At 63.1% G+C, this 53,189-nt stretch carries 61 protein-coding genes, 3 tRNA genes and 2 pseudogenes (1 of these 66 only partly in view); 41 read left to right on the top strand and 25 right to left on the bottom strand.

Annotation, left to right across the window (positions count from 1 at the left end; genetic code table 11):
• Positions 1-42: 42 nt before the first annotated feature.
• Positions 43-1,200: an ATP-grasp domain-containing protein gene (locus NKJ75_RS08010; protein WP_352499542.1), complete on the bottom strand. Its 1,158-nt coding sequence runs from the start codon at positions 1,198-1,200 to the stop codon at positions 43-45.
• 182 nt (positions 1,201-1,382) lie between these two features.
• On the opposite strand from NKJ75_RS08010, the gene NKJ75_RS08005 reads away from it, so the two are divergent.
• The 5 genes from NKJ75_RS08005 (at position 1,383) to NKJ75_RS07985 (ending at position 4,655) form a co-directional block, all read left to right on the top strand.
• On the top strand, positions 1,383-1,997 hold the full coding sequence (locus NKJ75_RS08005) for a hypothetical protein (protein ID WP_023684715.1): 615 nt from the start codon (positions 1,383-1,385) through the stop codon (positions 1,995-1,997).
• A 7-nt stretch (positions 1,998-2,004) separates the two neighbouring features.
• Entirely contained in the window at positions 2,005-2,853 is an 849-nt protein-coding gene (locus NKJ75_RS08000; RefSeq protein ID WP_023705344.1) for a 23S rRNA (adenine(2030)-N(6))-methyltransferase RlmJ, read from the top strand.
• A gap of 239 nt (positions 2,854-3,092) precedes the next feature.
• Positions 3,093-3,596 carry a MarR family winged helix-turn-helix transcriptional regulator gene (locus tag NKJ75_RS07995; protein WP_023705343.1) on the top strand — a complete coding sequence of 168 codons (504 nt, stop codon included), beginning with the start codon at positions 3,093-3,095 and terminating at the stop codon, positions 3,594-3,596.
• A complete protein-coding gene (locus tag NKJ75_RS07990) occupies positions 3,584-4,006 on the top strand; it encodes a VOC family protein (RefSeq protein ID WP_023684718.1) in 423 nt (140 codons plus the stop codon). The genes NKJ75_RS07995 and NKJ75_RS07990 overlap by 13 nt, the downstream gene beginning before the upstream one ends.
• 202 nt (positions 4,007-4,208) lie before the next feature.
• Positions 4,209-4,655, top strand: coding sequence for a hypothetical protein (locus tag NKJ75_RS07985; RefSeq protein WP_023673457.1), 447 nt, complete (start codon positions 4,209-4,211; stop codon positions 4,653-4,655).
• A 97-nt stretch (positions 4,656-4,752) separates the two neighbouring features.
• Here the strand turns inward: NKJ75_RS07985 and NKJ75_RS07980 are convergent, their stop codons facing one another.
• Positions 4,753-5,376, bottom strand: a complete 624-nt coding sequence (locus NKJ75_RS07980; RefSeq protein ID WP_027048822.1) for a TetR/AcrR family transcriptional regulator — start codon at positions 5,374-5,376, stop codon at positions 4,753-4,755.
• Between the two features lie 62 nt (positions 5,377-5,438).
• Between NKJ75_RS07980 and NKJ75_RS07975 the strand changes: the two genes are divergently transcribed.
• The 3 genes from NKJ75_RS07975 (at position 5,439) to NKJ75_RS07965 (ending at position 7,875) form a co-directional block, all read left to right on the top strand.
• Positions 5,439-5,966: a DinB family protein gene (locus tag NKJ75_RS07975; protein WP_023705340.1), complete on the top strand. Its 528-nt coding sequence runs from the start codon at positions 5,439-5,441 to the stop codon at positions 5,964-5,966.
• A 581-nt stretch (positions 5,967-6,547) separates the two neighbouring features.
• Entirely contained in the window at positions 6,548-6,937 is a 390-nt protein-coding gene (locus NKJ75_RS07970) for a hypothetical protein (RefSeq protein WP_023673454.1), read from the top strand.
• A gap of 341 nt (positions 6,938-7,278) precedes the next feature.
• Positions 7,279-7,875, top strand: coding sequence for a glutathione S-transferase family protein (locus tag NKJ75_RS07965; protein ID WP_023689091.1), 597 nt, complete (start codon positions 7,279-7,281; stop codon positions 7,873-7,875).
• A 63-nt stretch (positions 7,876-7,938) separates the two neighbouring features.
• Here NKJ75_RS07965 and NKJ75_RS07960 read toward each other — a convergent pair whose 3' ends face one another.
• The gene (locus NKJ75_RS07960) at positions 7,939-8,589 is read right to left on the bottom strand and encodes an outer membrane protein (RefSeq protein ID WP_023743811.1); all 651 of its coding nucleotides are present in this window, start codon (positions 8,587-8,589) and stop codon (positions 7,939-7,941) included.
• A 412-nt stretch (positions 8,590-9,001) separates the two neighbouring features.
• Here NKJ75_RS07960 and NKJ75_RS07955 point away from each other — a divergent pair, with 412 nt between their 5' ends.
• The 6 genes from NKJ75_RS07955 (at position 9,002) to NKJ75_RS07930 (ending at position 14,178) form a co-directional block, all read left to right on the top strand.
• Positions 9,002-9,766, top strand: a complete 765-nt coding sequence (locus tag NKJ75_RS07955; RefSeq protein WP_023743812.1) for an SDR family oxidoreductase — start codon at positions 9,002-9,004, stop codon at positions 9,764-9,766.
• Positions 9,763-11,838: an excinuclease ABC subunit UvrC gene (uvrC, locus tag NKJ75_RS07950; RefSeq protein WP_023743813.1), complete on the top strand. Its 2,076-nt coding sequence runs from the start codon at positions 9,763-9,765 to the stop codon at positions 11,836-11,838. Before NKJ75_RS07955 ends, uvrC begins: the two co-directional genes overlap by 4 nt.
• 169 nt (positions 11,839-12,007) lie before the next feature.
• Positions 12,008-12,604 carry a CDP-diacylglycerol--glycerol-3-phosphate 3-phosphatidyltransferase gene (gene pgsA / locus NKJ75_RS07945; protein WP_023673449.1) on the top strand — a complete coding sequence of 199 codons (597 nt, stop codon included), beginning with the start codon at positions 12,008-12,010 and terminating at the stop codon, positions 12,602-12,604.
• Between the two features lies 1 nt (position 12,605).
• Positions 12,606-12,863: a molybdopterin converting factor subunit 1 gene (gene moaD, locus NKJ75_RS07940; protein ID WP_023673448.1), complete on the top strand. Its 258-nt coding sequence runs from the start codon at positions 12,606-12,608 to the stop codon at positions 12,861-12,863.
• A 4-nt stretch (positions 12,864-12,867) separates the two neighbouring features.
• Entirely contained in the window at positions 12,868-13,341 is a 474-nt protein-coding gene (locus tag NKJ75_RS07935) for a molybdenum cofactor biosynthesis protein MoaE (RefSeq protein ID WP_352499541.1), read from the top strand.
• Between the two features lie 69 nt (positions 13,342-13,410).
• A complete protein-coding gene (locus NKJ75_RS07930; protein WP_023743814.1) occupies positions 13,411-14,178 on the top strand; it encodes a YbaY family lipoprotein in 768 nt (255 codons plus the stop codon).
• 3 nt (positions 14,179-14,181) lie between these two features.
• Here NKJ75_RS07930 and NKJ75_RS07925 read toward each other — a convergent pair whose 3' ends face one another.
• A complete protein-coding gene (locus tag NKJ75_RS07925; protein ID WP_023701902.1) occupies positions 14,182-14,658 on the bottom strand; it encodes a cupin domain-containing protein in 477 nt (158 codons plus the stop codon).
• Positions 14,659-14,722: 64 nt separating this feature from the next.
• On the opposite strand from NKJ75_RS07925, the gene NKJ75_RS07920 reads away from it, so the two are divergent.
• Entirely contained in the window at positions 14,723-15,178 is a 456-nt protein-coding gene (locus tag NKJ75_RS07920) for a MarR family winged helix-turn-helix transcriptional regulator (RefSeq protein ID WP_023727329.1), read from the top strand.
• A gap of 67 nt (positions 15,179-15,245) precedes the next feature.
• On the opposite strand, the gene ndk is transcribed toward NKJ75_RS07920, so the two are convergent.
• Positions 15,246-15,668: a nucleoside-diphosphate kinase gene (ndk, locus tag NKJ75_RS07915; protein WP_023684731.1), complete on the bottom strand. Its 423-nt coding sequence runs from the start codon at positions 15,666-15,668 to the stop codon at positions 15,246-15,248.
• Between the two features lie 299 nt (positions 15,669-15,967).
• Between ndk and NKJ75_RS07910 the strand changes: the two genes are divergently transcribed.
• Positions 15,968-16,129, top strand: coding sequence for a hypothetical protein (locus NKJ75_RS07910; protein ID WP_023834756.1), 162 nt, complete (start codon positions 15,968-15,970; stop codon positions 16,127-16,129).
• Between the two features lie 12 nt (positions 16,130-16,141).
• On the opposite strand, the gene bluB is transcribed toward NKJ75_RS07910, so the two are convergent.
• On the bottom strand, positions 16,142-16,777 hold the full coding sequence (gene bluB, locus NKJ75_RS07905) for a 5,6-dimethylbenzimidazole synthase (RefSeq protein WP_023743816.1): 636 nt from the start codon (positions 16,775-16,777) through the stop codon (positions 16,142-16,144).
• Between the two features lie 121 nt (positions 16,778-16,898).
• A pseudogene (locus NKJ75_RS32850) lies at positions 16,899-16,985 on the bottom strand (glutathione S-transferase family protein); the annotation flags it as partial.
• Between the two features lie 68 nt (positions 16,986-17,053).
• Here NKJ75_RS32850 and NKJ75_RS07900 point away from each other — a divergent pair.
• From NKJ75_RS07900 to NKJ75_RS07890, 3 genes are all read left to right on the top strand, one after another.
• Positions 17,054-17,566 (top strand): DinB family protein, encoded by a 513-nt coding sequence (locus tag NKJ75_RS07900; protein WP_023743817.1) that lies wholly within the window; start codon positions 17,054-17,056, stop codon positions 17,564-17,566.
• 484 nt (positions 17,567-18,050) lie between these two features.
• Entirely contained in the window at positions 18,051-18,701 is a 651-nt protein-coding gene (locus NKJ75_RS07895) for a hypothetical protein (RefSeq protein WP_023743818.1), read from the top strand.
• Positions 18,702-18,978: 277 nt separating this feature from the next.
• Positions 18,979-19,764 carry a GGDEF domain-containing protein gene (locus NKJ75_RS07890; protein ID WP_023738635.1) on the top strand — a complete coding sequence of 262 codons (786 nt, stop codon included), beginning with the start codon at positions 18,979-18,981 and terminating at the stop codon, positions 19,762-19,764.
• Between the two features lie 1,100 nt (positions 19,765-20,864).
• Here the strand turns inward: NKJ75_RS07890 and NKJ75_RS07885 are convergent.
• The 3 genes from NKJ75_RS07885 to NKJ75_RS07875 all read right to left on the bottom strand — a co-directional run bounded on the left by NKJ75_RS07885 (position 20,865) and on the right by NKJ75_RS07875 (position 23,629).
• Entirely contained in the window at positions 20,865-21,167 is a 303-nt protein-coding gene (locus NKJ75_RS07885; RefSeq protein WP_023670262.1) for a DUF982 domain-containing protein, read from the bottom strand.
• Between the two features lie 162 nt (positions 21,168-21,329).
• Positions 21,330-23,411, bottom strand: a complete 2,082-nt coding sequence (locus NKJ75_RS07880) for an ATP-dependent helicase (protein WP_023743820.1) — start codon at positions 23,409-23,411, stop codon at positions 21,330-21,332.
• Positions 23,412-23,461: 50 nt separating this feature from the next.
• A complete protein-coding gene (locus tag NKJ75_RS07875) occupies positions 23,462-23,629 on the bottom strand; it encodes a hypothetical protein (protein WP_023684745.1) in 168 nt (55 codons plus the stop codon).
• Positions 23,630-23,765: 136 nt separating this feature from the next.
• On the opposite strand from NKJ75_RS07875, the gene NKJ75_RS07870 reads away from it, so the two are divergent.
• Complete coding sequence (locus NKJ75_RS07870) at positions 23,766-23,918, top strand: hypothetical protein (RefSeq protein ID WP_023684746.1); 153 nt, start codon at positions 23,766-23,768, stop codon at positions 23,916-23,918.
• 240 nt (positions 23,919-24,158) lie between these two features.
• On the opposite strand, the gene NKJ75_RS07865 is transcribed toward NKJ75_RS07870, so the two are convergent.
• Entirely contained in the window at positions 24,159-25,127 is a 969-nt protein-coding gene (locus NKJ75_RS07865) for a LysR substrate-binding domain-containing protein (protein ID WP_023743821.1), read from the bottom strand.
• 111 nt (positions 25,128-25,238) lie between these two features.
• Here NKJ75_RS07865 and NKJ75_RS07860 point away from each other — a divergent pair, with 111 nt between their 5' ends.
• The 6 genes from NKJ75_RS07860 to NKJ75_RS07835 all read left to right on the top strand — a co-directional run bounded on the left by NKJ75_RS07860 (position 25,239) and on the right by NKJ75_RS07835 (position 32,176).
• Positions 25,239-26,072 carry a hypothetical protein gene (locus tag NKJ75_RS07860; RefSeq protein ID WP_023743822.1) on the top strand — a complete coding sequence of 278 codons (834 nt, stop codon included), beginning with the start codon at positions 25,239-25,241 and terminating at the stop codon, positions 26,070-26,072.
• A 13-nt stretch (positions 26,073-26,085) separates the two neighbouring features.
• Positions 26,086-27,054 carry a DMT family transporter gene (locus tag NKJ75_RS07855; protein ID WP_245274193.1) on the top strand — a complete coding sequence of 323 codons (969 nt, stop codon included), beginning with the start codon at positions 26,086-26,088 and terminating at the stop codon, positions 27,052-27,054.
• Positions 27,047-27,280: a hypothetical protein gene (locus NKJ75_RS07850; protein ID WP_023684750.1), complete on the top strand. Its 234-nt coding sequence runs from the start codon at positions 27,047-27,049 to the stop codon at positions 27,278-27,280. Before NKJ75_RS07855 ends, NKJ75_RS07850 begins: the two co-directional genes overlap by 8 nt.
• Positions 27,281-27,447: 167 nt before the next feature.
• Positions 27,448-27,894 carry a Ros/MucR family transcriptional regulator gene (locus tag NKJ75_RS07845; protein ID WP_023670270.1) on the top strand — a complete coding sequence of 149 codons (447 nt, stop codon included), beginning with the start codon at positions 27,448-27,450 and terminating at the stop codon, positions 27,892-27,894.
• A 137-nt stretch (positions 27,895-28,031) separates the two neighbouring features.
• Positions 28,032-29,909: an ABC-F family ATP-binding cassette domain-containing protein gene (locus tag NKJ75_RS07840; RefSeq protein WP_023689073.1), complete on the top strand. Its 1,878-nt coding sequence runs from the start codon at positions 28,032-28,034 to the stop codon at positions 29,907-29,909.
• A gap of 158 nt (positions 29,910-30,067) precedes the next feature.
• Entirely contained in the window at positions 30,068-32,176 is a 2,109-nt protein-coding gene (locus NKJ75_RS07835; RefSeq protein ID WP_352499540.1) for a molybdopterin-containing oxidoreductase family protein, read from the top strand.
• 58 nt (positions 32,177-32,234) lie between these two features.
• Here the strand turns inward: NKJ75_RS07835 and NKJ75_RS07830 are convergent, their stop codons facing one another.
• Positions 32,235-32,711: an Lrp/AsnC family transcriptional regulator gene (locus tag NKJ75_RS07830; protein ID WP_023834753.1), complete on the bottom strand. Its 477-nt coding sequence runs from the start codon at positions 32,709-32,711 to the stop codon at positions 32,235-32,237.
• Positions 32,712-32,814: 103 nt separating this feature from the next.
• Here NKJ75_RS07830 and NKJ75_RS07825 point away from each other — a divergent pair, with 103 nt between their 5' ends.
• The 6 genes from NKJ75_RS07825 (at position 32,815) to NKJ75_RS07800 (ending at position 38,638) form a co-directional block, all read left to right on the top strand.
• The gene (locus NKJ75_RS07825; RefSeq protein WP_352499539.1) at positions 32,815-34,017 is read left to right on the top strand and encodes a diaminopropionate ammonia-lyase; all 1,203 of its coding nucleotides are present in this window, start codon (positions 32,815-32,817) and stop codon (positions 34,015-34,017) included.
• 2 nt (positions 34,018-34,019) lie between these two features.
• Positions 34,020-35,267, top strand: a complete 1,248-nt coding sequence (locus tag NKJ75_RS07820; RefSeq protein ID WP_352499538.1) for a Zn-dependent hydrolase — start codon at positions 34,020-34,022, stop codon at positions 35,265-35,267.
• A complete protein-coding gene (locus tag NKJ75_RS07815; RefSeq protein WP_352499537.1) occupies positions 35,260-36,432 on the top strand; it encodes an amidohydrolase in 1,173 nt (390 codons plus the stop codon). Before NKJ75_RS07820 ends, NKJ75_RS07815 begins: the two co-directional genes overlap by 8 nt.
• A 94-nt stretch (positions 36,433-36,526) precedes the next feature.
• Positions 36,527-37,330 carry an agmatinase gene (gene speB / locus NKJ75_RS07810; RefSeq protein WP_352499536.1) on the top strand — a complete coding sequence of 268 codons (804 nt, stop codon included), beginning with the start codon at positions 36,527-36,529 and terminating at the stop codon, positions 37,328-37,330.
• A gap of 63 nt (positions 37,331-37,393) precedes the next feature.
• A complete protein-coding gene (gene dapB / locus NKJ75_RS07805) occupies positions 37,394-38,167 on the top strand; it encodes a 4-hydroxy-tetrahydrodipicolinate reductase (protein ID WP_352499535.1) in 774 nt (257 codons plus the stop codon).
• A 237-nt stretch (positions 38,168-38,404) separates the two neighbouring features.
• A complete protein-coding gene (locus NKJ75_RS07800) occupies positions 38,405-38,638 on the top strand; it encodes a DUF680 domain-containing protein (protein ID WP_023689062.1) in 234 nt (77 codons plus the stop codon).
• Positions 38,639-38,831: 193 nt separating this feature from the next.
• On the opposite strand, the gene NKJ75_RS07795 is transcribed toward NKJ75_RS07800, so the two are convergent.
• Genes NKJ75_RS07795 through purM form a run of 3 tightly spaced genes read right to left on the bottom strand, consistent with a single transcriptional unit; the run spans position 38,832 to position 41,147 of the window.
• Positions 38,832-39,338: a SixA phosphatase family protein gene (locus NKJ75_RS07795; protein WP_352499534.1), complete on the bottom strand. Its 507-nt coding sequence runs from the start codon at positions 39,336-39,338 to the stop codon at positions 38,832-38,834.
• Positions 39,339-39,363: 25 nt separating this feature from the next.
• Positions 39,364-40,071, bottom strand: coding sequence for a phosphoribosylglycinamide formyltransferase (gene purN, locus NKJ75_RS07790; RefSeq protein WP_023684759.1), 708 nt, complete (start codon positions 40,069-40,071; stop codon positions 39,364-39,366).
• Complete coding sequence (gene purM, locus NKJ75_RS07785) at positions 40,068-41,147, bottom strand: phosphoribosylformylglycinamidine cyclo-ligase (RefSeq protein WP_352499582.1); 1,080 nt, start codon at positions 41,145-41,147, stop codon at positions 40,068-40,070. Before purM ends, purN begins: the two co-directional genes overlap by 4 nt.
• A 187-nt stretch (positions 41,148-41,334) precedes the next feature.
• On the opposite strand from purM, the pseudogene NKJ75_RS07780 reads away from it, so the two are divergent.
• The 5 genes and pseudogenes from NKJ75_RS07780 (at position 41,335) to NKJ75_RS07760 (ending at position 44,721) form a co-directional block, all read left to right on the top strand.
• Positions 41,335-41,891: pseudogene (locus NKJ75_RS07780) on the top strand (CDP-alcohol phosphatidyltransferase family protein).
• Positions 41,863-43,056, top strand: a complete 1,194-nt coding sequence (locus NKJ75_RS07775; protein ID WP_023705318.1) for an AI-2E family transporter — start codon at positions 41,863-41,865, stop codon at positions 43,054-43,056. The pseudogene NKJ75_RS07780 and the gene NKJ75_RS07775 overlap by 29 nt, the downstream one beginning before the upstream one ends.
• A gap of 2 nt (positions 43,057-43,058) precedes the next feature.
• Entirely contained in the window at positions 43,059-43,763 is a 705-nt protein-coding gene (gene hdaA / locus NKJ75_RS07770; RefSeq protein ID WP_023819148.1) for a DnaA regulatory inactivator HdaA, read from the top strand.
• A gap of 320 nt (positions 43,764-44,083) precedes the next feature.
• Positions 44,084-44,341 (top strand): type II toxin-antitoxin system Phd/YefM family antitoxin, encoded by a 258-nt coding sequence (locus NKJ75_RS07765; protein ID WP_023711889.1) that lies wholly within the window; start codon positions 44,084-44,086, stop codon positions 44,339-44,341.
• Positions 44,338-44,721: a type II toxin-antitoxin system VapC family toxin gene (locus tag NKJ75_RS07760; protein ID WP_023819147.1), complete on the top strand. Its 384-nt coding sequence runs from the start codon at positions 44,338-44,340 to the stop codon at positions 44,719-44,721. Before NKJ75_RS07765 ends, NKJ75_RS07760 begins: the two co-directional genes overlap by 4 nt.
• 8 nt (positions 44,722-44,729) lie before the next feature.
• Here the strand turns inward: NKJ75_RS07760 and NKJ75_RS07755 are convergent, their stop codons facing one another.
• The 4 genes from NKJ75_RS07755 to NKJ75_RS07740 form a co-directional block, all read right to left on the bottom strand.
• Positions 44,730-44,990, bottom strand: a complete 261-nt coding sequence (locus tag NKJ75_RS07755) for a hypothetical protein (protein ID WP_023701878.1) — start codon at positions 44,988-44,990, stop codon at positions 44,730-44,732.
• 390 nt (positions 44,991-45,380) lie between these two features.
• On the bottom strand, positions 45,381-45,692 hold the full coding sequence (locus tag NKJ75_RS07750) for a hypothetical protein (protein ID WP_023689055.1): 312 nt from the start codon (positions 45,690-45,692) through the stop codon (positions 45,381-45,383).
• Between the two features lie 179 nt (positions 45,693-45,871).
• Positions 45,872-45,948 (bottom strand) — tRNA-Pro (locus tag NKJ75_RS07745).
• Between the two features lie 51 nt (positions 45,949-45,999).
• A complete protein-coding gene (locus NKJ75_RS07740) occupies positions 46,000-47,184 on the bottom strand; it encodes a flavin-containing monooxygenase (protein ID WP_352499533.1) in 1,185 nt (394 codons plus the stop codon).
• Between the two features lie 173 nt (positions 47,185-47,357).
• Between NKJ75_RS07740 and NKJ75_RS07735 the strand changes: the two genes are divergently transcribed.
• Both NKJ75_RS07735 and NKJ75_RS07730 read left to right on the top strand, forming a co-directional pair.
• Positions 47,358-47,663, top strand: coding sequence for an ETC complex I subunit (locus NKJ75_RS07735; protein WP_023670294.1), 306 nt, complete (start codon positions 47,358-47,360; stop codon positions 47,661-47,663).
• 60 nt (positions 47,664-47,723) lie between these two features.
• Positions 47,724-47,800: transfer RNA gene (locus NKJ75_RS07730), tRNA-Arg, on the top strand.
• Between the two features lie 20 nt (positions 47,801-47,820).
• On the opposite strand, the gene NKJ75_RS07725 is transcribed toward NKJ75_RS07730, so the two are convergent.
• A tRNA-Cys gene (locus NKJ75_RS07725) sits at positions 47,821-47,894 on the bottom strand.
• A 130-nt stretch (positions 47,895-48,024) separates the two neighbouring features.
• Between NKJ75_RS07725 and NKJ75_RS07720 the strand changes: the two genes are divergently transcribed.
• Positions 48,025-48,360 carry an antibiotic biosynthesis monooxygenase family protein gene (locus NKJ75_RS07720; RefSeq protein WP_023738659.1) on the top strand — a complete coding sequence of 112 codons (336 nt, stop codon included), beginning with the start codon at positions 48,025-48,027 and terminating at the stop codon, positions 48,358-48,360.
• Positions 48,360-49,250, top strand: a complete 891-nt coding sequence (locus NKJ75_RS07715) for an alpha/beta fold hydrolase (RefSeq protein ID WP_502903842.1) — start codon at positions 48,360-48,362, stop codon at positions 49,248-49,250. Before NKJ75_RS07720 ends, NKJ75_RS07715 begins: the two co-directional genes overlap by 1 nt.
• A 45-nt stretch (positions 49,251-49,295) precedes the next feature.
• On the opposite strand, the gene NKJ75_RS07710 is transcribed toward NKJ75_RS07715, so the two are convergent.
• The 5 genes from NKJ75_RS07710 to NKJ75_RS07690 all read right to left on the bottom strand — a co-directional run.
• On the bottom strand, positions 49,296-49,910 hold the full coding sequence (locus tag NKJ75_RS07710) for a LysE family translocator (RefSeq protein ID WP_352499531.1): 615 nt from the start codon (positions 49,908-49,910) through the stop codon (positions 49,296-49,298).
• Positions 49,911-50,017: 107 nt separating this feature from the next.
• Positions 50,018-50,824 (bottom strand): ABC transporter permease, encoded by an 807-nt coding sequence (locus NKJ75_RS07705; protein WP_352499530.1) that lies wholly within the window; start codon positions 50,822-50,824, stop codon positions 50,018-50,020.
• The gene (locus tag NKJ75_RS07700; protein ID WP_023670301.1) at positions 50,824-51,657 is read right to left on the bottom strand and encodes an ABC transporter permease; all 834 of its coding nucleotides are present in this window, start codon (positions 51,655-51,657) and stop codon (positions 50,824-50,826) included. Before NKJ75_RS07700 ends, NKJ75_RS07705 begins: the two co-directional genes overlap by 1 nt.
• A gap of 21 nt (positions 51,658-51,678) precedes the next feature.
• Positions 51,679-52,794, bottom strand: a complete 1,116-nt coding sequence (locus tag NKJ75_RS07695; RefSeq protein ID WP_352499529.1) for an ABC transporter substrate-binding protein — start codon at positions 52,792-52,794, stop codon at positions 51,679-51,681.
• An 80-nt stretch (positions 52,795-52,874) separates the two neighbouring features.
• A protein-coding gene (locus NKJ75_RS07690) for an ABC transporter ATP-binding protein (RefSeq protein ID WP_352499528.1) crosses the window boundary here: on the bottom strand, positions 52,875-53,189 show its 3' portion. 777 nt of this gene lie beyond the right edge of the window; only the last 315 of its 1,092 coding nucleotides appear in the window; its start codon lies off the right edge, out of view — the gene reads right to left on this strand; it ends in the stop codon at positions 52,875-52,877.

Genomic DNA, 53,189 nt, shown 5'->3' with positions numbered 1-53,189 from the left:
TTACGCACTCAGCTGAAAACGGGAAGTTCCGCTTCAACTCGACTAGTCCTGCTCCGGCCCATTCCACTCGATATCGCGCGTCGACGCGGCCTGAAGGCTGATGCGCTGGCGCAGTGCTGTGCCGGCGATCTCGGCCAGCGTGCGCCACTGCGCCCGCTTCGGCGCGGGGTCGCCCGGCCAGTCGAGCAGCTCATCGGCATCGTGCATCGCCTGGCGAAAGCTGCCGAGACCACCGGAGCGCAGTGCCGCCGGCATCCCGTAGATCCACATCGCAAGCCTCACCGTCTGCGGCGCCGTCACGTCGGGCTTCACCTCGGCGCCATCCTCCAGGACCGCGTCGGCGAAGCGCCGCGGATCGCGAAAGAAGTGCAGGCCGCTCACGGCGCGCGGATTGCACTCCAGTGGCAGCACCCTGCCGTTGTTCTCGCGCATCAGGTCGAAGGATATCTGGCCGGTCCAGCCGGCGCCGGCGACGAAGGTTTCGACGAAGCGCCGCGCCGCGATATCCTCGACCGGCTCGAAACAGATGCCGGCGCCCTTGCCGGCGCGATAGAGCGAACGGTAGAGCGCCAGCGCTTTGAGTTCACCCTCGATCGCCACCGCATAGGCGCTGATCTCTTCACCGGCGACGTAGCGCTGCGCCACCCAAGGAGCGGCGGGCGAGGGGCGGACGGCGTCGAGTTCGTCCGGCGATGGCCGCAGCAGTACGTCACGGGCAAAACGTGACCACACAGGTTTGAACACCAATTCGCGCGATTGGCCACGAACGCCGTCGAGATCGGCCTCGCTTTGCAGCAGTATCGTTTCCGGCACGTCGAGCCCAAGGCTCTGCGCCAGCCGGATGAAGGCATGCTTGTCGTGAACGCGGGCGAGCATCGCCATCTCGGGTGCGAAGAGGCGGGCCGGCATGGCGCGGTGCTGCCAGAGACGACCGAGATAAAAGACTTCCTCGCAGGTCGGGATAACGAGTTCGATGCCTTCCGCGCGGACAAGCGCTTCCACCGCCTTGGCATAGGCGTCGGCGGCAAAGCGCGGCGGCGGCAGGCGATGGTAGGCGGCGCAGGCCGTGCTCGCTGCGGCCATCGGCCGGGCCGGGCTGTCGGCCAGGATCACCCGGCGACCGGCGCCATGCAGCAGCCGCGCCAGGTGCAGCGCCACCGGCGCGCGGGCACCGGTGATCAGCACGGTGCTATTGGGCATGAGCCACCGGCATCGGTTGGAAAAGACGAGTCGATGCTTCTGCGGAAGGCTTCATTCGCCATAAGTGCCACATGGCTTGCGTGCCGCCAACGCACTCCACAAAGGTGGCTCCGCTGCGTCAGCCATCGCTTTTTGGCCTTCGGGGCGTTATTGGCAATCTGTCGAACACCCGGATCTCCTCAATGCGCTTTCTGTTTGTCCTGATACTGCTTGCCGGCGCCGCCATTGGCTTCGTCTATCCCTGGGCCATGAGCAATTTCTCCGGCCACGAGATCGGCACCTGGCGCGTCTACGACCAGGGACGGTTTAGGCCTGTGACGGTGACGCTGAAAGCTGGCGACGCGCCGGTCAGAGTGCTGGTCGACCTGACGGCAAAGGCCGAGCGCATTGTCTCGCAGCAGCGCACCGTGCTGACGCTGACTGCCGCCACAGCCGGGCGCACGGTGCTTGCCTCGACGCTGCAATTCAACCACGCCGACAATCCGCGCCAGGTCAGCCCGCAACTGCCCGACAAGATCTTTCGCGACGAGGCCGGCGTGATCGAAACCGTCAGTCCAGGCGCCTATCTCTTCACCGCCGGCCCGGGCGACGCCGACGATATCCCGATACGCGCAGTGGATCTGATACTGCGCTCCGGCGCCGGTGAGATCGATCAACGCGCACGGCCGGTTGGCTATGGGCTGATGGCCGTCGGCCTGATCGGCTTCCTGCTTACTCTGGCTTTCGGCGGTCGCCGGCCGGAGAACCCGAACTCGAAGCCGCCACCGCCGCGTTGGGGCAGAGGCTCCTCGACATGAGCGCAGCATGAACTACCGTCACGCCTATCACGCCGGCAATTTCGCCGACGTCGTCAAGCATGTCGTGCTCAGCCTTCTGCTCGACTATCTGAAGCAAAAGGACAAGGCGTTCCGTGTCGTCGACACTCATGCCGGCATTGGCCGCTACGATCTTTCGTCGGCGGAAGCGCAAAAGACCGGCGAATGGCAAGGCGGCATCGGCCGCCTCATCCACGCCCCGATCGAAAAATCGGCGGCTGCGCTGCTTGCCCCCTATCTTGAAGCGGTGCGTTCGCTCAATCCCGATGGCGGGGTGAAGAAATATCCGGGCTCGCCATTGATCGCCAGGTACCTCATGCGAAAGCAGGACCGGTTGTCGGCGATCGAATTGCACGACGCAGATGCTGCCAGGCTGAAGACGCTGTTTGCCGGCGATTTCCAGACAAGGGTGATCGAACTCGACGGCTGGCTGGCGCTTGGCGCGCATCTGCCGCCAAAGGAAAAGCGCGGCCTGGTGCTGATCGATCCGCCGTTCGAAGAAGCCGGCGAATTCGACCGCCTGGTCGACGGAATGCAGAAAGCGCACAGGCGCTGGCCGGGTGGCATCTACGCGCTGTGGTATCCGATCAAGGACCGCAAAGCGATCATCGCCTTCCGCAAGGCGCTCAAGCAATCCGGCGTTCCAAAACTGCTCGACATCGAGTTCGAGATCCGGCCGGCATCGCGTGAACCAAGCCTCGACGGCAGCGGCATGGTGGTGGTCAACCCGCCCTTCACGCTGGAGCGCGAACTGCGCATCGTGCTGCCGGTCCTGCACAGATTGCTGGCGGTCGAAAAGCCGGCGCACTGGTCGCTGGAATGGCTGGCCGGGGAGTAGCGACGCTTCGCAGCGGGCGACGCCCGCGGCAAAGACACAAAGTCGCTAGAAGTTTTGACGGTGGCGCCATCCGCGAATGCTCAGCTGTGTTCAACGAACCGAAACCATGGAGATGCACATCTAATCGGCTTGGCGTTGACGCTAATCCCAGAATCAGATAGATAGATGTCTAATTATTAGATTTCGAATCGAAGCCAAGATCGACAAAAAAGGAACGGGTCAACGCGATAGGCTTCGCGATGTCGCGCTGGCAGGATGCCGTTGAAACGTTCGATGGGACCGTTGCCGAAATCTATGTGCTGAGCGCTGCCGAGCGCCGCTGTCTCGGCGCGATCAGTCACGGCCCGCGGCCGGCAAACGTCGTAGCGAGGGAGACAAATCTCACGCCGGCGGCGGTTACGACGTTGATTGACCGGCTGGAAAAGCGCGGCTTCGTCAGCCGCCAGCCGGATCCCGATGACAGGCGCAAGGTCATGGTCGCGGCGGGCACCGAGGAACTCGTCCGGCGCTGCTACCATCCGATCCTCGAGGCGGGCGACGCATTGCTGGAGAAATATTCGGCGGCCGAGATGCAGTTTTTGCTCGGCTTATCAAGAGGTCGAAGCGATGCAGAAGGCGCAGACCGAGAGGGTGCGCGGCAAAGCAAAACCGGTGCGTTGAGAGAAGGCATCGGAGGATGGTCCGGCGCAACGCCGGTCCGGTTTCAACTGTGTACTGTCAAGGAGACGCTATGCCCCGTATGATCTTCGTCAACTTGCCCGTCGCCGACCTCGCTGCGTCGATGGCCTTCTACAAAGCTCTCGGTTTCGACAACAACCCGCACTTCACCGACGACACCGCAGCCTGCATGGTGCTGAGCGAAACGATCAACGTCATGCTGCTCACCCATGCCAAATGGCGTCAGTTCACCGATCGCCCCATCCCACCGGCCACCTCGAGCGAGGTCATGCTTGCCGTGTCCTGCGACAGCCGCGCGGCGGTCGATGCGATGAATGAGGCGGCGGCTAAAAATGGCGGCGCCGCCGACATCAACGCCCAGCAGGATTATGGCTTCATGTACAATCGCAGCCTGGCCGATCCTGACGGCCACGTCTGGGAAGCGATGTGGATGGACCCGGCCGCCATACCGCAGGGCGACGCCAAGCAAGGCTGAACCGGGTTTCGGCGGCCCGCCGGCCATGGGCAGGCCGCTTTTCCTAATGGGCAAGGCGAGCTTTTTCAAACGTCAGGACGTGGTTTCGCAGCTTCGCACCGGAAAAACCGGTTGCGGAGCGGGAAACCATCGGCAGCGCGACCGCTTGACCGCGCGCCGCCGAATCCGCAAAGTGGGCGCAGTCGACCTTTGAGAGGCTGCCATGACTCGCTTTGCCAAATCCGCTCTTGCTGCCCTGATTTCGCTTTGCACGCCGCTGGCCGCACCCCTCGGCCAGCCAGCGCAGGCCGCCGATCTTTCCGTCTATTCCGACGAGGACAGCGGCGTTTGCGGCGAGGCCTGGGTGCTAAGCAAGATCTCCAGCCGCTTCTCCTACCAGGTGCATCACGTGCCGCATCTGCCGGATGTTTCGATCACCGATTTCCAACGCATCCACCAGCATCGCTATCTCCCGGCCAGCGAAGAATGGCCGATCGGCCGCCGCTATTGCGGCGCCACCGTCAGCCTTTCCGATGGCCGCGCCCGCACCATCTGGTACTTGATCGAGGAAGGCCAGGGTTTTGCCTCGATCGGCGACAATGTCGAATTCTGCGTCTCGGGCTTCGACCGCTGGATGGTCTACAACGGCCGCTGCCGCGTCCTGCGCTAAGGTCGGATAAGAACCGCCGTTGAACCTGCTATCTCCCCGCAAGGGGGAGATCTGATGTCGCTCCGGTTTCGCCAATCTCCGAACTGCTGCCGCTGCCTCACATCGCCTTCCCACCAGATACGTAAGCGCAGATCAGCTCGACCAACTGCTTCTGCAGTTCCGGCAAGTCGAGCATGTCTCGCCGCGCGGCATTGTGGATGACGCCCTCGACCGCTGAGGACAGCACCCGGGCCACGGTCTCATTGTCCTTTCTGCGCCTGCGATATTGCGCCACCGCCGCCGTGTAGTGATCAAGATAGCGCGACTGGAACGAGGCATGGGCGGCGCGTGAGCCGCGATCGCCCGGCGCCTCGTCGAGCAGCACCTGATGCAGCGTCGGATGGATGCTGTGCGCATCGATCATGCCGCGCACCAGCTCCTGCGCGAATCGTTTGAGCGGCTTGTCGCCTTCTGTTGATTCGGCGATCACCGACAGCACCTGATCGAAATGTCGCCGGCGAATTGCTTCGACCAGCGACAGCTTGTCGGGAAAATATTGATAGAGCGAGCCGATGCTGACGCCGGCCGCATCGGCCACCTTGTTGGTGGTGAAGCCGGCCCAGCCGAGCGCGCTTAGAACATGAGCACCGGCTTCGATGATCGCCTCGACCGTCGCTCTCGAACGCGCCTGGCGCGGCTGCTTGCGCATGCGTGAGCGCGGCTTTGCAATGCGAGTAGACATGTCTGCTCCAGCAGCCAAGAATATAGATAATATACTCACATTTTTTGCAAAGGATACAGACCATGGACGCGCTGGATTTGCTCCGCAGCCTCTTCGTTTATCAAGCCTGGGCGAATGGTGAATTGCTGCAGAAGCTTGCGGGCCTCGACCAGCAGGAGCATGTCGATCAGCGCCACACGGCGACCCGTCTCATCAACCACAACCTTGTCGTATCGAAGATATTCGCCGCGCATCTTTCCGGCACGCGTCATGGCTATGCGTCCGACAACACCGAGGACACACCGGCACTCGATGAATTGAGCGCTGATGTCGCTGCGGTGGATCGTTGGTATCTCGACTATATCGAAGCCGTCTCGCCAAAGCTCATGTCAGAGCCTGTGCCTTTCACCTTCACCGACGGCGACAGGGCGATGATGTCACGCCAGGAAATGCTGACACATGTCGTCACGCATGGCGGCTATCACCGCGGCGAGATCGGGCGGATCCTGATGCAGATCGGCATTGCGCCGCCGTGGGATACGTTTGCCGTCCACCTCCACCACGCCGAGCCTTCGCGCCGGCTGCAGGTGCGCGAACGGGTTGGCGCTTAGGGGCCCGCACCCGTTGGCTTCCAAGGGACCGCGGCTTCCCGGGAGGAGGATTCCCCGATCTTTCGTTTCCCATTTCCGTTGGGCATCTCTTGCGCCGAAGCTGGCGATCTCCCTTCTCGTCTGGGAAACGTCCAACACAACAGGCTGTCCCTTCAAGTACTGTCTTTCCTGGCTTCCATCCAACCACTTTCGATATACGAGTAAAAAGCTCGCGTTTAGTTTAGTGCTGTTCCTGCAACCGTGGGGATGAAGCAAGATCAGCCTCTGCGGTGCGATGATTGTTGCCATCCAATAGGCCGCCGATGACCGCGTGAGATCGACGGCGTTGCAAGAGAATGTGAGCTTGACGAGAAGAACGTGTGAGTCGCGATATCAGAGATTTCTCTCGCAACAGTTCGCTGCGAAGCGGGAAGATTTCTTGCCGATTTCTGTGCCGATCATTGCGATCATGCTCTCAGCGTAACCGAAACTTAATCTGCGAAATTCTATGTAATGCTTCGCTGGCTAGATACGCACGAGTCAGATATGCATTAGCTCGCCGGGTCACTCACGGCCATCGGCACAAACGCAAGGGGCATCGCATGGCAAAGACCACGACGAAGGCGCCGGCGGCGAAAGCGCCGGCAAAGAAAGCGGCACCGAAAGCTGCCGCGAAACCTGCAGCAGTAAAGAAGGCAGCACCGAAGGCAGCGGCAAAGCCGGCCGCCAAGGCAGCGGCAAAGCCGGCAGCTAAGGCAGTAGCAAAACCCGCCGCCAAGGCAGCAGCGAAACCCGCCGCCAAGAAGCCGGCCGCCAAGGCTGTGGCGAAGCCTGCTGCGAAGGCAGCAGCCAAGCCCGCCGCCAAGAAGCCGGCAGCCAAGGCAGCGGCAAAACCCGCCGCCAAGGCTCCGATGAAGGCCGCCGCCGCCAAGTCGACGGCAGCTGTGAAGAAGGCTGCACCGGCCAAAAAGCCAGCCGCCAAGAAGAAGTAACAGCGGACCATCTCAAAGCTCCCGGGAACTTTGCCGACTGGCAGATTCCCGGGAGCTTTTTTGTGGTGATTTAGGTCTTGTTTTGATGCATGTCGTTCTCTCGAAATTGACGCCACTTCTGTGAGACATGCATTGGCGATTTCATTGTCGGCGGATTGGCCGCCTGGTTTTGCCCTTCTGGCAGTTGCTCCCTCAGGGAAGATCGGCCAACACTAAGGCGGTCGCATTCGATGGGGTTCAGGCGACACGCTCTAGACCTTTGCTTTACGCGCGTCGTTCTCAAGACCGGAATCGCATTTTTGAGCGACATGCACTGGCCGTCCGAAAACAGGGAACCGATCATGCCGAAGCTGCTCTACGCGTCCTCATCCCCCTACAGTTCCAAGGTGCGCATGGCAGCACTCCATGCCGGCATTGCCGTCGAGCTGGTGCCGGTCAAGACCGAGGACAAGCCTGCTGAACTGATGTCAGCCAATCCTCTCGGCAAGATTCCGGTGCTGGTGCTCGACGACGGCCGCTCGATCCACGACAGCCGCGCCATCACCCAGCATCTCAACCGCGCTTCCAAGAGCCTGTTGTTGCCGCGCAATGCCGACAAGCGCCTCGAGGCCGAAGTGCTGGAGGCGCTGGCCGACGGCATATGCGACTGCGCGCTGTCGATGGTCTATGAGCGGCGCACGCGTCCGGAGGAGATGGTCTATCAACCCTGGCTCGATCGCCAGTGGACCAAGATCACCGCCGCACTCGATTTCCTCAACGCCAATCCGCCGAAGCTGCCGAAGAAGATCACGCTTGGCCAGTTGGCGTTGCGTGCCTGCCTCGGCTACCTCTCTCTGCGCTTCGCCGGCAAATGGGAAAAGGGCCGGGGCCGCCTGACCCGCTGGGCAGCGCGTTTCGATGAGAAGTTTCCGGGGCTGAAGGTGGCTGTGCCGGCCTGACGGGCGAAACAAAAAAAGCCGGGCGCGAGGCCCGGCTTTCTTGTGTCGTGGCTTGAACGACAGTTAGAACTTCATACCGACGCCGAAGGTGACGCGGTTGTCGCTCTCTTTGACCTTGGTGCCGACACTGTCGAAGCTCTTGGAACCGAAGTCGGTGTATCGGTACTCGACACGGCCGAACACATTGTCGGTGAGCTTGATGTCGGTGCCGACGCCTGCGGTCCAGCCGAGCATGGTGTTGTCGTCGCTGCCCAAGGGGGTCGAGACCTTCTGGTTCTTCAGGGCGCCGCCGCCGGTGCCGTAGAGCAGGATTTCCGGGGTCACGGCGTAACCCAGACGGGCGCGCAGCGAGCCTTCGAAGCCGCCCTTGGAATTGACGCCGCCGCTGTCACCCTTGACGCCGTTGTAGCCGAGATCGGCTTCAGCACCGTACACGAAGTTTTCCTGCTGCCACTGGTAGCCGCCGAAAACGCCGCCGACAAAGCCCTTGGTCTTGATATCGGGGCCGCCGTCGTGGACTTTGGCATGACCGCTGAAGCCGTAGCCGGCGCTGAGACCGGCATACGGGCCGGCCCAGGAAGCGACGGGGAGCTCGGCGATCGGTGCCGGTGCCGGGGGCTCTTCCGAGACGACGTCGGCAGCAAAAGCGGTACCGCTCAGGGCGAAGAGCCCCAGCGCAACCGCGAGCGGCGCGAATTTGAGATTGGTTTGCATTGTTGTTTACTCCTTAAGCCACAAGACACGTAGGCTTGTTTGTCCTGAGCGCCATCAACCCGTCCGGGGGGTGAAACGGATCTGGCACTCAACGGTTCCGAATGTCGTGTCAAAATGCGGCGGCAGCGAACCTGAAAATGGGTCATTCCCCGGCACGAATGAGGCCGAAGCTTGACGTTGCATCTTCGCAACAGCGAAATGTCAGTACGCAGGCGATGCTGCACTGCACTCGGCTTGGTGCAACGGGTTCAGCGTCCTATATTGCGGTCCTGCCGACCCGAATCCGGGGCGGTCCAGGCGGTGAAAAAGCCGTTTCGCCACATTCCTGCCCCAGGTGGAAACGGTATTTAACCCCTGGGCGCGTCACAATGTGCCGGCTGGCGGAATTGAGGCGCAGATTGAGGATTGACAGATGATCGAAGCCGCCGGAACGGCGCTCGTGACGGGCGGGGCGAAGCGGATCGGCAAGGCGATGGTCGAGGATCTGGCCGCGCACGGTTTTGCCGTCGCCATCCACGCCAACCGCTCGACCGCCGAGGCCGACGCGCTGGCTGCGAGCATCAGGGACGGAGGCGGCCGCGCCGGCGTGGTAGCCGCCGATCTGACCGACATGGATGCGGTTGGCGATCTCGTCGGCCGCGCCGCGGCAGCGCTCGGCCCGGTCACGCTTCTTGTCAACAATGCGTCGCTGTTCGTCGACGATAGCGTCGAGGACTTCGACTGGGCGGCATGGGACCTTCACTTCGCCATCCATGTGAAGACGCCGGCGCTGTTGGCGCAAAACTTCGCCCGCGCCTTGCCGCAAGGGCAGGAGGGGCTGATCGTTAACATCATCGACCAGCGCGTCTGGCGGCCGACGCCGCGCTATTTCTCTTATGCGCTGTCGAAGTCGGCCTTGTGGACGCAGACCGAAATGCTGGCACAGGCGCTCGGTCCGCGCATCCGCGTCAACGCCATCGGTCCCGGTCCGACGCTGAAGAATACGCGCCAGGACGATGATGATTTCCAGAAGCAGGTCGATGGCCTGATTCTGGAGCGCGGCCCGCAATTGGCCGAATTCGGCGCCACCATCCGCTATCTCTGGGATGCGCGCTCGGTGACCGGCCAGATGATCGCGCTTGACGGCGGCCAGCATCTTGCATGGCAGACGCCGGATGTGACAGGCATGGTGGAATGAGTCCCGCAGACCAGAAACACAAGACGCGCGCCGGCGCCGCCGACGATATGCCGCCCGACATCGAGCTTGAGGATGAAGCGGTCGAGGAGATCGTCGAGCCCGAGGCCACCGGGCCCGATGTCGCCTTCACAGCGATAGACTGGGCGCCGCATGCCGGCGACGCCGACGGCATGGTCGGCGCCGAGGTCATCCAGACATTGGTCAAGCGGCTGCCCAATGCGCCCGGCGTCTACCGCATGATGAACGCTGCCGGCGACGTGCTTTATGTCGGCAAGGCGCGCAGCCTGAAGAAGCGGGTGACCAACTACGCCCAAGGCCGGTTCCACACCGCCCGCATCGGCCGCATGGTGCGCGAGACATCGACGATGGAGTTCGTCGTCACCCGCACCGAAATCGAAGCGCTGCTGCTCGAGGCCAATCTCATCAAGCGCTTGCGGCCGCGTTTCAATGTGCTGATGCGGGACGACAAGTCGTTCCCTTACATCCTGTTGACCGGCGATCACGTCTCGCCCGGCATCTACAAGCATCGCGGTGCGCGCTCGCGCAAGGGCGACTATTTCGGACCTTTTGCGTCGGCCGGCGCGGTCGGGCGCACCATCAATTCGCTGCAGCGCGCCTTCCTGCTCAGGAGCTGCACCAACTCCTTTTACGAAAACCGCACCCGGCCGTGCCTGCTCTACCAGATCAAGCGCTGTGCCGGTCCATGTACCGGGGAGATCTCGCATAGCGACTATGCCGAGCTGGTCAGCGAGGCGAAGGATTTTCTGTCGGGCCGCAGCCAGAAGGTGAAGACCGAAATCTCTGCCGCCATGCAGCAGGCCTCGCAGGAGCTCGATTTCGAGCGCGCCGCCATTTATCGCGACCGGTTGGCTGCACTGTCCCATGTGCAGAGCCATCAGGGCATCAACCCGGCCACGGTCGACGAGGCCGATGTCTTTGCCATCCATCAGGAGGGCGGCCAGGTCTGTATCCAGGTGTTTTTCTTCCGCACCGGCCAGAACTGGGGCAACCGCGCCTATTTCCCCAAGGCCGATCCGGCACTGGAGGGGGCGGAAGTGCTGGGCTCGTTCCTGGCGCAGTTCTATGACGACAAGCCGACGCCACGGAACATTCTGCTGTCGCGAGGCGTCCAGGATCAGGAACTGCTGGCCGAAGCGCTGTCCACCCGCGCCGGCCGTAGAGTGTCGATCTCGGTGCCGCAGCGCGGCGAGAAGAAGGATTTGACCGACAACGCGCTGCAGAATGCCCGCGAGGCGCTCGGCCGCCGGCTGGCCGAAACCTCCACGCAAGGCCGGCTGCTCGCCGGCTTTGCCGAGACCTTCGGCCTGCCGAAGCCGCCGGTGCGCATCGAGGTCTATGACAATTCGCATATTATGGGCACCAACGCCGTTGGCGCCATGGTCGTCGCCGGGCCGGAAGGGTTTGTGAAGAACCAGTACCGCAAATTCAACATCCGCTCGACCGAGATCACGCCCGGTGACGATTTCGGCATGATGCGCGAGGTGATGGAACGGCGCTTTTCGCGGCTGCTGAAGGAACATGGCGATGTCGTTCCCGACGACGCGGCAGCCGGTGGAGCAGGCGACGACATCGAGGAAGACATCTCCGGCAGCTTCCCGGCCTGGCCGGACGTCATCCTGATCGATGGCGGCCAGGGCCAGATGAGCGCGGTGCGCAAGATCCTCGCCGACCTCGGCATCGAGGATCGCGTGGCGGCCATCGGCATCGCCAAGGGCCAGGACCGCGATGCCGGCCGCGAGCGTTTTTTCGTCAGAGGCAGGGACTCGTTTTCGCTCCCTGTGCGGGATCCCGTGCTCTATTTCGTCCAGCGGCTGCGCGACGAGGTCCATCGCTTCGCTATCGGTTCGCACCGCGCGCGGCGCAAGAAGGAATTGGTCAAGAGCCCGCTCGACGAGATCGCCGGCATCGGTCCCGGTCGCAAGCGCGCGCTGCTGCTGGCCTTCGGCACTGCCAAGGCGGTCAGCCGCGCGGCAGTCGAGGATCTGGTCAAGGTCGACGGTATTTCAGAGCAGGTCGCCAAGCTCGTCTACAATCATTTCCATGAGAGCTGAGCGCCGGTGACGCCGCTGTCCCGATGAATGGCAGCAGCCGTTCTTTTCTCGCAGGCCACTCGAATCCCGGCAATCGCGCGCTATTTTCGTCTGGCCAATCGAATCTCGCCTGTTGACCCCCTACATCCGGTTCTGATTTGAGTACGCAGGCAGAAAGAGTCCCTGAGATATGGCCAAGCGCGCGTTCAACCTGCCCAACATGCTTACCTATGCCCGCATCGTCGCGGTGCCGCTGGTGGTGCTGTGCTTTTTTCTCGAGGGGCATCTGAAATCGAGCGACTTCGCCCGCTGGTCGGCGTTGATCATCTTCCTGCTGGCTTCGATCACCGACTATCTCGACGGCTATCTGGCGCGCGCCTGGCAGCAGACGTCCAACATCGGCAAGATGCTGGACCCGATCGCCGATAAACTGCTGGTCGCCACCTGCCTGCTGCTGCTCGCCGCCGATACCGACCGCCATGCCGGCATCGCAGGCTGGTCGCTGTGGGCGGCAATCATCATCCTGTGCCGCGAAATCCTGGTCTCGGGCCTGCGCGAATATCTGGCGGCATTGAAAGTCTCGGTGCCGGTGACGCAGTTGGCCAAATGGAAGACCGCCATCCAGATGGTCGCCATCGCCTTCCTGCTGGCCGGGCCTGCCGGCGACAAGATCTTCCCTCTGACCACGCAGACCGGACTGGTGCTGCTGTGGATCGCAGCCCTCGTCACGCTCTACACCGGCTACGACTATTTCCGCGCCGGCCTCAAGCACATCATGGACGAGTGAGATGATCACCCGGCTCATTTATTTCGCCTGGGTGCGCGAACGGATCGGCAAGCCGGAAGAGGATGTCGAACTGCCCGCCGGTATCGAGACGGTGGCCGACCTCCTGCGCTGGCTGAAATCGCGTGGCGAGGAATATGAGCACGCGCTGCAATATCCTGATGTGATCCGCGTCGCCATCAACCAGGAACATGTCGAGCATCGCGAGAAGATAGCCGGCGCGCGCGAGATCGCGCTGTTTCCGCCGATGACCGGGGGCTGACACCATGTCCGGCGCGCCGACGGTGCGCATCCAGCGCGACGATTTCGACGTTGCCGCCGAGATCGCGAAACTGACCGGGGGTCGCGCCGACATCGGCGCCGTGGTGTCCTTCTCAGGACTTTGCCGCGACGAGCAGGGCCGGCTGTCGGCGCTGGAACTCGAGCACTATCCAGGCATGGCCGAGGCCGAAATCAGCCGGATCGCCGGCGAGGCGCTTCAGCGCTGGCCGTTGCAAGGCCTGACCGTCATCCATCGCCACGGCAAGATCGCACCGGGCGAAAACATCGTGCTGGTGGTGGCGGCGTCCTCGCACCGGCAGGCGGCGTTTGAAGCGGCCAATTTCCTGATGGATTTCCTGAAATCGCGTGCACCCTTCTGGAAGAAGGAGCACCGCGTGGACGGCACCGATGGCGGCTGGGTCGAGGCCAAGGACGCCGACGACCAGGCTGCGGCGCGCTGGAAGGCGCGGCCCGAATAAATCTCGGCGCAGCCATGTATTGACCGCATTCCCTTGGCCAAATCGCATCGGCAAAAAGGGAGCAAGGGCATGCTGGACAGGATCGCCGAATTCTTCGTCTTCGGTTTTGTGCCGCTGGTTATCGGCGTTCTGGCCGTTCCCGAGCCTTCCGTCGCCGCCGAGAAAACCCTGAAGGGCGAGGTGATGTATCGCGAGCGCATCGCGCTGCCGCCCAACGCCGTGCTGTCGGTTCAACTTGCCGATGTATCGCTGGCCGATGCGCCGGCCGCCATTGTCGGCGAGCGCAAGGTAGCGCCGGCCGGCCAGGTGCCGATCAAGTTCGAGATCAGCTTCGATCCAACGGTGATCCGGCCCAACATGACCTATGCGCTGCAGGCGCGCATCATCGCCGACGACAAGCTGCTGTTCGTCACGGACTCGCGCTATCAGGTCGATCCGCTCAACGAGGCGCCGCAGGCCATTGTGCTGAAAATGGTGGCGCCGAGCGACAAGCCGACCTCGGCCTCGCTGTTCGGCCAGAGCTGGCTAGTCGAATATATCGACGGTATCGGCGTGATTTCGGAGCCGCAGGCGACGTTCCGGGTCAGCGAAGCCGGCAAGGCGGGCGGCAGCGGCCCGTGCAACGCCTATTTCGCCACCGCCAAGGTCGATGGCGAGACCATCGTCATCAGCGACATCGGCTCGACCTACAAGGCCTGCGCGCCGGAGATCATGGCCGAGGAAAAGGCGCTGTTCGAGGCGCTCGCCAAGGCGGCGTCATACCGTGTCGATGGCGGCAAGCTGATCATCGCCGACAAGGACGGCCACGATATCTTGCGCTTCAACGCAGCGAGCTAAGAATCAAGACTGCGGCGGCGGGGGCGCCGGCGTCAGGCCGAACCGGCGCATCAGGTCCATCAGCCTGGTGCGGTCTGGCGGGCCGCCAGTGCTGAAGATGGCGAAGGCCTCGCGAAAATATTCCGGGCCGATCGCCGCCGGTGTCACCACGCACAGCACCTTGGCGGTCGCGGCGGTGTCGTTGTCGAAGCGATGGACCGCGCCGCGCGGAATGCACAGCGCCTGCCTAGGCCCGATATCGTGCCGGTGTCCGTCGACGGTCAGCGTCAGCACGCCTTCGATCCCGTACATCGTCTCTTCATAGTGATCGTGGCTGTGCGCCGGGGCGGGCAGGCGCTGCGAGCCGGCGACCGTCAGTTCGAAGGCGGCGATGCTGCCGTTCGACTGGTCGCCGGTAAGCAGGAAGCGCACGGCAAGGCCGCCATGGCTGATTGTCTCGTCGGCCGGATTGACGCTGATCTGGCTAGCTCTGTCTAGCATTTCATCCTCCCACGTGGTAAATTGAATTTACCGAAATGAGTAAACTCGATTTACCAGAGTGTCAATGCCATTATCCGCGGAAGAACCGCCAAAGAAGCCACCGCTGATCGGTGCACTGCTGCGCGTTCCGGCCATGGCCATTCACCGCAAGCTGATCAGGGATCTCAGGGCGTCGGGTTTCGAGGACCTCAGCCCGCCGCATATGGCGGTGATCCAATATCCCGGCCCGGATGGCCTTCGGCCGAGCGCGCTCGCCGAGCGCGCCGCGATGAGCAAGCAGGCCATGAATCAACTGCTGAAGACGCTGGAAGCGATGGGTTATATCACTCGCTCGGCGGCGCCCGATGAGAGCGGCGGGACCGTCGTCCACTTCACCGACCGCGGGCGCGCCGCATACCAGAAGATGGCCGACATCCTGCTCGACGTCGAGCGGGAATGGGCGCAGGAGCTTGGGCAGAAGCGCTTCACCGAGCTGAAAACGCTGCTCGGCGACCTCTGGGACACGCCGCTGATCCGCTAAGGGAGCGGGCCAAAAACAAAAAGCCGGGGTTTTGCCCCGGCTTTCATAGTCAAACCTGTCTATCGGCTCAGCCGACGATCTCGGTGTCCGAGAACCAGTACTTGATCTCTTCAGCAGCGGTTTCCGGCGCGTCGGAGCCGTGCACGGAATTCTCGCCGATCGACAGCGCGTGGACTTTGCGGATGGTTCCTTCGGCGGCGTTGGCTGGATTGGTCGCGCCCATCACTTCGCGGTTCCTGGCAATGGCGTTTTCGCCTTCCAGCACCTGCACGATGGTCGGCGCCGACGACATGAATTCCACCAGTTCGCCAAAGAACGGACGATCCTTGTGCACGGCATAGAAGCCTTCGGCCTCGCGGCGGCTCATCCACACGCGACGTGAGGCGACGACGCGCAGGCCGGCCTCTTCCAGCATCCTGGTGATGGCGCCGGTAAGATTGCGCCGGGTCGCGTCCGGCTTGATCATGGAAAAGGTGCGTTCGAGCGCCATGGGGTCGTCCTTGTCTTGAGATGAAAGTCTTGAGATCGGAATGTGGAGTGGCGGGCTCTATACAAGCCGCCCGGCCCATTGCCAAGGGGACGCGCCCCGGCAGCGTTATTCGGCCGCGACCGCCCGCATGGCTGTTCGCAACGCCCTGGTCAAAGGCAAGGCTTTGCGGGAAAATGGCGATTGCGCAGGCACGCACGGTTTCGAAGGGAAATCAGCGGAACGGAAAGACATCGGACCATGTTTGACGGGACGCGCTGGCCTACCACCACCCCAGGCCGGGCGACATAAAAGGGAGCCTATTGATTATCGGCATTTTTGCTGCCGTGGGCCTTGTTCTGCTGCTCTTTCTGGGTCGCCGCACAGATACGAACTTCGGCTTCGGCCCCGAATGGCAATGCACGCCGATGCCGAAGGGCGACCCGATCTGCGTGAAGCTGGTCCGCAAAGACGGCGCGAAGTGACTGTCAGTATCACTACCGCCTGATAACAACGGGCGGCCGCCGGCGCTCCCAGCCCTCGCGCTCCAGCGTCGGCATCTCATGCTCCTCGCTGGGATAGCCGAGGCAGAAATAGCCGATCAGCGTCCACTCAGGCGGGGTGTCCAGGATTACGGCCATCTCGGCGGCGTCGAGGATCGACACCCAGCCCATGCCGATGCCTTCCGCCCGCGCCGCCAGCCACAGCGTGTGCACCGCCATGACGGCCGAATAGTCGATGGTTGCCGGCATCGTCATGCGGCCGAGCCCATGGCCCTGTTGCGTCGTGCGGTCGGCGAAAACCGCGAACTGGCAGGGCGCTTCATTGAGACCGGCGAGCTTCAGCCGGGCATAGAGAGCGGCGCGCTCGCCTGAAAAGCATTCAAGAGCTTCGGCATTGCACCGCTCGAAACAGTCTCTCACCGCGCCCCGCCGCTCGGCGCTCTCGACCACCACGAAGCGCCACGGCTGGCTGAGACCGACGGACGGCGCGATGCTGGCAAGCTCCAGCAGCCGCTCCAGCGTACCCTCGGGCAAAGCCGTCCGCTCGAAGCGCCGCACATCCCGGCGCCAGCGCAGCAGCGCGACCAGCCCGGAGCGAAAATCGTCGGTGAAATCGGGGGGTGGTGGCATGGCGATCAGGAGACTTGTGTGGGGAATAGGCAGTAGGCAGTAGGCAGTAGGCAGTAGGCAGTAGGCAGTAGGCAGTAGGCAGTACAGCGCTCGGACCCTATTGCCTACTGCCTACTCCCTAAGCTGCTGCCGCCGCCTCCTTCCAGCAATGCGGGCTGAACGGACGGGTCGCGTCGTGTCCGACGAGTTCATTGAACAGAATGGTCATTGGCGGCTGCGCCATCGCGGTCTAATTAGGCGCCTGCGGCTGAAGCGGAACTCGTCGGCGGGAAAAAGATGAAACAGCATTTCATGATGTTCGCGGCCTACAATCAATGGGCCAATGGCCGCATCTACGATGCCGTCGCCGCGCTTGACGAAGAAGAGTTCAACCGTGATGTCGGCGCATTTTTCGGCTCGATGATGGGCACGCTCAACCATCTCCTGGCCACCGACCGCATCTGGATGAAACGCTTCACCGGCGAGGGTGACGCGCCGACGAAGCTCGACGCCATCCTGCACCGGGCGCTGCCTGGCCTCAGGCTGGCGCGCGAGGCCGAGGACAGGCGGATCGCCGACTGGGTGGGCGGCTTGAGCGACAAGGCCTTGTCCGGCCGCTTTTCCTACATGACCGTTTCCGACATGCGCACAGTCTCGCAAAGACTGGCGCCGGCGCTGAGCCACGTCTTCAACCACCAGACCCATCACCGGGGCCAGGCGCACGCCATCCTGACCATTCTCGGCCGGCCTTCGGTGCAGCTCGATCTGGCGTTTTTCCAACGCACCGACGAAGGCCGCGCCTACGCCTGATTTCTTGACCGCGCTTTGCGTTTGAAGACGCCGGAGCGGCATTACTTCGGCGCCTTTGTGCCATCCGTCCGCGACCGGCTGTCGATACCAGTGAAACGCCTCTGGACGCGACGGACAGCGCCAAAGCCTCAACCTTCAGCCTGAATCCCAAGCCGGGTTTTTTGAAGCCCGTGGTTGCACGACGCTGCCCGGTGGCTTGTGCCGCCCTTTGGCGCGCCCCTTGCTCGGCCGGCCGCTACAACCTGCTCCATTTTTCAGTAGAGTTTCTATTTAATAAATTCAACAAAGTTTAAATATTGAAGCAAAAACATATTTTTTTTTAGAAACCGAGTACACTGATTGAGAACTACAACGGCCCATGTCGAAAAAAATAAAGAAACTATAAGGAAGACTCGTGCGTAGCTGTGAGTGCATAAGCATATGTCTGCTTTGGTTTGCTGGCATGTTGCAATGCACAAAGCAGAACGGCAACAAGGAGAGTGTCATGGTTAATATCACTCAGAAAATCGCTAGAGCACTGGCGGCGGGTGCAATTATCGTTATTTTTGCCGCTCCCGCGAATGCAGGAGGCGGAATTGGCGTCGGTGTCGGCGCATCTATCGGCGGTGCTGGCGGCATCAATGCAGGTGTTGGCGCTTCGATCGGCGGAAGCGGCGGGGTCAAGGCCGGTGCCGGCGCCTCGGTCGGCGGCAGCGGCGGTATCAAGGCGGGTGCTGGCGCAACGGTCGGCGGCAATAGCGGCGTTACTGCGGGCCTCGGCGCCTCAGTCGGCGGTAGCAGCGGCATCAAGGCCGGCGCTGGCGCGACGGTCGGCGGAGCCGGTGGCATCAAGGCCGGTGTTGGGGCCACGGTCGGCGGCAGCGGAGGTATCAAGGCCGGTGTCGGCGTCAACGTCGGCAGCGGCATCAACGTCGGCGTCGGCGTCGGCATTGGCGGAACGCCGGGCACGCCGGGTACGCCCGGCACTCCAGGAACTCCTGGAACACCAGGCACACCTGGGACACCCGGTGTCGTCGCCAGCATGTCGAACAGCCAGCTGACACGTATGAAGAAGCGCTGCGTCGATGTGCTCGCCAGTGAGGGCACCTACGACAGCGATCTGCGGCAGCTATGCCTTATGATCTCGCGTCGCTGAGACAGGTTTCGCCGGGAGTGTCGAACCAGCCGTGAGGCTTTACGGCACTCTCCTACCGCATGGCCCAGACTTCCCGAGGGACATGCGCTGACGAGAAGCCTCCGGCCAGTCGGAAAGCCCGCCGCGCAAGTGGCGGGCTTTTTGTGACCGCCGCCATCTTCACGGCAATCGGTCACACTTTCGATTAACCGTTAACCACATTAGAATTGAAGGCAAGGGTTTAGGGTTTCATTTGTGTTCCCGCTGCAAAATAGCGAACACAGTGGGAGAAATTGGCATGCGGGTCGATCTGTCGCCCACGAGCTGGGGCAGGGTCATAGCAGTCACGGTTGTCGGCACAGCGATCTGCATCGCGGCGGCCTTCCTTGTCGATTCCTACAATTTTCCGTCGCTGTCGCCCGAAGCATTGCGCTGGGCGCAGCTCACCGACCTGTTGCTGCCGCTCGTGCTGGGTGGGTCGTTCTTCTCTTTCCTTATGTACAAGATGCGCCAGCTGGCGATCGCCCAGAAGAATCTGAGCATCGTCGCGGCGACCGACAGCCTGACCGCGGTGTTCAACCGCGGCGCGTTTTCAATGCTGGTCGAGGCCTATCTCGAACAGGCGCGCAGCCAGGCCGTCGTCGATGCCGGCGCCCTGCTGATCGTCGACGCCGATCATTTCAAGACTATCAACGATCGATTGGGCCACGATTGCGGCGATCAAGCGCTCAAGCTGATCGCGCAGACGATCAAGGCTCAGCTGCGCGGCGCCGACATCGTTGGACGCATCGGCGGCGAGGAGTTCGCCATCTTCCTGCCTGGCGCCGACCCGTCGCAGTCCTGGCTGGTTGCTGAGGGGATCCGGCGGCGCATCCGCGAGGTCGAGTTTGCTCCGGGTGGACGGCCCTGTCCGCTCTCGGTGAGCATCGGTGGCGTCGCCTTCAGCGGACCGACCACCTATGCCGACATGTTCCTGACGGCCGACCGGCACCTCTACAAGGCCAAGTCCAACGGCCGCGACCAGGTCAGTTTTGAGACGACCGGGCCGCGCGCCCTGCTGGCCGGTGATCCGACGTTGCATTGAAATGCGGGCGCCAGGCGAGGCTCCGGTCGGGCACAGGCGCTTTTCAAACGGATCGCGGCAATGCGACCTGGAACACGCAGCGGCGCCGTCAGCTTCCATGGTGTCGACTGCAGCAGGCCTCGTTCCTTAACGCAAGTGTCTCGGTCTGCTGGTTGGCGCTGCGATCCGTTGGCCTGCCGCATCGATATGATGCCTTCAGATGTACCTAGTCCTCGCTTGGTGCGTCTGCCGCTGCTTGCGGGTTGGCCGTCCATTTCTGCTTCGAGGTGTGGATCAACGCGATGGCGAAACGGTGGCTGCAGCGTCGCTCGCTATCGCGCGTGGTACCCGCCTCGGCGGCTTGTACCGTTATCCAATGCTCATAGATCGGATGAGTCAGTGGATCCAGAAGTCGGCCTAAACTTGTTATTACTTAGAGAAGAAATAATCCGTAGAGTGGCGCCGGATTTTCCATTGTTCCATCCATTCATCAAGATGACGATATATTCAACTTCCTGATTGACCATAATGGATTCTGACGTCTCAAGGGGCAGTTAATATTTCAGAGATGGGGCAAGCATCTGCAATAAAACTCAAAGGAATTTTAACTCGGCATCTAGGCCGGGGCCTTTTACTCCTCGAGTTCGCCTCAGGGTATGGATGCGTGACGTGGCACCATGTAAAGGATGAAGACATCGATCTCGTCAGTTCCGATCATCCACAAGCGATTTCTTTCCTGGCGAACGAATTCAAGGTTAAAGCCATTCAGTCGCGATCGATACCGGAGGAGGCAGTTTTTGGCCGGCTCTATGATGCAGTCTTTGCGCTTTCATTCTTTTCCACATGCCGATAACAACTGGTCGCGATGGCTGGTTCGTCTGTTCAGCTTTGTGCGGCCTGTTTGCATTGAACAGTGAACAGGCCGACATCGCGGTTGAGGAATACGGCATGATGGCCATGGATCTTGGGTTCGTGATCAAACTATCTCAAGACGCTTCCAATGCCGAGTTACTCCAAGATGAAGTGGACGCTTGGTGGGATCACCAAGACGTGTTTGTCGTTCGACGTCTGCCGGCAAGTCCGAGTGATCTTTTTGCTGGGCAGGCCTGGTCCCGGCCGTCTCAGACGGCGTAGCCGCCATAACCGTGTGCGACCGGCTTGACCGAGACGGCCGGCTGGACCGCGGGCCAGAGGATGCCTGCCGTGACCGCAAAGGTGATCAGGGCATCGCGTGCGGCCTCGGTCGAGATTTCTCCGGCGCGCGCCGCCTCGCAAGCCCTCACGGCCGCGCCATAGCTCAGGCGCCGGCGTGACGGCGGAAATTCGGTCAGGAAATCATGCATCTCGAACAGCGAGGCGAGCATGCGTTTGTGGCCGGCGCCAACGCTAACGGCAACCGGGGTGAAGAACATCGCGTCGTGCATTCTGGCCTCTCTGGATGGGCGGAAGGCGGCGGTCGCCGCTCTCCGATCGCGGGTTGGACGCCAGAAAACGCGGCCGGCGGCCCGAGGTTCCCTGAGAGATGCCATGACAGGCCGATTTGCTTCTTGAGGTCGCTCCCCGGCGGCATCCGCGGTTGGCGGCTTCTATTTCCACATGCCGCGCATGCGGGCGCCGAGGTCGACGCGGACTTCAGGTCTGTGGCGCGGATCGTCCTTTGCGTGGACGCTCGCCCAAGAGGTCTGCTCGAAGGCGCCGAGGATCGAGGCCGGGATGAAACGGGTTCGCGAGGCATAGACGTGGCGGTCGCCGCGCGCTGCCTGGCCGTGAGTGAAGAAGCGCTGCGGCGTCACCAGATGCAGGCCGTCCTTGGCCCGCGTCATGGCGACGTAAAGCAGCCGGCGCTCCTCCTCGATGTCTTCCTTGGTGCCGACGCCGAGATCGGCCGGGATGCAGCCATCGACGGTGTTGAGCACGAAGACGTTCTTCCATTCCTGGCCCTTGGCCGAATGAATGGTCGACAGGATCAGATAGTCCTCGTCGCGGTGCGGCGGCCCGGCCTGGTCGCTGGTCGCATCCGGTGGATCCAGCGTCAGCTCGGTCAGGAAGCGCTCGCGCGAAGCATAGCCGGAACCGATCTGCTCGAGCTGCATGAGGTCGGCTCGCCGCGTCGTCGCATCCTCGTGCATGCGCTCGAGATGCGGCTCGTACCACAGCCTGACCTGTTCGAGATCGGCCGGCCATTTCCCCGACCGGGCGCGCAGGCCGGAATAAAGCGCAACGAAGGCTGGCCAGTCCTCAGCCGCGCGTTGCGGCGGCCGGTAGCGGGCCAGCCCCATTTCCTCGTCGAGCGATGTCGCCATGGTCTCGACGATGGTGCTCGCCGCCGAAGGGCCGATGCCGGGCAGCAGCTGCAGCACGCGGAAGCCGGCGATGCGGTCGCGCGGGTTCTCGGCAAAACGCAGCACCGAAAGCACGTCCTTGACATGGGCGGCGTCGAGGAATTTGAGCCCGCCGAACTTGACGAAGGGGATGTTGCGGCGCGTCAGTTCGATCTCCAGCGGGCCGCTGTGGTGCGAGGCGCGAAACAGCACCGCCTGCGATTTCAGCACCGTGCCGGCCTCGCGCTCGGCCAGGATGGCCTGGCAGACATAGTTCGCCTGCTCGGCCTCGTCGCGCACGCTGACCAGTTTCGGCCTTTGCGAGGATTTGCGCTCCGACCAGAGGTTCTTGGTGAAGCGCTCCGACGCCTCCGAGATGACCGCGTTGGCTGCCGCCAAAATAGTCACGGTCGAGCGGTAGTTGCGCTCCAGCATGATGACATTGGCGGCTCGCGCGAATTGTTGCGGGAAATCGAGGATGTTGCGCACTTCCGCGGCGCGAAACGAATAGATCGACTGCGCGTCGTCGCCCACCACTGTCAGTCCGGCGCCGTTCGGCTTCAGCGCCGAAAGGATCGAGGCCTGCAGCCGGTTGGTGTCCTGGTATTCGTCGACCAGCACATGGTCGAAGCGCGAGCCCAGATGCGCCGCGATCTCCGGCTCGGCGGCCATCTGCGCCCAGTAGAGCAGGAGGTCGTCGTAATCGAGCACGTTCTGCGCCTGCTTGGCCTCGACATATCCGGCGAACAGCTCTTTCAGCTGTTCTGCCCACCCCGAGCACCAGGGAAAGGCCGAACCCAGCACCTCGCCAAGCGGCGCCTGCGCGTTGACGGCGCGCGAATAGATCGCCAGGCAGGTGCCCTTGGTCGGAAACCGGCTTTCGGTCTTCGAGAATCCAAGCTCATGCCGGGCAAGATTCATCAGGTCGGCGGAATCCTCGCGGTCATGGATGGTAAAGGCGGGGTCGAGGCCGATCGTCAGCGCATAGTCACGCAGCAGCCTGGCGCCGATGCCGTGAAACGTACCGGCCCAGCTCAGCGCGTCGGCGATGACGGACGCGTCTCGGCCCAGCACCTCGCCGGCGATGCGTTCGACCCGCCTGGCCATTTCGGTGGCGGCGCGGCGCGAGAATGTCATAAGCAGAATGCGTCTGGGATCAGCGCCCTTGACGATCAGATGCGCAACCCGGTGGGCGAGCGTGTTGGTCTTGCCGGAGCCGGCGCCGGCGATCACCAGCAGCGGCCCGGCGATCTGGCCGTCGCCATGTTCGACAGCGAGCCGCTGCTCGGCGTTGAGCTTCGCCAGATAGGCGGGCCGCAAGGACGAATCATTGATGGCGATGGTCATCGCCTATCAAGCATCGTTTCCGCTTTGTTCGCAACGGGCGGAAGTCGCCCTTACCGCCGTGGCGCGACACCCGTTGCCGCCGACTGGCGCCGCAAGGCGGCGCGTTCGTCGCCAGGCACCGGCAACGGATCGAAATTGTCGGGCACGTCCTTGATGATCTCCTTGGCGATGCGATAGGTCGCGTAAGCGAAAAGGCCGGTTATGAGCAGACGGATCATGGCGCGATCTCCTTTAGGCAACCAACCTCAGAGCCGCCGTTTGGTTCCAGCCGACGCGGTGTCGTTTGCGAGCGTGCAACCAAAGCTGAATCCTCTCGTTGCCTTCACGAGGGGAGGGCAAACGAAGGAGGTTGCCATGAAGAAGCTCCCTGTTCTGTTGGCCGTCGGCTTGGCGCTCGCCGCCTGCGACAACAATATCCAGCCGACCAAAGCACCCTTGCTCGACCATGCCCCGCAGTCGGATTCGGCGCCAAAGCCGGCGGCCGGCGGCGATCAGCCCGCGCAATGATCGTTTTAGCGGGACGACAAGGCTGAAGGTAGCCTTCGGGAGAAGAAGGCCGGCGCCGCTTGGGAGGTGAGCTGATAGCGCCGGCCAGGCGGATATCAGGTCCGCCGCAACAACCGAAGATAGCTGAGTCTCTCGCCTGCGTCATGAGGTGGGCCGCATCGACCTGCTTCATGACGGCGCTTCTGCACAAAACAACTTCGATGTCAGATGGCGTGCGGAACGAAACTCGACGGGAGGACCTCAGGCAATGGCCTTGCGCAGCACCGGGCCGCCGGCAATCCCGGCGTCCAGCTGGCACTGCGTCAGCGCCGCCTCGGCCATGATCCACTGCTTGAACAGTTCCACCTTGCGCGTGTAGGGCGCGGTGACCGGGCAGACGAAATACCAGCCGGCGGTGTTGGGGTGATGCACGGCAAACGGCGCCACCAGTCTCTCTGCGCGGATCTCGCTCGCCATATAGGCGCGGTTGGCGACTGCAAAGCCCATGCCGGCATTGGCCGCCTCATAGGACATCATGCAGGAATCGAAATAGATGCTCTTGGTCTCGCCGAGCACGGAACTCGCGCCGGCAAAACCCAGCCACGACTGCCAGTTCTGCGTGCAGGTGTCGGAATGCAGCAGCGTGAAATGCCTGAGGTCGTCGGGCGTCACCTGTGACGGCGGCGTGTCGCCGAGAACCTCGTGGAACAGCTTCCTGCTGCACACCGGCGTCAAATCCTCCTTGAACAGCAGGTCCGCTTTGAGGTCGGGAAAGCTGCCGTCGCCATAGCGGATCTCGAGGTCGAACTCGGAGGTGGCGAACTCATTGGTGGCGTAGGAGGTCGAGACCCGCATTTCGATTTCGGGATATTGCCGCTGGAACAGCGGCAGGCGGGCAAACAGCCAGCGCGCTGCGAACGTCGGCAGTACCGAAATCTTCAGCACATGCGCCTGCGACTGTCCGGTCGCCTCCATGCTGGCCGCCACGATGCGCTCCAGCGCCTCGCGAACGCGCGACACATAGGTCTCGCCTTCGGGTGTCAGCGACACCGCATTGCCGCCGCGCTGGAAGATCTTGAAGCGCAGCTGGTCCTCGAGGCTTTTGACGCGCTGGCTGACGGCGGAAGCAGTAATAAACTGCTCTTCGCCCGCGCGCGTGAAGTTACGGTGCCGGGCGGCACTTTCGACAATCTTCAGCGAATTGAGGTTGACCTGACTGAGCAGACGCACGCGTTTCGACCTTAAGCTGGGCTTACACTAGCACCAGCATTCCTAATTTTACAGGGGTGGGGAAATTAATCGACAGTTTACCAAGTGATGCCCCCATCCTGGAGAAGTAGAATGAACGCCCATACCATACCTGAACTGCGCTACGCGATGAGCCGAGAAGCCATTATCGGCCATGAGACGGCCTGGAAAGTGTCGGGTTTCGGCGTTGCGCAGTATCTGCATGGCTACGACCCGGCGCTGCTGGCGGCGATCGAAGAGGCGGCGTTGAAGCTCAAGGCCAGCCACGCCGTGCACAAGCACCTCGACCTTACCTTCATCACCGGCGCCGACCGTTTTATCCCGGAGATCAAGGAACTGCTGCATGACAAGCTGCGCCTGGAACGTCTGTCCGACATGATGGGCACCAAGCTCGAGCCCTATCCGCTGTCGATCGTCGGCTCGACCGTCACTTTCATGAATCCCAAGGACGGCGCCGTCGATTGGCATTGCGACGGTGTCCCGGTCACCGAACTCATTCCGCTGTCGATCAGCAATCCGCTGGTCGGCGGCCATCTCGAAATCTACTGCGACGATTCCGAGACCGGCCGCGCCATCCTTGAATCCGGCCGCGAGATTCCGCGCAACCAGGTCATGCGCATCGACCACAAGATGAACTACGCCACGCTCGGCCAGTTTCTCGGTGTGCTGCACCGCACCGCGCCGATCCAGCTCGGCTCGCGCGTCACGCTGGTCCTCAACCAGCGCTCTGTGGCCAAGCCCTACGTCGACGACAATCGCATGTTCTATCTCGCAGCCGACAATGATCACGATCGCGAATGGGTCAACGAACTGGCCGAAGACGTCTGGACGAACCAGCTGCCGGCCTATCGCCGCTTCGAGGAAGAACGTCCGGTTGCGGCGGCGGCCGATGCACCGGTCCCGGGCGGGTCAAGGGATTCATGGTAGCCAGAGCATAGAAGTGGACGCCGGTTTGGTCGTCGGTAACATCATGGTCGGCGATAAGGACAAGGCACCGTCGCGCCGATTCCGGGATGGATCCGGCTCGCCATCGGCCCTGGTCTTCGCCGCCGGCGCGGTCGCCCTGTGGTCGACCAACGCGCTGGTCGGCAAATCCCTGCTGGCCAGCCATCCAGTGTCGCTCGTGCAGTTGCTGCAATTTTGTGGAGCGGCTCTGGTGTTCGCCGTCATCCATCTGGCGAGCCGGAAGAGGGGCCTGCAAGACGCAGCCTTTTCCAAGGGTGCTGACGGCACCCTGGCGCCGGTCGCGGTCGGCTTTATTGGCCTGGTCGGCACCATGGTGCTGCAATACATCGCCTTTGCCTCCATGCCGGTGATCGAGGCCAATCTCGTCGCCTACACCTGGCCGCTGATGGTCGCGGCGGCGGTCATCGTGCTGGGCAAGCGGCAACGCCCCGTGCTGCTGGGGTTGACTGCCGTGCTCGGCTTTGTCGGCGTGGCGCTGGTGATCTCGGGTGGTCGCGGCCAGCCTTTTCTCCAAGGCAGCATCGTCGGCTATCTCGCTGCCTTCGGCTCGGCGCTGTGCATGGCCTTCTATTCGATTGCGGTCGCCCGCCTGGCCACACCGTCGGAGCGTTTGCTTTTGCCTTCGGCGTTGGTCGGCGTCGGCCTGACCTTGCTGTGGTGTATTCACGACGGCGCTGCCTGGCCATCCAGCGAGCACCTCCTGCTTGGCCTCTATCTCGGTGCCGGCCCGATGGGGCTGGGATATTATTTCTGGTCGCGCGCCTTGAAGCTTGAAGGCGGCGGCAAGGTTGCGGTCATCGCCTATCTGACGCCGATCGCATCGACGCTGCTGCTGACACTTTCGGGCGAAAGGCTGACGCTGACCGCGATAGCCGGTGCGGTCCTCGTCATCGGCAGCTGTATTGCGGTGGGCATAGAACGCTCGGAGGCTGAACATGCTTGACGACGATGAACGCCTCGCCAGACAGGAAGCATTCTGGCTGCTCAAGGAGTTCGGCGCCGAGGCGCCGCTCTACGCCGCCATGAAGGCCGAAAAGGCGATAGAGCAAAAAGATTTCGGCCGGTGCGCCCGCTGGAAGCGCATTCTGGACATACTGGCCGACTCTAAACCTGCGGCGTCCGTGCAGTTGAAATCTGCTGGCGCGAAGTCGGCCGTTTCCAAGTATTAGATTTTCTAATTTGCAACGTTGCAACCTGTTGTGGAAACATCCTCCTGTTCCGATTCTTGATCATTTATTGAGACTTTAGCGACCCGTTGGGGGGTGCAGCTAGGTCGATACATCAAGAGAAGTCTTAAAAAAAGCCGGCAACTTCATGACCGGCGGGAGAAACAGAATTGCACACCATCGACAGCAAGACCGCTATTGAACTGACTGCTGACATCGTCTCGGCCTATGTCGGCAACAATCCTCTCCCTGCGTCTGGCCTGCCGGATCTGATCGCCAGCGTCAGCGCATCGGTGCGCAAGCTGGGCAGCATTGCCGCCGTGGAAAGCCCCGCGCTGAACCCCGCTGTCAATCCGAAGCGGTCGGTGTTTCCCGATCACATCGTCTGTCTTGAGGACGGCAAGAAATTCAAGTCGCTGAAGCGCCACCTGATGACCGACCATGGTCTGAGCCCGGAGGAATATCGTGGCAAATGGGGCTTGCCGTCGGACTATCCGATGGTGGCGCCGAACTACTCCGCGACCCGTTCGGCACTGGCCAAGTCCTCGGGCCTCGGCCGCAAGCCGGCCGTTCCGGCCGCCGCGGCCAAGGTGACGAAGCGCAAACCCAAAGCCTGAACCAGGCAGCCTCTTAAAGTCAGTCTGCAGTTAGCAGTGATGGACGGCGCGCTTTGGGCGCGCCGTCTTCATGCCTTATGCCCCCGCCGGCGCCCAGGCCCTTGCGAAGCGCCGCCCTCCCGTGCAAAAGCCCCGGCATGCTTATCATCAACGATCTTTCGCTCCGCATGGCCGGACGCTTGCTTCTCGATCATGCCTCGCTGACCTTGCCGGCCGGCACCAAGGCCGGCCTCGTCGGCCGCAACGGCACCGGCAAGACGACGCTGTTCAAGGCCATCACCGGCGACTTTCCCTCCGAGACCGGCTCGATCAGCCTGCCCAAGAACACCCGCATCGGCCAGGTGGCGCAGGAAGCGCCCGGCACCGAGGAGCCGCTGATCGAAATCGTGCTCAAGGCCGACCTCGAGCGCACCGCATTGCTCGAGGAGGAAAAGACCGCCACCGACGCGCACCGCATTGCCGACATCCATATGCGGCTGGCGGATATCGATGCGCATTCGGCGGAATCTCGCGCGGCCACCATCCTCGCTGGCCTTGGCTTCGACGACGCCGCGCAGCGCCGCCCGGCCTCGTCCTTCTCCGGCGGCTGGCGCATGCGTGTGGCGCTCGCCGCGGTGCTGTTTGCCGAGCCCGACCTTCTGCTGCTCGACGAGCCGACCAACTATCTCGATCTCGAAGGCACGCTTTGGTTGGAAAACTACGTGTCGAAATATCCGCACACGGTGCTTCTGATCTCGCACGATCGCGACCTGCTCAACCGCGCCGTCAATTCCATCGTTCATCTCGACCAGAAGAAGCTGACCTTCTGGCGCGGCGGCTACGACCAGTTCGAGCGCCAGTACACCGAGCAGAAGGAATTGCAGGAGAAGGGCCGCGTCAAGCAGGAAGCCGCGCGCAAACACATGGAGTCCTTCGTCGAACGCTTCCGCGCCAAGGCTTCGAAGGCGAGACAGGCGCAGTCGCGCATCAAGGCGCTGGAGAAGATGAAGCCGATTGCCGCGATCGTGAACGACACGGTGCGGCCGTTCTCTTTCCCCGAACCGGTGAAAACGGTGGCGTCGCCGATCATTGCCTTGAACAACGTCAATGTCGGCTACACCGAGGGCCAGCCGATCCTGAAGAAGATGACGTTGCGCATCGATGCCGACGATCGCATCGCGCTGCTCGGCGCCAACGGCAACGGCAAGTCGACCTTCGCCAAGCTTCTCTCGGGCCGGCTGAAGCAGGAAACCGGCACCATGACGGTCGCGCCGGGCCTGAAGGTGGCGATCTTCGCGCAGCATCAGCTCGACGATCTCAGGCCTGATGAAAACGCCTACGAGCATGTCCGCCGGCTGATGCCGGAGGCGCCGGAATCCAAGGTACGTGGCCGCGTCGCCCAGTTCGGTCTCACCACCGAGAAGATGAACACCGCCGCCAAGGACCTGTCCGGCGGCGAGAAGGCGCGCCTGCTGATGGGCCTGTCGGCCTTTGAGGGGCCAAACTTGTTCATCCTCGACGAACCGACCAACCATTTGGACATCGACAGCCGCGAGTCCCTGATCCATGCGCTGAACGAGTTTCCCGGCGCCGTCATCCTCATCTCGCATGACCGCCATCTGCTGGAAGCGACCGCCGACCGGCTGTGGCTGGTCAAGGACGGGGCGGTCAACCCGTATGACGGCGACCTTGAGGACTACAAGACGCTGGTCACCGGCGTGTCCGGCGACCGACGCGGCAAGCGCGAGGCCGAGAAGGCATCCAAGGCCGATCGCCGCCGCGATGCCGCGGCGCGCCGCGCCGCCTTCGAGCCGCTGGCAAAGGAAATCCGCGCCACCGAAGCGCTGATGGACCGCATCCGCAAGCGCATCGACCTGATCGAGGATGAACTCGCCAATCCGGCGGTATACGAGAAGGATCCATCGACGGCGACCCGGCTGGCCAAGGAGCGCTCGCAACTGGCACAGCAGCTTGCCGGTCACGAGGAAAAGTGGCTGACCATGTCGGCCGAGTACGAGGAAGGCACGGCGGAGTGATTTACCCTCCCCCTTGTGGGGAGGGTCGATCCGCAAAGCCGAGCGGGGCGGGGGTCTGCGCCGCACCCCACCCCGGCGCTGCGCGCCGACCCTCCCCATCAAGGGGAGGGTAAGATCTGGCCCTACACGCCGCCCGCGAAACCCGCTAAAAACGCCGCATGAACCAGCACGCCAAGCTCAGAATCGGCCACTCCGCCTGTCCGCATGATTGCCCTTCGACCTGCGCGCTCGAGGTCGAGCTGCTCGATGGCAACCGCATCGGCCGTGTCCATGGCGCCAAGTCCAATACGTATACGGCTGGCGTCGTCTGCGCCAAGGTCGCGCGCTATGCCGATCGTGTCCATCATCCGGACCGACTGCTGAAGCCGCTGATGCGCGCCGGCGCCAAGGGCGACGGCGTCTGGAAGGAATCCAGCTGGGAAGCGGCACTCGACGTCGTCGCCGAGAACTTCATCGCGGCCGAGGAAAAATACGGCTCCGAGACCGTCTGGCCTTATTTCTATGCCGGCACGATGGGGCTGGTGCAGCGCGACGGCATCGACCGGCTGCGCCATGCGAAAAAATACTCCGGCTTCTTCGGCTCGATCTGCACCAATCTGGCCTGGACCGGCTGGATGATGGGAGCGGGCGCCTTGCGCGGTCCCGATCCGCGCGAGATGGCGAAGTCCGACTGCGTGGTGATCTGGGGCACCAATGCCGTGGTCACGCAGGTCAATGTCATGACCCACGCCATCAAGGCGCGGAAGGAGCGTGGCGCCAGGATCGTCGTCATCGATGTCTACGAGAACGCGACGATGAAGCAGGCCGATATAGGCCTTGTGCTGAAGCCCGGCACCGATGGCGCGCTGGCCTGCGCGGTCATGCATGTGCTGTTCAGGGAAGGCATGGCCGACCGCGCCTATCTCGAAAGATACACCGACGATCCGAAGGGGCTGGAAGCGCATCTGGAGACGCGCACGCCGGAATGGGCTTCCGCCATCACCGGTCTTGCCGTCACCGAGATCGAGGCTTTCGCCCGCCTCGTCGGCACGACGAGGAAAACCTATTTCCGCCTCGGCTATGGCTTTGGGCGTCAGCGCAATGGTTCGGTCAACATGCACGCGGCGTCCTGCATCGCCGCCGTCACCGGCGCCTGGCAATATGAGGGTGGCGGTGCCTTCCATTCCAATTCCGGCATCTTCAAGCTCAACCAGGATGTGCTGGAAGGCACCGCGATGCGCGATCCCAATATTCGCCATCTCGACCAGTCGCGCATCGGTCCGGTGCTGACCGGCGCAGCGGACGCGCTTTACGGTGGCCCGCCGGTGACGGCGATGCTGATCCAGAACACCAACCCGGTGAATGTCGCACCCGAGCAGCGGCTGGTGAAACATGGTTTTCTGCGTGATGACCTGTTCACCTGCGTGCACGAACAGTTCATGACCGACACGGCAAAGCTTGCCGATGTCGTTTTGCCGGCAACGATGTTTCTCGAGCATGACGACGTCTACAAGGGCGGTGGCAACCAGAACATCACGCTCGGTCCCAAGCTGATCGAACCGCCGGAAGGGCCGCGCACCAACCATTTCGTCATCGAGCAATTGGCGCAGCGTCTCGGCGTCGCAGACCGGCCGGGCTTTGGCCTGACCGAGCAGCAGCATATCGACATCATCCTCGGCAAGCGCGGGCTGGGCTCCTTCGCCAGCCTCAAGGAAGACAAATGGGTCGACCTGCAGCCGGATTTCGAGGCGGCGCATTTCATCGATGGTTTCGGCCATGCCGACAAGAAATTTCACTTCCGCGCCAATTGGAGCGGGCAGGCGGCGCCCAACCGGCCGCCGAAAATCATGGGCCTGTTCGGGCCGGTGGCGGAACTCCCCGAATTCCCTGACCATGTCGACCTGATCGAGGTGGCGGACGCCGAGCATCCGTTTCGGCTCGCCACATCGCCGGCGCGCAACTTTCTCAATTCGACATTCGCCGAGACACCTGTGTCGAGAGCCAAGGAAGGCCGGCCGGAACTCCTGGTGCACCCGGACGACGCTGCCGCGCTTGGCTTGGGCGACGGCGACCGTATCGAGGTCGGCAACCGGCGCGGCGAGGTGGTGCTGCACGCAAAGCTGTTCGAAGGCCTCAAGCGCGGCGTGGTGATCGCCGAGGGCATCTGGCCAAACAGCGCGCATGAGCGTGGCGAAGGCATCAATGTGCTCACCGGCGCCGACGCACCAGCGCCCTATGGCGGTGCGGCCTTCCACGACAACAAGGTCTGGCTGCGGCCGGCGGGCTAAAGCAATTCCAGGAAAAGTGTGAGCGGTTTTCCGTCCGGAATTGCATAAAAGTGACTGGCTATCCCGGCAGAGGCACCGTCAGCCCCACCTTGACACGGTCCATGGCAACGAAGGTGCGGAATTTTCGGACATTCTTGCTGTCGAAGAACAGTCTGCGCGTCAGCGCTTCATAGGCGCCCATGTCGGCCACGGTGATAATCAGGATGAAGTCGGCCTCGCCGGTGACGTAGTAGCATTGCTGCACTTGCGGCTCTGCCGAGAATTGCCGCTTGGCCGCGTCGATCAGGTCCGAGCGTTCGCTCTCCAGTTCCACTTCGACGAAGATGGTGATGGGATGGCCGACCGCCGCCGGGTCGACCACGGCGACATTGCCCGCAATGACGCCGGACTGTTCCATGCGCTTGATGCGCCGCTGCACCGCCGGCGCCGACAGGTTGACGGCTTCGCCGATCAGCCGCTGCGGCGTCGTGTTGTCCCGCTGCAGGATGGCAAGGATGGCGAGGTCGAAACTGTCGAGCGAAGGCGATCGAGGCAAAGCGCTATCCTGGCGAAACAAACTTGCATTTCGAAGCGCCAATAACAGCGCTATTTGCGCCTCGGCTGCAATATGATTTCGTCACACCCAAAGGAGGCCACCCGTGTTCCTGCTCAACAGCAATGCCTTGCACCGCCGGCCGCTCGATCCGGTCGATGCCGAAACGCTGGGGAATGCCGGTGCCGATACGGTCGAGCGCTTTCTTGCCCATCGCGACAATCACCTCGCAACTCCGTTGCATGCATTGCCGACGCTGGCCGGCGAACTCGGCCTCGGCGCCGTCCACATCAAGGATGAAGGCTTTCGCCTCGGTCTCGGCAGTTTCAAGGCGCTCGGCGGCGCCTATGCCGTTTTTCGACTGGTGCTGGAGGAGGCGAGCCGATCGCTTGGTCGGCCCGTTGACGTGGCCGATCTCAACCGGTTCGACGTCCGGGCGGTCGCTGCCGGCATGACGGTTGCCTGCGCCACCGACGGCAATCATGGCCGCTCGGTCGCGCAAGGTGCACAGTTGGTTGGCGCGAAAGCGGCAATCTTCGTTCACGCCGGCGTCAGCGAGGCGCGCATTGCAGCAATAGCCCGCTATGGCGCCGAGATGATCCGCGTCGACGGCAATTATGACGACTCGGTCAGGCAGGCCGCCGAGGTTTCAGCTGAGCAAGGTTGGACCGTGGTGTCCGACACCTCCTGGCCGGGCTACGAGCGCATCCCCGGTCTGGTCATGCAGGGCTATACGGCGATCGTGCGCGAAGCCTTGCGCCAGTTGCCGCAGCCGCCGACCCATGTCTTCGTGCAGGCCGGTGTCGGCGGCATTGCCGCCGCCCTGGCCGGCCATCTCGCCATCGTGCTCGGTGACGCCAGGCCGACCTTCATCGTCGTCGAGCCAGCCCGCGCCGCGTGCGTTGTCGCAGCCGCCCGGGCGGGCCACTTGGTCAAGGTCGCACACGATCAGCCGACGGTGATGGCGATGCTCGAATGCTACGAGGCCTCGCAAGTTGCCTGGCGCGTTCTGGCGCGGGTTGCCGATGCCTTCATGACAGTGGATGAGGAGGAGGCGGTCGCGGTGATGCGGCGGCTGGCACGGCCGGCTGGCAATGATCCAGTGATCGTCGCCGGCGAAAGCGGCGGCGTCGGTCTGGCCGGGCTGATCCGGGCGGTGGCCGACCACAAGGCCGCGCTCGGGCTCGACGACAAATCCCGCGTGCTGCTGATCAACACCGAAGGCGCCACAGACCCGCATCGCTATACCGAGCTGGTCGGGCAGAGCCCCGCCGATGTGCTGGCCGGCAAGCTGAAGGCCGAGGCATAGCCATGATCGGGATCGATGCACAGCGTCTGCTTGGCCGCATCCGGGAACTCGGCGCCGTTGGCCGCGACAGTGAGGATAGGCTTATCCGGCTCGCCGCCTCCGACACAGACAGACAGGGCCGTGACCTCTTTGTCGGCTGGCTCAGGCAGGCCGGGCTGGAAGTCGCCATCGACCGGGTCGGTAATATCTTCGGCATCTGGCAAAGCCCCGACAATGCCGGGCAGGCGCCGCTGCTCATCGGTTCGCATATCGACACCGTTATCGATGCCGGCATCTATGATGGCTGCTACGGCGTGCTGGCCGGGCTGGAGGTGATCGAGACGCTGCAGGCTTCGGGCTTTTCGCCGTCGCGCCCGGTCGCGGTCGCCGCTTTCACCAATGAGGAAGGCGTGCGCTACACGCCTGACATGATGGGCTCGCTATGCCATGCCGGTGGCGTCAGCGCCGAGGCCGTGCTGGCCGCCATCGGCACGGATGGCAGCGTGCTCGGCCAGGAGCTCGCCCGCATCGGCTATGCCGGCGACCGCGAACCCGGCTTCCTCAAGCCGCATGCCTATCTCGAACTTCATATCGAGCAAGGGCCGGTGCTGGAGCGTGAAGGCGTGCCGATCGGCGCGGTCGAGAATTTGCAAGGCATTTCCTGGCAGCGCATCACCATCGACGGCGCCGCCAACCATGCCGGCACCACGCCGATGTCGATGCGCAGCGACGCCGGCCACGCCTCCGCCCGCATCATCACCTTCCTGCACGATCGGGCCAGGGCTTCAAATGGGCCAACCGTGGCCACGGTCGGCACGATGCGCTTCGAACCCAACGCCATCAACGTCATTCCCGCGCGCGCCGTCTTCACCATCGACCTGCGCGATCCCGACGAACAGCGCCTGCAGGCGCATGAGGCGGCCCTTGCTGCCTATCTCGAGGAGCTTGAGGTTTCGGAGAACGTATCGATCTCGGTCGAGCGGCTCGCCCGCTTCGAACCGGTGCTGTTCGACATCGGCATCGTCGAACCGATCGAGGCGGCCGCGAAGAACCGCGGTCTCGGCGTCAGGCGCATGACATCGGGCGCCGGCCATGACGCGCAGATGATGGCCCCCCTCGCGCCGGCGGCAATGATCTTCGTGCCGAGCGCCGGTGGCATCAGCCACAATTCGCGCGAACACACTGAAGATGCCGAGCTTGTCGCCGGCGCCAACATCCTGCTTGATGTCGCCAGTGAGCTTGCAAAAGAGGTCGGGGAGAAAAATGGCTGAACTCGATCGTGATGCGCTGAAGCGGGAGATGACGGGCTGGCGGCGCGATTTGCACGCGCACCCCGAGTTCGGTTTCGAGGAAAAGCGCACCGCTGCCTTTGTCGCCGCGAAGCTGCGCGAATTCGGGCTGGACGATGTTGCAGAGGGGGTCGGCGGCACCGGCGTCGTTGGCACATTGAAGCGCGGCAGCGGCAACCGGGCGATTGCGCTCAGGGCCGACATGGATGCGCTGCGCATCACCGAGCAGTCCGCGACCGCCCATCGCTCGCAGAACCCCGGCATCATGCATGCCTGCGGCCATGACGGCCACACCACCATGCTGCTCGGCGCGGCAAAGCTGCTGGCCGCCGAGGGCGGTTTCGACGGCACCGTGCGCTTCATCTTCCAGCCCGCCGAGGAATGGGGCAGGGGCGCGCTGGCGATGCTGGACGACGGGCTGCAGCAGCGCTTTCCCTTCGACGAGATTTTTGGCCTGCACAACATGCCTGGCCTGCCCGTCGGGCATTTCGAGACCCGTGCCGGCCCGTTCATGTCGGCGGAGGACAATTTCGAGATCGTGCTCAAGGGCATCGGCGGCCATGCGGCGCGGCCACATTCCGGGAACGAGACCTTGGTCGCCGCCTGCGCGCTGGTCACCAATCTGCAGACCATCGTCTCGCGCCGGCTGAGTCCCGCCGACATTTCGGTGGTTTCGGTGACCGAGCTGATCACCGACGGCACCCGCAACGCATTGCCCGGCCTCGCCCGCATCCTCGGTGACGCCCGCAGTTTTCGTCCCGAGGTCAGCGCCGAGATCGAGCGCCAGATGCGGGTCATCGCGGCAGGCACCGCCGCTGCCTACAATGTCACCGCCGACGTGACCTACAGCAGGGAATTCGTGCCGCTGCAGAACGATGCCGACCTGGTGGACGCGGCCTTTGTCGCCGCAAGGCGCGTGCTGGCCTATGGCGCCGCCAGCATCGCGGCGGAGCCGATGACCGCCTCGGAGGATTTCGCCCGCTTCCTCGATCACGTACCGGGCTGCTTCGTGTTTCTCGGCAATGGCGAGACCTCGCCGCCGCTGCACAATTCCAGCTACGACTTCAACGATGACGGGCTGTTGCACGGCACGGATTTCCATATCGCGATCGTCAGGCAAAGACTGGGCGGCGCGATCGTGAAGTGACGCCTGATCGCCTTCGCAGCTGGCCCAAGCGGCACTGCTATCGCCAGCCAGCTGCCGGGTTTAGGGAGATGGCGTTGCCGGAGATCGCACGCCGATGGCCAGGGTTTCGCTTCTGGGAATACCGCATGACGAGAACTCGTCCTATCTCAAGGGCGCGGCCGCAGCGCCGGCCCTGATCCGGCGGGAACTCAAAAGCGACGCGCACAGCTCGTGGAGCGAAACCGGCTTCGATGTGGCGGACAGTTTCGTCGACCACGGCGACATCGACTTTTCAGGCGCCGGCGATCCGTGGGAGCGAATCGAGGCCGAGGTCGGCCGCGCGCTGGATGCCGGCCACCCGTTGATCAGCCTCGGCGGCGATCATGCCATCGCCTGGCCGGTGCTGCGTGCCGTGCGCCGCCGCCATGCCAGGCTAACGATCGTCCAGATCGACGCCCATCCCGACATCTACGATGCCTATCAGGGTAACAGGCGATCGCACACCTCGTCCTTCGCGCGCATCCTGGAGGAAGGGCTGGCCGACCGGCTGATCCAGATCGGCTTGCGCACCCTCAATGATGAGCTTCGTGACCAGCTCAAGCGCTTCGGCGTCGAAATGATCGAGGCGCGGCATTTCAGCGAGGATCTGCAGCTCGATCTCAAGACGCCGGTCTATCTCTCGGTCGATCTCGACGGCCTCGACCCGGCTTGTGCGCCCGGCGTGTCGCACCGCGAACCCGGTGGTCTTACAACCCGGCAAGTGATCAACCTGATCCAGCGGATCGACCAGCCCATCGTCGGCGCCGATGTCGTCGAATACAATGCAAGCCAGGATGTCTCCAATCTCACCGCGCTGGTTGCCGCCAAGCTGGTCAAGGAGATCGCCGGCATGATGCTCAAGACGCATGGCGCCGGCTGAAGCAATCTGGCAGGGCGGCATGGTAGATCATTGTTGTGACTCGCATTTCCAGTGAAAGCCGCCATGCCGCATCTGTTGAAGATAGCCATAGCCGGTGCGCTCGGCCGCATGGGCAGGGAGATGGCGCTGGCCGTCGAGGCTGATCCGCGGCTGCAGCTCGTTGCCCGATTCCATCGGCCGGGCCGAAAGGGCGAAGGCCTGATCGAGCGCGACGAGGCCTTGTTGCTTGCGGATGTCGTCATCGATTTCACCACGCCTTCGGCCTCCGTCGATCTTGCACAAGCTTGCGCGGCCCGCGGCGGCCCGGCGCTGGTCATCGGCTCGACCGGCTTCGAGCCGGCCGATCTCGCCGCCATCGCTACTGCTTCGAACTCCGTCGCCATCGTTCGCTCCGGCAGCTACTCGCTCGGGCTCAGCATGCTGACCGGGCTGGTCGAGCAGGCGGCGCGAGCACTTGGTCCCGACACCGACATCGAAATCCTGGAAGCGCATCACCGCATGAAGGTCGACGCACCGTCGGGCACGGCGCTGATGCTGGGCGAGGCGGCCGCTCGCGGACATGGCGTCAGGCTGGACGATGTGGCGAAACGCATCCGCGACGGCGTTACAGGTCCACGCCCTGCCGGCGAGATCGGCTTTGCCGTGCTGCGCGGCGGCAGCATCGTCGGCGAGCACAGCGTGAGCTTGCTGGCCGAGGGCGAGACGCTCACGCTTTCCCATTCGGCCGCCGACCGCTCGATGTTCGCGCGCGGCGCCATTGCGGCAGCACGCTGGGTCGCCGTCCGGCCGCCCCGCGAATACGACATGCGCGACGTACTGGGCTTCACGACCTTTTGAGATGCAAGCGTAACGCAACGAGGGGCGTTGCGACGTCGGAGCCGTATAGAGAATAGAATATAGCAACAACTACGCCATTTCGCGCCTTCCTAGACCGAACCGAACGGTTCGGTTCGCACATTTTTGTGATTGGCAATGGCAGCAACGCACACCCATTTCGGGGTGGTCCGAGCGACGCGAATTCCTCCCAAGGCACGCCACTTGACGGACAGAACTGAAAAATCTGGATTACCTGAAATGACCAAGATCGCACTTACCGCTGCTGCCATCCTCCTTGCCACCGGCACCGCTTTCGCAGGCAGCGACCACTACGGCTCCGACAGCGTCAACCAGCCTGCTGTAACAGCGCCCGCCGGCAACATCGATCACAATTATACCGCCTCGATCCGCAAGCCGGCCAGCCTCGGCGATTTCACGATCAAGGGCGACTCGAACCAGCCGGAATCCGGCCAGGGCATCTGGGGTCGTTGATTTTCTGAGAAATCTACGACCACAAAGAGCGGTGGGCCCGGCCCACCGCTCTTGTTTTTATGCAATCGACTCGGGGCCGCAAAGATCTTGAATCAATCCGCCAGCAATTGGTCCTATCTCCTTGTTTGACCGTGGTCTTTTCAAAACACGGTTTGCGGCTGTCACCTGCGGCTAGCCCGTTAGGCAGCTTGGTCTAGCTTAGATCCTTCGGCTTGATGCAATGCGTCAACCGGGCCGCGCCGAAGCCGAGATCCGCCCAGTCGCCGTCGATGACAAAGCGGGCAAGGGCGCCGGTCGGGAATTTCTCTTCAAGTTTCCTGAGAGCAGCCACACCCGATCGCGGACCGGCGAGCCGGCGGGCAAAGTCCTCCAGGCCGGGATTATGGCCGAGCACCAGGAGACAGCTAGCCGATGCGACTGCCTGCTGCAGCTCGGCCAGAATGTCGCCAGCCGTGGCTTCGAAAAGCGCCTCGGCGAACTCCACCGTTACGCTCGCCGACAGTTCCGCCGAGACCAGCCGCCATGTCTCGCGCGTACGCAGCGCCGGCGACACCAGCACCAGGTCAGGCTGCCAACTGCGCCGGGCCAGTTCGCGCCCCATCAGCGGCGCCGTCTTCAGCCCGCGCGGCCCGAGCGGCCGGTCGAAATCAGCAAGCGCCGGGTCGTCCCAACTCGACTTGGCGTGGCGAAGAAGAAGCAATTGTCTCGGTGTCGCCAATGTCGGCCTACGGCGTGATCCGCGCCAGATGTTCGAGATCGCGTTCTTCGCGCAGCGGGTCGGGCGCCATCACCACGGAAGTTCCGTTTTCGGCATCGTCAGCGAAATGCGCCAGCACAGTGCGGCCGCCTTCCATGCGCGCCTTGCCGTCGGCGACGAGGCCGAGCGCCAGCGCGTAGAGCCGGTGCTCGGCTTTCAGAACGCGGGCGGCCAGTGTGTCCTCATTGTCGCCGACCATCACCGGCACCGCGGCTTGCGCGATGATCGGGCCGTCATCCATCTCAGGCGTAACGAAATGCACCGTGCAGCCATGGATACGCATGCCGGCGCGCAATGCGCGTGCATGGGTATCCAGGCCCTTGAAGGCCGGCAGCAGGGCAGGGTGGATGTTGATCATGCGCCCCTGCCACTTCTCGACCAGGCCGCGGGACAGGATGCGCAGATAGCCGGCCAGCGCCACGATCTCGGCGTTGAATGCAATCAGCGCGGCGTCGATCGCCGCATCATGGGCTTCCTTGCTGGCATGGTCGGCGCGCACGATGACCTTGGTCGGGATACCGCGCGCGGCCGCGATGCCGAGGCCGGCGGCGTTGGCCCGGTCGGAAATGACGCCAACGATCTCGGCCGGATAGGCCGGGTCGCTGGCCGCCGCGATCAGCGCCGTCATGTTGGAGCCGCGTCCCGAGATCAAAACAACCGTGCGTTTCCTGCTCATAGGCCGATCGAGCCCCGATAAATGACGCCGGCGTCGCGGCGCGGCACGATGCGGCCGATCGGCGTCACCGTCTCGCCGGCCTCCTGCAGCACGGCTGCGACCTGTGCGGCCTGGCCGGAGGCGACGACGAGGATCATGCCGATGCCGCAGTTGAAGGTGCGCATCATCTCTTCCGGCGCCACGCCGCCGGTTTTCGCCAGCCAGGAAAACACCGGCGGCACGTCGATGGCATTGAGGTCGAGCTCGGCGGAAAAGTCCTTCGGCAGGACGCGCGGGATGTTTTCAGGGAAGCCGCCGCCGGTGATGTGGGCCAGCGCCTTGATGCCATGCGTGTTGCGGATCGCCTTCAGGATCGACTTCACATAGATGCGCGTCGGCTCGAGCAGTGCCTCGGCCAGCGTCGCCTCATCGTTGAACGGCGCCGGATCGCTCCAGGCAAGCCCGCTGACGCCAACGATGCGGCGCACCAGCGAAAAGCCATTTGAATGCAGGCCCGAGGAAGCCAGCCCCAGCAGCACGTCGCCTTCGACGATATCGTCTGTCGGCAGCAACTGGCCGCGTTCGGCCGCACCGACGGCGAAGCCGGCAAGGTCGTAATCCTTGTCGTTATACATTCCGGGCATTTCGGCCGTCTCGCCGCCGATCAGCGCGCAGCCGGCCTGTCGGCAGCCGATTGCTATGCCGCCGACGATTGCCGACCCCTGGTCGGGATCGAGCTTGCCGGTGGCAAAATAGTCGAGGAAGAACAGTGGCTCGGCGCCCTGCACGACGATGTCGTTGACGCACATGGCGACGAGGTCGATGCCGATCGTGTCGTGCTTGCCGGCATCGATGGCGATCTTCAGCTTGGTGCCGACGCCGTCATTGGCGGCGACCAGCACCGGATCCGTGAAACCCGCCGCCTTGAGGTCGAACAGGCCGCCAAAACCGCCGATCTCGCCATCGGCGCCCGGCCGGCGCGTCGCGCGCACCAGCGGCTTGATCTTCTCGACCATGAGGTTGCCGGCATCGATGTCGACGCCCGCCTCGGCATAGGTGAGCCCGTTCTTGCGCTTGGCCCGGTCGCCCTTGCTCATCGTCGGCGCATCCCTGTTTCCCTCGGCGGCTCTTCGCATGAATGGTTTCGGGGGGCAAGGATGACGACAGGATACCGGGCTTTTGCCCAAGATAAATACGTGGACAGTCGCCCCTTCACCGCTGGTCCTTGCAGCCACAATCCATCTCCATCATCTATCTGCAGAACAAGCATGGCGGGACATGCCTTTGACCATTCCCAACCTCATCACCATCCTGCGCTTCGTGCTGGTTCCGGCCGTCGTACTGGCGATGCTGAATATGCGCTGGGACTGGGCCTTTGCCGGCTTTCTCGTCGCCGGCATTTCCGACGGCGTTGACGGCTTCATCGCCCGCCGTTTCAACCAGCATTCGAAACTCGGCGCCTATCTCGATCCAATGGCCGACAAGGTGCTTCTGGTCTCGGTGTTCGTGGTCATGGGCTTCATCGGGCAATTGCCGCTGTGGCTGGTGGTGACCATGGTGTCACGCGATGCGCTGATCATCTGCGCCGTGCTTTTGTCCACGGTCATGGCGCATCCGGTCGAGATGAAGCCGCTCTATGTGTCGAAGGCCAACACCGCCGCCCAGATCGTGCTGGCGCCGTGGTGCTGGGCGAACTTGCCCTTGGCCTCCACCTCGACCCGCTCAGGCCTGCGCTCATATTGCTGTCCGGGGTCTTGACCGTGGCTTCGGCCGCGGCCTATCTCGTGGCTTGGCTGAGGCATATGAGCGGCTATGGCGAAGGCTCCACCCCGGGTAGTTGACAAGAATGCCGCGACTGCCGCGCTGGCAGAGGCGGCTGCGTCCCTGGCGTTTCGCCGCCAGATTTTCTTCTGGCTGGGCACGGCAATCTTCCTGGCGCTGTTCCTCTACATTTTTTCCAGCATCCTGTTGCCGTTCGTTGCCGGCATGGTGCTGGCCTATTTTCTCGACCCGGTCGCCGACCGGCTGCAACGCCTCGGCCTCTCCCGGCTGATGGCGACCGTGGTCATCCTGATTGCCTTCATCGTCCTTTTGGTGCTGGCCTTCGTCATCCTGGTTCCGGTACTGGCCACGCAGATGGCCGATTTCGCCAGCAAGCTGCCGGAATATCTGACCCGGCTGCAGTCGCTGATCACCAGCTTCGATCCGAAATGGCTGGAGCAGAAATTCGGCGTCAATGCCAATGGCCTGCGCGACGGGCTGAATTCGCTGCTCACTTCCGGTTTCGGCCTGCTGAGCACCGTCTTCACCTCGATCTGGAGTTCCGGCGTTGCTCTGGTGTCGGTGGTCAGCCTGTTCGTGGTCACTCCGGTTGTCGCTTTCTACATGCTGCTCGACTGGGATCGCATGGTGGCGGTCGTCGACAGCTGGGTGCCGCGCGATTATGTCGGGACGGTCAGGGCGATCTCCAGGGACATCAACACCGCGACCGCCGGCTTCGTGCGCGGCCAGGGCACGCTGTGCCTGGTGCTCGGCGGCATGTATGCCACCGGCCTGACGCTGACCGGGCTGAATTTCGCCATCCTCATCGGCCTCTTCGCCGGGCTGATCTCGTTCATCCCTTATGTCGGCTCGCTGACCGGACTGGTCCTGGCCGTCGGCGTCGCCTTCGTCCAGTTCTGGCCGGACTGGACCATGATCGTTGCTGTCGCCGTGGTGTTCTTCATCGGCCAGTTCATCGAAGGCAACATCCTGCAGCCCAGATTGGTCGGAAAAAGCGTCGGCCTGCACCCGGTCTGGCTGATGTTTGCGCTGTTCGCTTTCGGCGCCCTGTTCGGCTTCGTCGGCCTTTTGATCGCCGTTCCTGCTTCGGCGGCGGTTGCCGTGCTGGTGCGGTTTGCCATTGCCCGCTATCTCGAATCGCCGCTCTACAAGGGACACTCCACCGAGCCCGTCCCGCCGCTGCCCGCCGCTCGCGGCGGCGGCCACCGGTCGCCGCGCGGCTGAACGTGACGGATCATAAGACCGAACCGCCGCGCCAACTGCCGCTCGACCTTGGCCACGGCACCGGCTACTCGCGCGACGAACTGGTGGTGTCGGCCACCAACCGCGAGGCGGCAGCCCTTGTCGATCGCTGGCCGGACTGGCCGTCGCCGGTGATCGTGCTCGCCGGCCCGGCCGGCTCAGGTAAGACACATCTGGGTTCGATCTGGCAGGCGCGGACCAACGCTGTGGCGGTCGATGCCCAGCGCATCGGCAATGCCATCACCGGGCTTGGCGGCAGGCCGGCGCTGATCGACGATGTCGACAAGACAGCCATCGACGAGGCGGGCCTGTTCCATCTCATCAATGAAGTGCGCGGCGCCGGGGCCACCTTGCTGTTGACGGCGCGGCGCTTCCCCGCCGCCTGGAGGGTGAGGTTGCCCGATCTTGCCTCGCGGCTGAAGGCGGCGGCAACCGTCGAGATCCATGAGCCGGACGATTTGCTTCTGGCCGGTGTCATCACCAAACTCTTCGCCGACCGCCAGGTCGAGGTCGAGCCGCATGTCGTGCAATATCTGGTGCGCCGCATCGAGCGCTCGCTGGCCACCGCCATGCGCGTGGTCGAGCGCCTCGACCGCACCGCGCTCGAGCGCAAGACGCCGATCACCAGGGCGCTCGCCGCCGAGATCGTCAGCGCCATGGATGAAGGGCAGGGCGAGTTCGAGGTTTAGGCAGTGGAAGGAGAAGACTCCGCTCCTGTCCCATTTCGAGAAGAAACCTCTGGCATCCATCTTGCAACACTGCGTTTGCCGGCTGACCCCGGTCCTGATCGCGTTCCTGATCGGGTTGTAGGCTCGCCGGGAGTGATGATTGGGGTTCTCGCCCGGCGAGCTTACCTTCAGATAGAATCGCCGCAAGGCCTACGATTGCGCGCCAGCTGTCATTCAGACTTCACCAAGCCGCAAGATCTCATCGTCCTGCATTGAAATGGACCATTAGATGGTCTACTTTTTGGATATGGACCAGAGCATGGTCCATAAAGGAGCGGTCAATGCAGGTATCCGTTACAGACGCCAAGGGGCAGCTCACCGAACTGGTGCGTCGTGCCGAGGCTGGGGATGAAATTATCCTGACCCGCCATGGTCATGCAGCCGTGCGCCTTGTTCCCGTGAAGGCTGCCCCTGACAGGAAAGGCCGCCGGGCATTGCTGGAGGCAATGCGAGCATCCGGCGCTGCCAAGGCAAAGGCCGGGTCGGATGCCGCGCGGAGCCAGGATTTCCTCTATGGCGCTGATGGCCTGCCCGAATGATCGTGGTCGATACCTCGGCCCTGATGGCGATCGTTCTTGCCGAACCTCAATCCAGTGCCTGCATTGCGGCGCTGGAAGCCGAAGACGATATTCTGATCTCGGCTGGCACAGTGGCCGAGGCGCTGATCGTGGCGGATAGGCGCAATGTCGGTGAGGAAATGGCCGGCCTGATCGACGGGCTCGGCTTCGAGGTCACGGCGGTGACACCAGCCTCTGGCCGACGCATAGCCGAGGCGTATGGGCGATGGGGCAAGGGTATTCATCCGGCCGGGCTCAATTTCGGCGATTGCTTTGCCTATGAAGTGGCAAAGGATCGAGCCTGCCGCTTACTCTATGTTGGCGACGATTTTTCGAAGACCGATATCGAGAGCGCTCTATAGAGCTACGTTTATGCCCACAACGCCGCCAGATACCGGACCAGCAGATAGACCACCGTATGCGCTGCCACGTAGCACGCGGCAACGACGACAAAGAACAGCACGCTGGCGGGCCACGAGCGGGGAGGGCCTTGCCTCTTGCTCGGCCGGTTGTTCCAGATCCACAGGGCCGCACAGATAATGGCCCAGACGACGACGAACGGAACCGTGATGCCGATGTAAGCGAAGTAGGCAGGGCCAATCAGCGAAAGCCATGCCTCGAGACCAAGCATCCAGAATCTCCCCTTGCCCGGAGTCTAATGCATGTCGCTCAAAAGTGGTCCCGGTTTTGAGAGAACGACATGCATCAAAACAAAAATCAAAGCGCGTCGCCTGGATACGTTTCAGCGCGACGCGCTTTTAGACCGGCGATAGAGGTGGAGCGAGGGGATTATCCCTGCGTCGATTTTCAGCCAAACCCGCCGAAGGGATGCTGTTCGATGACACGGGCGCCTGATGCATGTCGCTCAAGTGGCCCCGGTTTTGAGAGAACCGCATGCATCAAACATGCATCAAACAAGACCTCAAGCGCGTCGCGTGAGTCCGTTCAAATGAGACGCGCTTTAAGTCAGATTGGTGCTCCGGTCGCCAAACTCGGCCGTAGCAGGTCTAAAGCGATCGGATCAGCCGCAGACCCTGACCTCTTCGACGACCCTGTGGTGATGGCGCCAGTGCCTGACCAGTTCGATATGGCAGCGGTGATGGCGATGGTGGCGCCGCCATTGGCCATCCTGGTTGTCGCTGTAGTCGTCGCCATAGTCGTCGCTATAGTCTTTGTGGCGCTGGTGATGGCGAAGAATCTGTATATCGCCATCGTCGGACGAATATTGATCGTCGTCATCGGACTGGATAGTCAGACTGGCGGCTTGCGCCGGTGCGATCAAAGCCGCCGTTCCGGCGAACGCGATCATCGAGGCGATGAGAAGGGTTTTCATTGTTTGCTCCTTGGGTTGAACATACACAACTCTCGGAGCGAACTGGTGTTCCAATGTAGGGTCCGATCGGCGAGCGGCTGCTGCTTGGGCAATGCGTGCCGCCATGCGCTACCGGCGAGGCAGCCATTGGCGACCTTGGGAGTGATACCTTGGGCAAGGACTGGCTTTGTGGGAAAAAATGGTCGGAGTGGAGAGATTCGAACTCCCGACCCTCTGGTCCCAAACCAGATGCGCTACCAGGCTGCGCTACACTCCGAGGCCCTGCGGCGTATACGGTTCCGGACCCTGTCGCGCAACCCCTAAAACATCAAACGGGGCTTGGCGGTATGCGCTCCCGCGCAATCCTGGCTGCGATCGCCTTGGCCTGGATGCGAGCATTGGCGAAGCAGCCACGGATGCTTGGCCGCATGCCGGTGAACCACAGGCCCGGCAGTTTCGGGTCGCTGTCGGCGCCGTTGAACAGCGGCACGCCCTTTTGGTCGAGCACGCCGAGCTTGCCCAGCATGGCCTCGAGCCCGGTGCGGTAGCCGGTCGCGGCGATGACGATATCGGGCTGGATCGTCGCGCCATCGTCGAAAACGACCGTGTCGCCGGTAAATTCCCGCACGGTTGGCAGCACGATGATCCTGCGGTCCTTGATGGCATCGACGGCGCCGTCATCGGTGGCGATGGCGGTATAATCCGACGCCAGCCGGCTTGCGCCGCCCGAAGGCGTCGGCGGCAGGCCGTAGGCCGTGAGGTCGCCGAAGGCCCATCGCTGCGTCGCCGCCATCACCGCATCGGCGAGCTTGAACGGCAGCCGCGCCAGGATCGGCGAAAATCGGTGGACGGCGATCTGGCCGAGGCGCTTGGGCAGCAGTGCCGGACCGTTGCGCGCCGACAGCCAGATCTGTCCCGCGTCGGCTGCCACCAGGTGATTGAGCACGTCGAAGCCGGAATTGCCGGCGCCGACGACCAGCACTTTCTTGCCCGCATAGGCCTTGGCGTTACCGAATGCGGCCGAATGGATGATGCGTCCGGCAAAGGCCTTCATGCCTTTCCAGGCCGGGATGAAGGGCTGCCGGTCGCGCCCGGTGGCGATGACGACATGGCGCGCCAGCCGCGGCCCGGCACTGGTCCGCACAAGCCAGTGGTCGCCCTCGAAGCCAATCTCCTCGACCGCGATGCCGAACTCGACCGGCAGCCGGTGCATGGCGTGGAATTCGTTCAAATGGCCGATGATGGTGTTTCGGTGCGGAAAGGCAGGGGTGCCGGCAGGAAAGGAAACGCCCGGCAGCGCCGAAAGGTCGCGATGCGTGTTGAGATGCAGTCGCTCGTGCCGCCCGTGCCATGGCTCGGCCAGCCGGGCTTCCTTTTCCAACACCATCACAGGCACGCCGGTCTTGAGCAGCGCATGGGCTGCGGTCAAGCCGGCTGCCCCGGCGCCGATCACGATCGCGCCGTCGAAAATCGCTTGGCTGTCGTCCTCGGCGTGCAAAATCCCTGCGTCCATGCCTCCTTGTGTCGCCATCATGACCATGACTTTTGATGCTACGCCAGTGTATCGGGCCGATGCCGCTGCCGAAGCGGCCTGGTTGCAGGCCGCTTCGGCCTTGCCGTCGGCAGTGTTGCACAGTATTGACTGAAATAAGGCGGCGCTACCGCCAACGCAGCTACGAGGTGCCCATGTCCGCGCGAATTTTCAGCCCAGCCAAAACCGCGATGCAGTCCGGCAAGGCCAAGACCGGCCATTGGGTGCTGGAATTCGATCCCGCCCAGCGCAAGAAGATCGACCCGCTGATGGGCTACACCACATCGGGCGACATGCTGAGCCAGATCAGGCTGACCTTCGACACCAGGGAAGAAGCGGTGGCCTATGCCGAAAAGCAGGGGCTGGCCTTCCGTGTCGAGGAGCCGAAAGAGACCAAGCGCCGGCAGATTTCCTATGCGGAAAATTTCCGCTATGACCGCAGGATACCCTGGACGCATTGACCGGCGGTCAGCGCCTGGCACATAGACACCAGCCGGCCAAGATATCAAATGCCGGCCAGCGGTCCCGTAGCTCAGCTGGATAGAGCACCGGCCTTCTAAGCCGATGGTCACAGGTTCGAATCCTGTCGGGATCGCCAACAACTTCAAAGAGATAGTGTGGAGGCCTGAGTGGGAATTGAACCCACTACGTCGGTTTTGCAGACCGATGCGTCACCGTCCCGCCCTCAGACCATGGCTCCTTGTGCATTGACCGCGACAGCTAGTCAACTTGGCCGGCCTCTGCTCGCAGGTTCGGACCGCGATCCGGCTGCCACCAGTCGAGATGTTCGGAACGCGGCTCGCGTTCAGGCGTTTGTCGCTGATGGCACCGAAAACCCCGACCATTGCGCGCATCTGGCGCGGCAGGACCTCGCCCGGCAGGGCCGACGCCTATGAGCGCTACAATTACGAGGCTGGTATCAAGCCGCTGATCGAGAAAGCGCTTGGCGTGCAGACTTTTCGCGAGGACACGCCGACGCATTCGGAATTCATCACCATCTCCTATTGGGAGAGCGTCGAGGCGATGGCCGCCTTTACCGGCGGCGATCCGCAAAGCATCCACCATCTCGACCGCGACAAGGAGTTCCTGATCGAATTGCCGAAGGGTGTCCAGGTGCTGCGCATCCGTTCCAGCCACGGACTGGTTGGCGGCAGCTGATGTTTGCGGGCTTTGACGCCAGGACCGTTCAAATGGAGGAGACATCGATCTTCGTCAGGGCCGGTGGCTCAGGGCCGCCGTTGCTGCTCCTGCATGGCTTTCCCGAAACGCATGTGATGTGGCGGGACATCGCCGTGGCCCTGGCGCCGCACTTCAGCGTGGTTGCCGCCGATCTGAGAGGCTACGGACAAAGCGGCTGTCCGGCTTCCGGAGCCAATCATGCCGCCTATTCCAAACGAGCGATGGCGCGCGACATGGTGCAGGTTATGGACGTTCTCGGCTTCGACCGCTTCACGGTTGCCGGCCATGACCGTGGCGGCCGCGTCGCCTACCGGCTGGCGCTCGACCATCCCGAAACCGTGTCGAAGGTCGCCATTCTCGACGTCATCCCCACGGCCTCCGCCTGGGATCGTGCTGATGCCAGGCTGGCGCTGGCCTTCTGGCCGTGGAGCCTGCTTGCCCAGCCCGATCCGCTGCCTGAGCGTCTGTTGTCCGCAGCACCCGACGCAGTTGTCGACAATGCGATCGCCGGCTGGGGCTCGGCTCCAGATGCTTTTCCCGCTGAGGTCAGGGCCGCCTATATCGAGGCGCTGCGTGATCCCGCCCATGCCCACGCCATCTGCGAGGAATATCGCGCCGCCGCAGGCATCGACCGCGAGCACGACGCGCAGGACCAGGCTAATGGCTGTCGCATCAGATGCCCGCTGCTTGCGCTCTGGAGCGGCGAGGGCGGGTTGGAGAACTGGTATGCGGAGGAGGGCGGCCCGTTGGCGATCTGGCGGCAATGGGCTGATAACGTCGAAGGCGGCTCGGTCAAGGGTGGGCATTTCTTCCCGGAAGAGCACCCCGAAGACACGGCTGCAAGGCTGTCGAGATTCTTCGCAAGCTGACGGCGGACCGATTGCTAAATCCGGCCCTGTGTAGTCCTGTGTCGACTATCTCAGATGCCCGAGGGACTGCAGGATCAAAGTGCTCGAAAGACCAAGCAGGGCGATACCGTAAAACCGGTCGATCCACACGGCGTTTGGCCCAGCCAGAAGCGTTGCGGCCCGCGCGCCAAGGGCTGCGTAAAACGTCAGCACAAACACATCGGCAAGCGCGGCGATAATGGCCAGGATGCCATACTGGATCGCGATCGGCTCATCCACGCGGACAAAATGCGGCAGGATCGCGGGGAAAAGCAGCCAGGCCGCCGGATTTGTGACCGCCACCAGGAAGCAGCGCCCAATGAGTGCCTTGGCTGAATGGCGTGTTTCGGGAAGGTTGGGGTTGAACGAAGGTCGGGACGCGGTGCGCAGGGTACCGATGGCGACGAAAAGCAGATAGCCGGCGCCGAACATCCTGAGAGCCGAGAGATAGAATTCCGAAGCCAGCAGAAGAGCGCCGAAGCCCAGCGCGACGATGCTGATAAGAACGAAATCAGACAGTACGACGCCGGCCATGCCGAGAAACGCGCGTCGAAAACCGTAGCGGGAGCCGTTGGTGATGGCGAGCACGACGTCCGGTCCCGGAACGGCCATTCCGAGAACCGACACAAAGGCAAATGTCACCAGCGGCAGGTTTCCCATGACGCCGCGTAATGTACCCGGCGCTCACCGTCCGTAACGCCCTTCACACAGCGGCTTGGCTATCGCCGATTGTTGTTGGCCACCTTGGCTCAGTGCCCGCCGGGCATCTTCACCACCACAGTCCGCACCGCCAGCACCAGCACGGTGATGATGATCAGGATCACCGAGAGCGCGGCGATCGCCGGGTCGATGTTGTCGCGCAGGCCCATCCACATCAGCCGTGGCAGCGTGATGGCGTTGACCGAGGTGATGAACAGGGTGACGCCGATCTCTTCCCAGGACAGCACGAAGGACAGCAGCGCGGCGGTGACGATGCCGAACCTGATGTTGGGCATGATGATGCGCGTGGCGCGTTCCCACACGCCGGCGCCAAGGCCGCGCGCGGCAAGGTCGATGCGGCGGTCGAGCTGGCTGAGCGCGACCAGGATCAGCACCGTGGCGAAAGGCACCGTCATCACCGAATGCGCCATGGCGACGCCGAGCCAGGTGTCGTAGCCGAAGAACGAGCTCATGCCCGAGATCGACGTCAGCAGGAAGTAGAGCGTGATCGCCGAGACCACCGGCGGCACCACCATCGGCAACAGCACGAAGCCGACAAGGGCGGCGGTAAATCGCGGCTGGAACATCCAGGCGCCAAGGCTGAAGCACAGCGCCAGCACGGTGGAGATGACGCTGCTGACGATGCCGATGCGGATCGACAGCAGGATGGCGTCGAACCAGCGCGGATCCTCGATCAGCGCGCGGTAGTGGCGCAGCGACAGTTCGCCCGTCGGCATAGCCAGCATGCGGCTTGGCGTCAGCGACACCGGGATGACCGCCAGCAGCGGCAGCAGCAGGAACAGTGCCACCAGCACGGCGAGGATCAGCGAGACGGGACCGGGGCGATAGGTCGGCATCAGATCAGTTGCTTCGGTCTGACATAGCGGAACAGCAGCGCCATGAGCGCGCCGACGAACAGCACCAGCACGACGCTGATCGCCGCGCCCAGTCCCCAATCGGGACTCTGGAAGATGCGCAGATAGATCAGCTCGGCGATCATCACGCTGCGGCCGCCGCCGAGGATCGCCGGCGTGACGAAGAAGCCGAGCGAGAAGACGAACACGATCATCGCCGAACCGATGATGCCGGAGCGCGTCATCGGCACGAACACGGTCCAGAAGGTGCGCATACGGCTGGAGCCGAGCCCGCGCGCCGCGAGCAGCACGCGCTCGTCGAGGCTGCGCATGGCGGAGGCCAGCGGGAACACCGCGAAGGGAATGAGGAAATGCGTCATGCCGACGATGACGCCGAACTCGTTGCGCACCAGCGCCAGCGGCTCGGAGATGAAGCCGATCGATTGCAGCCAGGTGTTGATCAGGCCGCGGTTGGATAAAAGCGCCACCCAGCCGAAGGCGCGGGTCAGCACCGAGATCCAGAAGGGGACGAGAATGCAGAATTCAGCGATTATGCGCTGTGCCGGGCTGCCGCGCACCCACACCATGGTGATGGCGTATGCCGCCGCCACGGAAACCACGGTGACGATCAGCGCGATGCGCAGCGTGCGGATGAACACAGACTGCACCAGGGCATCGGTGGCGAGCGCGCCATACTGGCCGAGCCCCGGTGTCGGCAAGGTGACGCTCCACTTGACGACGCCGAGGAACGGCCAGGCGTAGGCCAGCACAAGGAACAGGAGCAGCGGCGCCATCAGCACCGCCGCGCCCATCCTGTCGGAGAGGGTGCCTCTCATCGAAGCTCGTGCCCGGCCTGGTCAGGCCGAGATGATCTTGGTGTATTCGTCGAGTGCTGCCCCGTAATTCTTGGCGTACCAGTCCATGTCGAGCGCGATCTGCTTCTTCATGTTTTCGGGATCGACCGGGTTGATGCGCTTCTTGTCGGCGGGGATCAGCGCATCGGCGGCCGGATTGGCCGGACCCTGTCCGAGCTTGTCGAACATCACCAGCTGCTTTTGCGGATCCTGGGCGCTGGCGATGAACTTCATCGCTGCGTCCTTGCCGCCGGGGTTGCCCTTGAGCACGGCCAGCGCGCCGGGCGAAATCAGGCCCTGATCCCAGATGAACTTGATCTTGCCGCCCGAGTCCTGCTCGATCAGCGAGGCGCGGGTCGACCACACGATCGCCATCGAGGCTTCGCCGTTGAGCAGCACGCTCTGGCTCTCGGCGCCGCCGCCCCAGTAAGCCACGACGTTTTCCTTGAAAGCGGCGATCTTGTCATGCGCTCGCTTCAGGTCGAGCGGGTAGAGCGAGGCCGGCGCGATGCCGTCTGCAAGCAGCGCTGCTTCCCAACTCGACACGCCCCATTTGTAGAGCGAGCGCTTGCCCGGAAACTTCTTCACGTCGAAGAAGTCGGCCATGCCGGTCGGCGCGTCCTTGCCGTATTTCTCGGAATCATAGCCGATGACATAGGAGAAGAAATAGGTCGACGCCGCGTATTCCCAGCCGAACCCCTCGCGCATCTTCTTCTTGTCGACGATGGCGTAGTCGATCGGCTCGAGCGCACCCTGCGCGCCGAGCGTGATGGCCGAGAACGGGTCGACATCGACGAGATCCCAGGTCGGCGCGCCGCTCTTGAACTGTGCGGCAATCGCGCCTTCGGTCGGGCCCGAACCGTCCATCTTGACGGCGATGCCGGTCTCCTTGGTGAAGGCCTGGCCATAGGCGGCGTCATAAGCGGTGAGGGCATCGCCGCCCCAGTTCACCAGCACCAGCTCCTTGGCCGCGGCGAAGGCTCCGGTCGAGCGCAAGAGCATCGGCGTGCCGGCCAGCACAAGTGCGGCGAGCTGCGTGAATTGCCGGCGCGAAATCTCTCCGCGCGCTGCCCTAGCGGACAAGCCGTCCATGGCTTGTTTTTTGGTTTCGTTTGTCATGTCAGTTCCCCTTTTTGTTGTTGATAATTCCGGTAGTTGGCGCGAATCCCAGATTCATTGCTGGAAGCCCGCTTTGGTCGTCATCCTCCGTCCGGAAGGAGGAAACCTTTTTCCGCCGGCCAGGTCAGCCAGACGGAATTGCCTTTGCTCAGCGCCGCGGCCGCGACCTCGTTCGGCACCGACACCGTCACCTTGGCGCCCTGGCGCGTCGTCAGGTCGAGCTTGGTCGCCGCACCCAGATAGGTCGAGCCGATGGCGGTGGCGGCGATGCCATTCTCGCCGGTGGCGGCTTCGCGCGCGATCGACATATGTTCGGGCCGGATCGCCAATATGGCGTTGCCGTTCACCGCCTCGGCATTGCCGCGCAGCGTGATCGCGCGGTCTTCGCAGAGCGC

This window comes from Mesorhizobium sp. M0058, assembly GCF_040323095.1.
Lineage (GTDB): Bacteria > Pseudomonadota > Alphaproteobacteria > Rhizobiales > Rhizobiaceae > Mesorhizobium.
Note: the sequence above shows the minus strand (reverse complement) of the source record. Positions and strands in the feature narration are given on the sequence as shown.

Coding starts and splice junctions, on each gene's coding strand:
- NKJ75_RS08010 (WP_352499542.1), bottom strand. CDS start 1,200: ATGCCCAATAGCACCGTGCTGATCACCGGTGCCCGCGCGCCGGTGGCG.
- speB (WP_352499536.1), top strand. CDS start 36,527: ATGGCCAGGGTTTCGCTTCTGGGAATACCGCATGACGAGAACTCGTCC.
- dapB (WP_352499535.1), top strand. CDS start 37,394: ATGCCGCATCTGTTGAAGATAGCCATAGCCGGTGCGCTCGGCCGCATG.
- NKJ75_RS07815 (WP_352499537.1), top strand. CDS start 35,260: ATGGCTGAACTCGATCGTGATGCGCTGAAGCGGGAGATGACGGGCTGG.
- NKJ75_RS07755 (WP_023701878.1), bottom strand. CDS start 44,990: ATGCTTGGTCTCGAGGCATGGCTTTCGCTGATTGGCCCTGCCTACTTC.
- NKJ75_RS07775 (WP_023705318.1), top strand. CDS start 41,863: ATGGCGAAGGCTCCACCCCGGGTAGTTGACAAGAATGCCGCGACTGCC.
- NKJ75_RS07965 (WP_023689091.1), top strand. CDS start 7,279: ATGCCGAAGCTGCTCTACGCGTCCTCATCCCCCTACAGTTCCAAGGTG.
- NKJ75_RS07870 (WP_023684746.1), top strand. CDS start 23,766: ATGAAGAAGCTCCCTGTTCTGTTGGCCGTCGGCTTGGCGCTCGCCGCC.
- bluB (WP_023743816.1), bottom strand. CDS start 16,777: ATGCCACCACCCCCCGATTTCACCGACGATTTTCGCTCCGGGCTGGTC.
- uvrC (WP_023743813.1), top strand. CDS start 9,763: ATGAGTCCCGCAGACCAGAAACACAAGACGCGCGCCGGCGCCGCCGAC.
- NKJ75_RS07750 (WP_023689055.1), bottom strand. CDS start 45,692: ATGAAAACCCTTCTCATCGCCTCGATGATCGCGTTCGCCGGAACGGCG.
- NKJ75_RS07820 (WP_352499538.1), top strand. CDS start 34,020: ATGATCGGGATCGATGCACAGCGTCTGCTTGGCCGCATCCGGGAACTC.
- NKJ75_RS07715 (WP_502903842.1), top strand. CDS start 48,360: ATGTTTGCGGGCTTTGACGCCAGGACCGTTCAAATGGAGGAGACATCG.
- NKJ75_RS07880 (WP_023743820.1), bottom strand. CDS start 23,411: ATGACCATCGCCATCAATGATTCGTCCTTGCGGCCCGCCTATCTGGCG.
- NKJ75_RS07720 (WP_023738659.1), top strand. CDS start 48,025: ATGGCACCGAAAACCCCGACCATTGCGCGCATCTGGCGCGGCAGGACC.
- NKJ75_RS07800 (WP_023689062.1), top strand. CDS start 38,405: ATGACCAAGATCGCACTTACCGCTGCTGCCATCCTCCTTGCCACCGGC.
- NKJ75_RS07885 (WP_023670262.1), bottom strand. CDS start 21,167: ATGCACGACGCGATGTTCTTCACCCCGGTTGCCGTTAGCGTTGGCGCC.
- NKJ75_RS07985 (WP_023673457.1), top strand. CDS start 4,209: ATGACTCGCTTTGCCAAATCCGCTCTTGCTGCCCTGATTTCGCTTTGC.
- pgsA (WP_023673449.1), top strand. CDS start 12,008: ATGGCCAAGCGCGCGTTCAACCTGCCCAACATGCTTACCTATGCCCGC.
- NKJ75_RS08000 (WP_023705344.1), top strand. CDS start 2,005: ATGAACTACCGTCACGCCTATCACGCCGGCAATTTCGCCGACGTCGTC.
- NKJ75_RS07700 (WP_023670301.1), bottom strand. CDS start 51,657: ATGAGAGGCACCCTCTCCGACAGGATGGGCGCGGCGGTGCTGATGGCG.
- NKJ75_RS07705 (WP_352499530.1), bottom strand. CDS start 50,824: ATGCCGACCTATCGCCCCGGTCCCGTCTCGCTGATCCTCGCCGTGCTG.
- NKJ75_RS07925 (WP_023701902.1), bottom strand. CDS start 14,658: ATGCTAGACAGAGCTAGCCAGATCAGCGTCAATCCGGCCGACGAGACA.
- NKJ75_RS08005 (WP_023684715.1), top strand. CDS start 1,383: ATGCGCTTTCTGTTTGTCCTGATACTGCTTGCCGGCGCCGCCATTGGC.
- purM (WP_352499582.1), bottom strand. CDS start 41,147: ATGAGCAAGGGCGACCGGGCCAAGCGCAAGAACGGGCTCACCTATGCC.
- ndk (WP_023684731.1), bottom strand. CDS start 15,668: ATGGCGCTCGAACGCACCTTTTCCATGATCAAGCCGGACGCGACCCGG.
- NKJ75_RS07835 (WP_352499540.1), top strand. CDS start 30,068: ATGAACCAGCACGCCAAGCTCAGAATCGGCCACTCCGCCTGTCCGCAT.
- NKJ75_RS07890 (WP_023738635.1), top strand. CDS start 18,979: ATGCGGGTCGATCTGTCGCCCACGAGCTGGGGCAGGGTCATAGCAGTC.
- purN (WP_023684759.1), bottom strand. CDS start 40,071: ATGAGCAGGAAACGCACGGTTGTTTTGATCTCGGGACGCGGCTCCAAC.
- NKJ75_RS07860 (WP_023743822.1), top strand. CDS start 25,239: ATGAACGCCCATACCATACCTGAACTGCGCTACGCGATGAGCCGAGAA.
- NKJ75_RS07735 (WP_023670294.1), top strand. CDS start 47,358: ATGTCCGCGCGAATTTTCAGCCCAGCCAAAACCGCGATGCAGTCCGGC.
- NKJ75_RS07920 (WP_023727329.1), top strand. CDS start 14,723: ATGCCATTATCCGCGGAAGAACCGCCAAAGAAGCCACCGCTGATCGGT.
- NKJ75_RS07895 (WP_023743818.1), top strand. CDS start 18,051: ATGGTTAATATCACTCAGAAAATCGCTAGAGCACTGGCGGCGGGTGCA.
- NKJ75_RS07960 (WP_023743811.1), bottom strand. CDS start 8,589: ATGCAAACCAATCTCAAATTCGCGCCGCTCGCGGTTGCGCTGGGGCTC.
- NKJ75_RS07935 (WP_352499541.1), top strand. CDS start 12,868: ATGTCCGGCGCGCCGACGGTGCGCATCCAGCGCGACGATTTCGACGTT.
- NKJ75_RS07695 (WP_352499529.1), bottom strand. CDS start 52,794: ATGACAAACGAAACCAAAAAACAAGCCATGGACGGCTTGTCCGCTAGG.
- NKJ75_RS07980 (WP_027048822.1), bottom strand. CDS start 5,376: ATGTCTACTCGCATTGCAAAGCCGCGCTCACGCATGCGCAAGCAGCCG.
- NKJ75_RS07740 (WP_352499533.1), bottom strand. CDS start 47,184: ATGGACGCAGGGATTTTGCACGCCGAGGACGACAGCCAAGCGATTTTC.
- NKJ75_RS07990 (WP_023684718.1), top strand. CDS start 3,584: ATGCCCCGTATGATCTTCGTCAACTTGCCCGTCGCCGACCTCGCTGCG.
- NKJ75_RS07765 (WP_023711889.1), top strand. CDS start 44,084: ATGCAGGTATCCGTTACAGACGCCAAGGGGCAGCTCACCGAACTGGTG.
- NKJ75_RS07930 (WP_023743814.1), top strand. CDS start 13,411: ATGCTGGACAGGATCGCCGAATTCTTCGTCTTCGGTTTTGTGCCGCTG.
- NKJ75_RS07995 (WP_023705343.1), top strand. CDS start 3,093: ATGTCGCGCTGGCAGGATGCCGTTGAAACGTTCGATGGGACCGTTGCC.
- moaD (WP_023673448.1), top strand. CDS start 12,606: ATGATCACCCGGCTCATTTATTTCGCCTGGGTGCGCGAACGGATCGGC.
- NKJ75_RS07840 (WP_023689073.1), top strand. CDS start 28,032: ATGCTTATCATCAACGATCTTTCGCTCCGCATGGCCGGACGCTTGCTT.
- NKJ75_RS07900 (WP_023743817.1), top strand. CDS start 17,054: ATGAAACAGCATTTCATGATGTTCGCGGCCTACAATCAATGGGCCAAT.
- NKJ75_RS07760 (WP_023819147.1), top strand. CDS start 44,338: ATGATCGTGGTCGATACCTCGGCCCTGATGGCGATCGTTCTTGCCGAA.
- NKJ75_RS07850 (WP_023684750.1), top strand. CDS start 27,047: ATGCTTGACGACGATGAACGCCTCGCCAGACAGGAAGCATTCTGGCTG.
- NKJ75_RS07875 (WP_023684745.1), bottom strand. CDS start 23,629: ATGATCCGTCTGCTCATAACCGGCCTTTTCGCTTACGCGACCTATCGC.
- NKJ75_RS07975 (WP_023705340.1), top strand. CDS start 5,439: ATGGACGCGCTGGATTTGCTCCGCAGCCTCTTCGTTTATCAAGCCTGG.
- NKJ75_RS07955 (WP_023743812.1), top strand. CDS start 9,002: ATGATCGAAGCCGCCGGAACGGCGCTCGTGACGGGCGGGGCGAAGCGG.
- NKJ75_RS07970 (WP_023673454.1), top strand. CDS start 6,548: ATGGCAAAGACCACGACGAAGGCGCCGGCGGCGAAAGCGCCGGCAAAG.